At 45.7% G+C, this 57,671-nt stretch carries 46 protein-coding genes (1 of these 46 running past the window's edge); 30 read left to right on the forward strand and 16 right to left on the reverse strand.

Going from position 1 to position 57,671, the window contains the following annotated elements; genetic code table 11:
- The 3 genes from Q1A41_RS16035 to hexR all read right to left on the reverse strand — a co-directional run.
- The coding region (locus Q1A41_RS16035; protein WP_299981038.1) for a YDG domain-containing protein at positions 1-4,172 on the reverse strand (4,172 nt) is incomplete at its 3' end.
- Positions 4,173-4,253: 81 nt separating this feature from the next.
- Positions 4,254-5,918: a POTRA domain-containing protein gene (locus Q1A41_RS16040; protein ID WP_299981040.1), complete on the reverse strand. Its 1,665-nt coding sequence runs from the start codon at positions 5,916-5,918 to the stop codon at positions 4,254-4,256.
- A 112-nt stretch (positions 5,919-6,030) separates the two neighbouring features.
- Positions 6,031-6,897, reverse strand: coding sequence for a transcriptional regulator HexR (hexR, locus tag Q1A41_RS16045; RefSeq protein ID WP_299981042.1), 867 nt, complete (start codon positions 6,895-6,897; stop codon positions 6,031-6,033).
- A 229-nt stretch (positions 6,898-7,126) separates the two neighbouring features.
- On the opposite strand from hexR, the gene Q1A41_RS16050 reads away from it, so the two are divergent.
- The 6 genes from Q1A41_RS16050 (at position 7,127) to Q1A41_RS16075 (ending at position 13,522) form a co-directional block, all read left to right on the forward strand.
- Complete coding sequence (locus Q1A41_RS16050) at positions 7,127-8,500, forward strand: M20/M25/M40 family metallo-hydrolase (protein WP_299981043.1); 1,374 nt, start codon at positions 7,127-7,129, stop codon at positions 8,498-8,500.
- A gap of 161 nt (positions 8,501-8,661) precedes the next feature.
- Positions 8,662-9,507, forward strand: coding sequence for a 2OG-Fe(II) oxygenase family protein (locus Q1A41_RS16055; RefSeq protein WP_299981045.1), 846 nt, complete (start codon positions 8,662-8,664; stop codon positions 9,505-9,507).
- 57 nt (positions 9,508-9,564) lie between these two features.
- The gene (locus Q1A41_RS16060) at positions 9,565-10,002 is read left to right on the forward strand and encodes an RDD family protein (protein WP_299981047.1); all 438 of its coding nucleotides are present in this window, start codon (positions 9,565-9,567) and stop codon (positions 10,000-10,002) included.
- Positions 10,003-10,076: 74 nt separating this feature from the next.
- Complete coding sequence (locus Q1A41_RS16065; RefSeq protein ID WP_299981049.1) at positions 10,077-10,535, forward strand: isoprenylcysteine carboxylmethyltransferase family protein; 459 nt, start codon at positions 10,077-10,079, stop codon at positions 10,533-10,535.
- Between the two features lie 18 nt (positions 10,536-10,553).
- Positions 10,554-12,749, forward strand: coding sequence for a DNA helicase II (gene uvrD / locus Q1A41_RS16070; RefSeq protein WP_299981051.1), 2,196 nt, complete (start codon positions 10,554-10,556; stop codon positions 12,747-12,749).
- Between the two features lie 218 nt (positions 12,750-12,967).
- Positions 12,968-13,522, forward strand: coding sequence for a hypothetical protein (locus Q1A41_RS16075; RefSeq protein ID WP_299981053.1), 555 nt, complete (start codon positions 12,968-12,970; stop codon positions 13,520-13,522).
- Between the two features lie 72 nt (positions 13,523-13,594).
- On the opposite strand, the gene Q1A41_RS16080 is transcribed toward Q1A41_RS16075, so the two are convergent.
- From Q1A41_RS16080 to Q1A41_RS16090, 3 genes are all read right to left on the reverse strand, one after another.
- Entirely contained in the window at positions 13,595-14,029 is a 435-nt protein-coding gene (locus Q1A41_RS16080; RefSeq protein WP_299981055.1) for a YidB family protein, read from the reverse strand.
- Between the two features lie 40 nt (positions 14,030-14,069).
- A complete protein-coding gene (lysM, locus tag Q1A41_RS16085) occupies positions 14,070-14,522 on the reverse strand; it encodes a peptidoglycan-binding protein LysM (RefSeq protein WP_299981057.1) in 453 nt (150 codons plus the stop codon).
- A gap of 70 nt (positions 14,523-14,592) precedes the next feature.
- A complete protein-coding gene (locus Q1A41_RS16090; protein WP_299981060.1) occupies positions 14,593-16,047 on the reverse strand; it encodes a helicase HerA-like domain-containing protein in 1,455 nt (484 codons plus the stop codon).
- Positions 16,048-16,335: 288 nt separating this feature from the next.
- Between Q1A41_RS16090 and Q1A41_RS16095 the strand changes: the two genes are divergently transcribed.
- The 6 genes from Q1A41_RS16095 (at position 16,336) to Q1A41_RS16120 (ending at position 21,747) form a co-directional block, all read left to right on the forward strand.
- A complete protein-coding gene (locus Q1A41_RS16095) occupies positions 16,336-16,740 on the forward strand; it encodes a DUF4332 domain-containing protein (protein WP_299981062.1) in 405 nt (134 codons plus the stop codon).
- Positions 16,741-16,869: 129 nt separating this feature from the next.
- A complete protein-coding gene (gene dctP, locus Q1A41_RS16100) occupies positions 16,870-17,991 on the forward strand; it encodes a TRAP transporter substrate-binding protein DctP (protein WP_299981064.1) in 1,122 nt (373 codons plus the stop codon).
- Positions 17,992-18,182: 191 nt separating this feature from the next.
- Positions 18,183-18,950 (forward strand): autoinducer binding domain-containing protein, encoded by a 768-nt coding sequence (locus Q1A41_RS16105; protein ID WP_299981066.1) that lies wholly within the window; start codon positions 18,183-18,185, stop codon positions 18,948-18,950.
- Between the two features lie 415 nt (positions 18,951-19,365).
- Positions 19,366-19,917 (forward strand): TRAP transporter small permease subunit, encoded by a 552-nt coding sequence (locus Q1A41_RS16110; protein ID WP_299981068.1) that lies wholly within the window; start codon positions 19,366-19,368, stop codon positions 19,915-19,917.
- Positions 19,910-21,283, forward strand: a complete 1,374-nt coding sequence (locus Q1A41_RS16115) for a TRAP transporter large permease subunit (RefSeq protein WP_299981070.1) — start codon at positions 19,910-19,912, stop codon at positions 21,281-21,283. The genes Q1A41_RS16110 and Q1A41_RS16115 overlap by 8 nt, the downstream gene beginning before the upstream one ends.
- Before the next feature lie 71 nt (positions 21,284-21,354).
- Positions 21,355-21,747, forward strand: a complete 393-nt coding sequence (locus Q1A41_RS16120; RefSeq protein WP_299770538.1) for an acyl-CoA thioesterase — start codon at positions 21,355-21,357, stop codon at positions 21,745-21,747.
- A gap of 9 nt (positions 21,748-21,756) precedes the next feature.
- Here Q1A41_RS16120 and Q1A41_RS16125 read toward each other — a convergent pair whose 3' ends face one another.
- Positions 21,757-22,965, reverse strand: a complete 1,209-nt coding sequence (locus tag Q1A41_RS16125; RefSeq protein WP_299981072.1) for an alpha/beta hydrolase — start codon at positions 22,963-22,965, stop codon at positions 21,757-21,759.
- 411 nt (positions 22,966-23,376) lie between these two features.
- Here Q1A41_RS16125 and Q1A41_RS16130 point away from each other — a divergent pair, with 411 nt between their 5' ends.
- The 7 genes from Q1A41_RS16130 to Q1A41_RS16160 all read left to right on the forward strand — a co-directional run bounded on the left by Q1A41_RS16130 (position 23,377) and on the right by Q1A41_RS16160 (position 32,678).
- The gene (locus Q1A41_RS16130; protein ID WP_299981305.1) at positions 23,377-24,450 is read left to right on the forward strand and encodes a PstS family phosphate ABC transporter substrate-binding protein; all 1,074 of its coding nucleotides are present in this window, start codon (positions 23,377-23,379) and stop codon (positions 24,448-24,450) included.
- Between the two features lie 213 nt (positions 24,451-24,663).
- Positions 24,664-26,049, forward strand: coding sequence for a phosphate ABC transporter permease subunit PstC (pstC, locus tag Q1A41_RS16135; RefSeq protein WP_299981074.1), 1,386 nt, complete (start codon positions 24,664-24,666; stop codon positions 26,047-26,049).
- 47 nt (positions 26,050-26,096) lie between these two features.
- Entirely contained in the window at positions 26,097-27,386 is a 1,290-nt protein-coding gene (pstA, locus tag Q1A41_RS16140) for a phosphate ABC transporter permease PstA (protein WP_299981077.1), read from the forward strand.
- A 179-nt stretch (positions 27,387-27,565) separates the two neighbouring features.
- Positions 27,566-28,312 carry a phosphate ABC transporter ATP-binding protein PstB gene (gene pstB, locus Q1A41_RS16145; protein WP_363322447.1) on the forward strand — a complete coding sequence of 249 codons (747 nt, stop codon included), beginning with the start codon at positions 27,566-27,568 and terminating at the stop codon, positions 28,310-28,312.
- 36 nt (positions 28,313-28,348) lie between these two features.
- Positions 28,349-29,065, forward strand: a complete 717-nt coding sequence (gene phoU / locus Q1A41_RS16150; protein ID WP_299981079.1) for a phosphate signaling complex protein PhoU — start codon at positions 28,349-28,351, stop codon at positions 29,063-29,065.
- 238 nt (positions 29,066-29,303) lie between these two features.
- On the forward strand, positions 29,304-31,475 hold the full coding sequence (locus Q1A41_RS16155) for an EAL domain-containing protein (protein WP_299981081.1): 2,172 nt from the start codon (positions 29,304-29,306) through the stop codon (positions 31,473-31,475).
- 87 nt (positions 31,476-31,562) lie between these two features.
- Positions 31,563-32,678, forward strand: coding sequence for a DUF2891 domain-containing protein (locus Q1A41_RS16160; RefSeq protein ID WP_299981083.1), 1,116 nt, complete (start codon positions 31,563-31,565; stop codon positions 32,676-32,678).
- A gap of 67 nt (positions 32,679-32,745) precedes the next feature.
- On the opposite strand, the gene Q1A41_RS16165 is transcribed toward Q1A41_RS16160, so the two are convergent.
- A complete protein-coding gene (locus Q1A41_RS16165) occupies positions 32,746-34,041 on the reverse strand; it encodes a M48 family metalloprotease (protein ID WP_299981088.1) in 1,296 nt (431 codons plus the stop codon).
- A gap of 157 nt (positions 34,042-34,198) precedes the next feature.
- On the opposite strand from Q1A41_RS16165, the gene Q1A41_RS16170 reads away from it, so the two are divergent.
- The 5 genes from Q1A41_RS16170 (at position 34,199) to Q1A41_RS16190 (ending at position 38,549) form a co-directional block, all read left to right on the forward strand.
- Complete coding sequence (locus Q1A41_RS16170) at positions 34,199-34,681, forward strand: DUF4265 domain-containing protein (protein ID WP_299981090.1); 483 nt, start codon at positions 34,199-34,201, stop codon at positions 34,679-34,681.
- A gap of 119 nt (positions 34,682-34,800) precedes the next feature.
- Positions 34,801-35,577 carry a peroxide stress protein YaaA gene (yaaA, locus tag Q1A41_RS16175; RefSeq protein ID WP_299981092.1) on the forward strand — a complete coding sequence of 259 codons (777 nt, stop codon included), beginning with the start codon at positions 34,801-34,803 and terminating at the stop codon, positions 35,575-35,577.
- A 169-nt stretch (positions 35,578-35,746) separates the two neighbouring features.
- Complete coding sequence (locus Q1A41_RS16180) at positions 35,747-36,361, forward strand: DUF938 domain-containing protein (RefSeq protein ID WP_299981093.1); 615 nt, start codon at positions 35,747-35,749, stop codon at positions 36,359-36,361.
- Positions 36,362-36,612: 251 nt separating this feature from the next.
- Positions 36,613-37,818: an iron-containing alcohol dehydrogenase gene (locus tag Q1A41_RS16185; RefSeq protein ID WP_299981095.1), complete on the forward strand. Its 1,206-nt coding sequence runs from the start codon at positions 36,613-36,615 to the stop codon at positions 37,816-37,818.
- A 263-nt stretch (positions 37,819-38,081) separates the two neighbouring features.
- A complete protein-coding gene (locus Q1A41_RS16190; RefSeq protein ID WP_299981097.1) occupies positions 38,082-38,549 on the forward strand; it encodes a hypothetical protein in 468 nt (155 codons plus the stop codon).
- A gap of 3 nt (positions 38,550-38,552) precedes the next feature.
- Here the strand turns inward: Q1A41_RS16190 and Q1A41_RS16195 are convergent, their stop codons facing one another.
- The 5 genes from Q1A41_RS16195 to Q1A41_RS16215 all read right to left on the reverse strand — a co-directional run bounded on the left by Q1A41_RS16195 (position 38,553) and on the right by Q1A41_RS16215 (position 43,499).
- On the reverse strand, positions 38,553-39,713 hold the full coding sequence (locus Q1A41_RS16195; RefSeq protein ID WP_299981099.1) for a GNAT family N-acetyltransferase: 1,161 nt from the start codon (positions 39,711-39,713) through the stop codon (positions 38,553-38,555).
- 96 nt (positions 39,714-39,809) lie between these two features.
- The gene (gene phoR, locus Q1A41_RS16200; RefSeq protein WP_299981101.1) at positions 39,810-41,129 is read right to left on the reverse strand and encodes a phosphate regulon sensor histidine kinase PhoR; all 1,320 of its coding nucleotides are present in this window, start codon (positions 41,127-41,129) and stop codon (positions 39,810-39,812) included.
- Positions 41,130-41,206: 77 nt separating this feature from the next.
- The gene (gene phoB / locus Q1A41_RS16205) at positions 41,207-41,911 is read right to left on the reverse strand and encodes a phosphate regulon transcriptional regulator PhoB (RefSeq protein ID WP_299770492.1); all 705 of its coding nucleotides are present in this window, start codon (positions 41,909-41,911) and stop codon (positions 41,207-41,209) included.
- Positions 41,912-42,069: 158 nt separating this feature from the next.
- Positions 42,070-42,954, reverse strand: coding sequence for a 4-hydroxybenzoate octaprenyltransferase (gene ubiA, locus Q1A41_RS16210; RefSeq protein ID WP_299981103.1), 885 nt, complete (start codon positions 42,952-42,954; stop codon positions 42,070-42,072).
- Positions 42,951-43,499, reverse strand: coding sequence for a chorismate lyase (locus Q1A41_RS16215; protein ID WP_299981105.1), 549 nt, complete (start codon positions 43,497-43,499; stop codon positions 42,951-42,953). The genes ubiA and Q1A41_RS16215 overlap by 4 nt, the downstream gene beginning before the upstream one ends.
- Before the next feature lie 197 nt (positions 43,500-43,696).
- On the opposite strand from Q1A41_RS16215, the gene Q1A41_RS16220 reads away from it, so the two are divergent.
- The 6 genes from Q1A41_RS16220 (at position 43,697) to Q1A41_RS16245 (ending at position 54,971) form a co-directional block, all read left to right on the forward strand.
- Positions 43,697-43,972, forward strand: a complete 276-nt coding sequence (locus tag Q1A41_RS16220) for an HU family DNA-binding protein (RefSeq protein ID WP_299770486.1) — start codon at positions 43,697-43,699, stop codon at positions 43,970-43,972.
- Positions 43,973-44,086: 114 nt separating this feature from the next.
- Positions 44,087-45,358 carry a dicarboxylate/amino acid:cation symporter gene (locus tag Q1A41_RS16225; protein ID WP_299981107.1) on the forward strand — a complete coding sequence of 424 codons (1,272 nt, stop codon included), beginning with the start codon at positions 44,087-44,089 and terminating at the stop codon, positions 45,356-45,358.
- A 649-nt stretch (positions 45,359-46,007) separates the two neighbouring features.
- A complete protein-coding gene (locus Q1A41_RS16230; protein ID WP_299981109.1) occupies positions 46,008-46,973 on the forward strand; it encodes an FHA domain-containing protein in 966 nt (321 codons plus the stop codon).
- 3 nt (positions 46,974-46,976) lie between these two features.
- The gene (locus Q1A41_RS16235; RefSeq protein ID WP_299981111.1) at positions 46,977-49,568 is read left to right on the forward strand and encodes a serine/threonine-protein kinase; all 2,592 of its coding nucleotides are present in this window, start codon (positions 46,977-46,979) and stop codon (positions 49,566-49,568) included.
- Positions 49,569-49,611: 43 nt separating this feature from the next.
- Positions 49,612-52,143, forward strand: a complete 2,532-nt coding sequence (locus Q1A41_RS16240) for a serine/threonine-protein kinase (RefSeq protein ID WP_299981113.1) — start codon at positions 49,612-49,614, stop codon at positions 52,141-52,143.
- Between the two features lie 299 nt (positions 52,144-52,442).
- Positions 52,443-54,971 (forward strand): serine/threonine-protein kinase, encoded by a 2,529-nt coding sequence (locus tag Q1A41_RS16245; protein WP_299981115.1) that lies wholly within the window; start codon positions 52,443-52,445, stop codon positions 54,969-54,971.
- Positions 54,972-54,977: 6 nt separating this feature from the next.
- On the opposite strand, the gene Q1A41_RS16250 is transcribed toward Q1A41_RS16245, so the two are convergent.
- The 3 genes from Q1A41_RS16250 to recG all read right to left on the reverse strand — a co-directional run.
- The gene (locus Q1A41_RS16250; RefSeq protein ID WP_299981117.1) at positions 54,978-55,457 is read right to left on the reverse strand and encodes a DP-EP family protein; all 480 of its coding nucleotides are present in this window, start codon (positions 55,455-55,457) and stop codon (positions 54,978-54,980) included.
- Positions 55,458-55,592: 135 nt separating this feature from the next.
- Positions 55,593-56,945, reverse strand: a complete 1,353-nt coding sequence (locus Q1A41_RS16255) for an HDOD domain-containing protein (protein WP_299981120.1) — start codon at positions 56,943-56,945, stop codon at positions 55,593-55,595.
- A 75-nt stretch (positions 56,946-57,020) separates the two neighbouring features.
- Positions 57,021-57,671: the 3' end of an ATP-dependent DNA helicase RecG gene (gene recG, locus Q1A41_RS16260; protein ID WP_299981123.1), read on the reverse strand. 1,431 nt of this gene lie beyond the right edge of the window; the window shows 651 of its 2,082 coding nt (coding positions 1,432-2,082); its start codon lies off the right edge, out of view; the stop codon is at positions 57,021-57,023.

A 57,671-nucleotide genomic window follows, 5' to 3' on the forward strand; every position in this document is an offset into this window, starting at 1 on the left:
GCGATAAAGTCTGTGGTGCTGGCGGTGATGTCGGCATCACGAGTGCTGTCGTAGATTTTATCGGCGGCTGTACCGGTAATGGTAACTTGTTTAGGAGTAATGTCCGCAGTGTCAGTACTCGTTGTATTGGCGAGGGTATAGTTACCGCTGTCGCCGCCAGCTAAAGTAATATTTGTTGAAGTTACCGTCTTGCCTTGACCTACATTTTTATCTTCGAAGCTATTGTTACTAGTATTCGCGGTAACTGTATCCCCACTGATTACACCTGCTAGTGAAAATTCCACATCCGCTGAGTTGTTCCCATCATACTCTTTATTGCTGGCAGTGCCGGATACGTTAATTTCTTTAGGGCTTATGTCGGCTTGAGAATTAGCAACTGAAATGGAGTAATTACCAGAATCGTCTCCGCTAATAGTTAACCCTGAGACATTGACCGTTTTATTTTGACCGACATTTTTATTGGTAAATGCTGCAGTGCCACCGTCAATGCTTACGTCATCTCCAGAGACTAGGCCACTTAGATCTATCGAGTTGATAGTGGCGTTCGTGTTGCCATCATAAACTTTATCGTCTATAACAGCGGCAATCGTAAGCTGCTTGGGATCGATAGTTAAACTTATTGCGGAGCCTGAGACAGTTATATTATATTGGGACGAAAAGATATCGTAGATTAGATTCGAGCCAGTATAAGTTCCTGCGTTTTCGGAGTTTGTACTAACCGAATTTCCTTCAACTAATAGGTCACTTGCTAAAACGTTGTATATATAGTTTAGGCTTGTTGATCTCCTCTCTCCATTGTAGGTGAAAGTTGTTGCACCGCTACTTAAGATGGATACACCAACGTTTCGGTATAGAGAATTAATTCCCGGGGTCGTATTACCTTCTGAGATACACCAAACGCCACCGCCGCCACAGGCAGAAAAATCGAAACCTTGATAGCTACTCTGTGAATTAAGTAAGGCTTCTGTGCTTAGTCCTACGCTATTACTGACGCTTGCTGAACCTGCTATGCCACCGCTGTTTGCAAGTGCATTCCAATAGCTATTGTCGATTGAACTACTAGCGCTGGAATTTCCAACAAGACCGAAGTTACCTGCTGAGTCTACTTCACCCCGAGCATAACTGGTCGTGATAGAAGAATTATTTGTTAAGTTACCAATAAGCCCTCCACCATTGGAGCCGCTAGCCTCGATATCACCTACGGCATAGCTATTACTTATTTGGCTATTGTTAGCGTTACCGATTAGTCCCCCGACGTTATCGTTGCCACTGATTTGTCCAGTGCTGTAACTATTATTGATGGTGCTATTGGTGAACAACCCTGCAAGGCCACCAACATTGTCGACAGAGCTAACATCCATCAGAGAAAAGCTATTTTGAATGCTACCGCCTTCAAGATTCCCGACAAGGCCGCCGGCTCGGGATTCGGTATTGACGATGTTTCCGTATGTTTCTGAATTGTTTATATGGCTATTTTGACCAAAGCCTATAATGCCCCCGGTTTCTCCGGTATTTTTTATTTCGCCGTTAAATAATGCATTGTTAACAGTAGTATCTTTGGCGCGACCTATGATGCCACCATGGCGACGGCGCTCACCTTCTATATTTCCGGTATATTCGGCGCCGTTAATGGTAACTCTCACGCTATAACCAATAATTCCGCCGGTTGCTTGATCGCCATTGATTGTCTGTGTGCTGCGTGCGTTATTGAGTACCAGATCTGTAGCAATACCAAACCAGCCACCTACACGATAATCGCCGCTTACACTATTGCTGAGATTGATATTGCTAAATGTAGAGCTGGGGGAGCCATTATTTGAAGTCAAAAATCCAACCAAGCCACCAATAGCTGGTCGTCCATCTCGACCTGTGACAGAGCCGCTAGCGGTAATATTATCAAACTGTAGGTTTTTTCCATTGCCCAAGATGCCGCCGGTTGCCTCTCCGCCGGCAACGTCGCCATCAAATTGAACGGATTGCAAAGTGAGTTGATCGGAAAAGCCCACAACACCGCCAACGTATCTGGCTGAATCTAGTGCAGAGATATTCGCGTTGACTTGGGAGTCGCTAATGCGAGTTGCAGTGGCAGACCCGGCTAAGCCACCAATATTCTCTCTCTGATTACTTGCTTGTCTAATTGTAATATCGCCATCATAGCTTGATGACTCTATAGTGCTACCATCTGCGTTTCCGATAAGACCGCCAACATTATTGGCATGTGCTGAAATGTCACCTGAAAAATGGCTGTTGATGATGGTTGAAGAAGATGCTCTGCCCGCGAGTCCACCGACTTGGGCACGGTTGTTGCCTGAAGACTGAACGCTGCCTTGGCTGTCGATATTCTCGATATAGGTATTATTGCTAGCACCGATTAGAGTGCCAACATTACTGCGGCCGACTATATTGGCGTTGTTTAAAGAGAAGTTTTTGAAATAGCTACCTGAATCAGCTCCTTGACTGATTAGACCCACATTGTTATCGCTGCCTCGATCAATATTCAGGTTATCAATGTCATGTCCAAGCCCATTAATGCCACCAGCGAAGTTATTTATTGGATCAAAGTTTTTTCCCGAAGCATCAATACTATCACCTAGTACATAATGGCCATTACCAATAGCTTCTAGTTCATCTATTGCTGATTCTGCCGCCGTTGAACCGATATCCGAGTTATTACCATTTATTACTTCGAACGCTACCCCGTCTTCCAAGTAAACGGCGTCTGCGCCAGTCAAAGTAATTTTTATACCATCAGCTAATTGAATTTTTTGATTGCGGGCGAAGCTATCAAAGTCAAATCCACTACCTAGAGTTTGACTCCAACTATTGCTTGAAGAGTCAAAGCTTAAACCACTATAGAGCTGAACCCCTGAGTTATCACCGCTACTGCTAATGTTGGCGTTTATATTGATATTATTTTCAGCTTGAAGAGTCAGTACTGAGTTGTCTGCGGACCAGCTAATCTCGTCATTTACCGAAATATCACCATTGCCGCTTGGGCTACCCTGGTTTGTAGTTTGGATGCTTATGCTTCCGCCACCGTTTAGCGTGTTGCTTAGAGTACTAGCGTTAACATCGGCACCAGCAGAATTTGAAATAACAATGTCATTGGGGTCAATTAGCCATGTACCATTGCTTCCATTCCCGCTTAATAGAACTTTTGTATCTTGTGAGATATTAACATCCGCCGCAGAAGTTTCTATAAACCCACCTGCGCCATCGCTACTTGAAACATCTAAGGTTCCACTATTATTTAGGGTTCCGCTTGTCATATCAGCGAGTAAAACAATCTTTCCGTCTTTCTCGGCGAGACCTTGTGCTTGTACGATACCCTCGTTGTTTACTGTGGCAGCGCTAAGTTGACTAGCCGCCTGTGCCAACATTAGTATTTGACCGCCATTGGCCTCTATTATCGATTTGTTTTCTACTAATGCATCGTAGGTGCCGCGGTCGACTTCTAAGTCTAGCAAGCCCCCTGCGCCGAAACTCAGCACAATTCGATCACCAGCGGCCATTGCGACATTCGCTCGCCCGGAATTAGATGTACTCGCGATTAAATAGCCCTGATTAGAGACCTGATTGCCTAATAGGGCAATGGTACTCGCGTGAATACTTCCCTGATTGATAACTCTCGAGCGATTATCATCGCTATTAACAAATACTAGTTTGTCATCCATAAAATCGGCATCACTTATATCTAAAGTAGATGCAACAATGGCGGCGGCATTGACCTGGGACCCCGGAGCGAAAGTAACGCCATTTGTATTAACTAGGAAGACTTGGCCATTGGCATTGAGTTGGCCGAATATCTGGCTGGCATTGGAGCCAAGAATTCTATTTAAAGCGACTGAGTTTTGATTGGGCTGGTTGAAGTTGACTGTTTCATTACTGTCAATGTCGAAGCTATTCCAATTAATAACCGTGCGTTGGCTTTCTTGGTCAACGGTCATGACGCTTCCGTTTTCGGAAATTTGCGCACTACCTTGTGCGACTGTACCGCCGGTTGGTAATGCTAGAACCAGCTGGCCATTGGCAAGAAAAATAATCGTACTTATCGATTTAGCGAGGGAGCGTTTCGTGCTGCCGCTACTATTGCGCTTTTGCTTAGCCTGTTCTCCGGCGACTTGCCACTGACCTAAGGAAAGGTTCCAGATATGCTGAAAAGTGCGGTTCATAGTGATTCCCTCTTTTATTGTCTTGCCTTGGCGAAAGCAGCCTTCCGAGCTGCTTTTTTTAGGCCGAGGATTATTGAGTTTTTAGAATTGCCAAATGATTTGGGCCCAAAGCCTAGGGCTTTTATCTTCGTCACTGAGTGGAGCGCTATCGGTTCTCCATGCACTACTCAAGCTTAAGAACCAATCTTCGTTCGGACGCCACTGTAGGGCGAAGCCAGCACCAGAGAGCTCTCGATCGTTGTTAATATCGCCTGGCAGCGGATCGACATACCTTTCACCCATGGCACCCTCAAGAAAAGCCGAAAAAAGCCATTGAGAATTGTAGTGATAGAAAATTTCGGAGGAGATTAAGGCGCCCTGATCGACTAATGACTCGCCTTGTGGATATGCGCGAATTCCCTGTGGACCACCAAGTAATAGTTTTTCACTGCTATTTAAATTATTCTCTGAAAGCTGGGCTACGGCTCTTACTTGCAAGCGCCAATTTTCATTTAACCAGCGGCTATGTTGACCTGTGAGCAGAAGGCGGCTGAAGCTGTCTTTGATATTGTATAAGTCGGAGTTATCGGCAAGCAGATCGTCGTTTACATCACCTAAAGCAATACTGGCCGAAAATTGGCTGAAGCTTGATTCTTCATCAACGTAGTCACCGCTAATACTGAATTCGACAGCGTCAATTTCTCGATCACTAAATTGTCCAAGGTTGTTGTTGCTGTCTTGGTAAACTGATCGTCTAAAGGTGATGGCGCTATTTAGGTTGTAGCTTAGACTGCGTACCCATGGATGTTGATAGTTGATATCAAATTGAACATTATCACCTTCCGCGCCCAAAGATTTAAATTGCTTTTGTAACTCGTAGTCACTGCGCTGAACACCGAAATTAATTCGGCCACCATAACTGCCAACTGGTAAGCCAGCTCTTAGCTGAGCGAATTGGTAGCCCTCTTCGCTGCTAGCCAGTCGCACTTGTAAGTATTCGCCATAACCAAAGGCATTATTACTTTGGAGTAATGTTCCAAGGCGAGTAGCATTGGTAAATCGGTTGCCTAGATTATCAAGCGATATATTACCGTTGAATATCGGCGTATCGGTAGTAGCAAGTTTTAAAACGCTGCCACCTAATTTTTCGCCAGGAATAAGTCGAGCTTTGGCTTTTACACCAGGCAGATCATTTAATAGGCGTAGTTGTTTTTCGAGCTGATCAGTTTTGAGGCTGGCGTCTTGTTGAATACGGTCGATAAAGCGACGAGTAACTTTGGGATTTAAGCGGCCGGTATCCTCTACGATGATTTCTTCAATCTGCCCTTCTAAAACAATAATCACCAATTCGCCATTAGCGATACTTTGTGCGGGAAGATAAGCCCAAGCGGTAAAATAGCCTTTGTCTCGATATTGCCGAGTTACTCGTAGGGCGACTTGTTTAAGGCTTGAAAAGTCGTGCTGCTTTCCAATTTCATCCTGCAGGTTTTCAAGGATATCGTCTTGGCTAATTTGCCTTGCGCCCTCGATGCGTATTTTTTTAATCTTAACGAAGGGCCCTTTGCTAGCGGGTTCTTCGGCTTCGTCATTAAATTGTTCGAAAACACTCTCTTTAGCCTTGGGCTTTATTTCAGGCAAAGATTCATTTTGTTTATTGAGGCTGCCCGATGTGGGCGGAATTTGTTGTGCGGTTAGGGAAAAACTACTAAAAGTGCAAAGTGTCCCTACCGTAAAACAGCCAATCATTTTGCTGTATGAGGAAAACATGTGAGATCGCTCCATGACTCCATTTTTAATGGACAGTCAAGGAATACTCTCACAGCAGTTTTGCTTAAACAAAGCCGTCCAAGCAAAACCAGCCAAACATTTTAAAGGGGGTTTACTTAACTCTGTCTTCAGGCTGAATTCGCAGAGATCGAAGCCCCTGCTTTAGTTTGAATAAATGATCGTGAAGTTCAGGGCCCTTACGTTGCGCTACACCGATAGCTAAAACATCGATAATTACCAAGTGAGCAATTCGAGAAGATAATGGTGTATAGATCTCGATATCTTCTTCGACATCAACTTCGATGGGGATGCTGGCGTTCTTGATTACAGGTGTACCGCTAGGTGCTAGACCAATGACAATCCCACCCATGGCTTTAACCATTTCCATAGAGTGTAAAAGCGCTTTTGTGCGCCCACTTTGAGAGATAGCCACTACCACATCGCCAGGCTGCATACTCATCGCTGACATATTTTGAATGTGGTGATCAGAATGGGCTGCTGTGGCTAATTGCAAGCGGAAGAATTTGTGTTGTGCATCTGCAGCTACCGCACCCGATGCACCAAAGCCGTAAAACTCTACTCGATTCGCAGCACATAAAGCGCTAACCGCTTGGTCGAGAATTTCCGGGTTTAAACGATCGCGAACCTGTAGCAGGGTATCTACCGTTGAATCGAAAACCTTTTGGGTAAACTCCTCCACTGCATCAGTTTCAGTAACGGCAATTTGACCAAAGCTTGGGCTAGACGCCAGCTGCTGGGCCAGCTGCAGCTTAAACTCCTGAAAGCCATCACAATCAACCGCGCGGCAAAAGCGCACTACAGTGGGTTCACTAACCTCAGATTTGGCCGCCAGATCGACGATCCGCATATGAATAATGTCGCCCGGGTGGCTAAGCACATACTCGGCCACTTTGCGCTCGGATTTGCGCATGTCATCTAAGGCTTCGGAGATTCGTTGTGTTAATTCAGCTGGCTTCACGGTGATTTCAGCTCCATCCTACGTTCAATATTGCTGTTATTGGGCTTTTTATCGTTCTATTTAGTAACGGGTTTTTAAGCACTGGAAAATAGTAGCCAAGATATGTAGTAAATACAGCAAAAATATGTAATTTTTCTACATAAGCTGATGTATAGCAGCTAAAAACCCCTATAACTGCCTGAAATACAAACAATTAGACCTTATTGGTGATCTCGTGAAGCGAACTTTTATGCAAAAAGCCCTAGTGGGCGTGGCGTCCTTAATAGCCCCTGTGGCGCTAATGGCCGCGCAATTTAGCCCAGAAAACCTGCAGCAGGCCAAGGCCCTAGCTGAGAAGGCAGGAAAGTCTGAGCTGGCCTATGAGCTTGATGAAAGCCTCAGTACAGAAGTGGGCCCTCGCCGAGTGGGTACGCCAGGTGACAAGGCGGGAATCGACTGGGCAGTAGCCAAGATGAAAGCGCTGGGTTTTGATCGAGTTTGGACCGAGACAGTTACCACCCCGGGCTGGGAGCGTGGTGAGATCAGTGTTGAGGCGGTATCGCCTTTTCCTCAGCGTATGGTGGCCATTGCACTTGGTGGCAGCGTGCCAACACCGCCTGAAGGCGTAACCGCAGACGTCGTCGCTTTTGAAAACCTAGATGCTTTAAAAGCAGCTGCTGATGGCAGCTTGAAAGGAAAGATTGCCTATATAGGCTATCAGATGAAGCCTTCTATTGATGGTGCCGATTATGGCGTAGCGGGTAAGCAACGTTACTTGGGCTCAGAAGTAGCGGCCAGCAAAGGCGCTTCGGCTGTACTCATTCGCTCAGTGGGTACAGATAACGACCGTATCGGCCATACCGGTGCCCAAGGTAGCAAGTCTACGATCCCAGCAGCGGCCCTTTCGATTCCTGACGCGGATTTGTTGGAAAGCATGCTTAAGCGCAGCGAGCAGGTTGCACTAAAAGTGAAGATCAGCTCAAAAGCCACCCCAGACGTGAAAACTGCCAACGTGATCGGCGAAGTTACCGGCACTGAGCGCCCTGAGGATTTTGTGGTTTTGGGTTCTCATTTAGATAGCTGGGATGTAGGTACTGGCGCTATTGATGATGGTATGGGCGTCGCGATCACAATGGCCGCTGCCAAGCATATTATCGATAGTGGCAAGAAGCCGAAGCGCTCTATTCGGGTGATCTTGTTTGGTGCCGAAGAAATCGGCCTGATAGGCGTAAAACAGTACTACGAGAAAAACAAAGGAATCTTGGGTAATCACATCATTGGTGCTGAGTGGGATTCCGGCACTCGCATGATTCATCAGCTGCGCCCAGGTGTGGGTGAGCAATCTTTAGCGGCTATTAAGCAAATGGCGGAGCTATTAAAGCCTTATGGGGTAGCACTGCATCCCTCAAACTCCGCAAAAGGTCAGTCGGATATCTCCGTATTGGGTAAAGCGGGCATGCCAGCGATCAACTTTGATTCGGATCTAAGCGACTACTTTGATTACCATCACACTGAAAATGACACCATGGCGAATGTCCCACCAGAGACCATGCGTCAAGCTTCTGCTGTGTACACCGCTTTTGCATGGTTAACCGCCAATAGTTTGATTGATTTTCGAAAGTAAATTGATGCCGCTTGGTAGTTCTACCGGGCGCTGAGCCATTGCTTTTCTCGCCGCTCAATGCGGCGAGAAAAGCGATTGATCTAGATTGGGTATTTCCCGAGCAATAATGCGATAATGCCGCCGACCATGGGGCTAGCCCCATCGCTTTATTGGAGAATGTTATGACTACCCGTATCGAGGCCGTTGATTACCAGGCCCCAGATGCTCAAGCCCGCTTTGTGCAATCCCTAAAAGACACCGGTTTTGGTGTACTCAAAAACCACCCTATCTCGAAAGATTTGGTGAGCTCTATCTATAGCAATTGGAAGCAATTCTTCGATGGCTCCGAGAAAGAGCAATTTCAGTTTAATGTGGATACCCAAGACGGCTTTTTCCCTAAATCGGTTTCCGAGGTGGCCAAGGGTCATGAAGTGAAAGATATTAAAGAGTACTTTCACTATTACACTTGGGGCCAGTGCCCAGCGGAGTTAAAAGACGAGATTCACAGCTACTATGAACAGGCCAATGGCCTAGCTCGTGAGTTGCTGACCTGGGTAGAGGGCAATAGCCCTGCCGATGTGGCCAGCCACTACAGCGAGCCGTTGACCAATATGATCGACGGCAGCCAAAAGACCTTATTGCGTGTTCTACACTACCCTGAGTTTCAAGGTGATGAAGAGCCAGGTGCTATTCGCGCAGCGGCCCATGAAGACATCAATTTGCTGACCATTCTTCCGGCGGCTAATGAGCCTGGTTTGCAAGTGCTGACCAAAGAAGGTGAGTGGCTAGATATTCCTTGTGAGTTTGGTAACTTGATTATTAATATTGGCGATATGTTACAAGAAGCATCGGGCCATTATTTCCCTTCGACTACCCATCGAGTCATTAACCCAGAAGGTAGCGATAGCCGCCGGGCGCGAATCTCCCTGCCATTGTTTTTACACCCACGCCCTGAAGTAAAGTTATCTGAGCGTTATACTGCTAAAGAGTACTTGCAAGAACGCCTAAGAGAACTGGGGGTAATGTAAAAACGGCAACAGTGGGCTACACTGCTGAGCAACCTTAATAATTCATTTAGGAAGCTTATGGACTCTCCAAAATACGCAGGCTTTTGGATACGCTTTGTGGCCCATATTGTTGATGGTTTTGTATTCTCTTTGATTATTGTTCCTCTCGCACTGTGGCTAGTAGATTTTGATTTAAGCCGCTACAGCGAACCGGGCAGTGGCACCTCTATAGTAAGGTTTGTGATGCCGATGTTGGCCGTCTGGCTATTTTGGTATTACAAGTCAGCTACTCCAGGCAAAATGATTTTCCGTATTAAGATCGTTGATGCCCAAACCCTTGGGCGTCTTGGCATTGGTCAAACAATTGGGCGCTATTTTGCCTATATGGTCTGCATCATTCCTTTGTTCCTGGGTTTTATTTGGGTCGCATTTGATCCACGTAAACAGGGCTTCCACGATAAGTTGGCAGGAACTTTAGTGATTATTGAAGAGCCTAAGCAAAACGAAAATGGTTAGATTCCTCGTCTAACCCAGTAATGGGCCCCTTAAGCAGTAACCAGATTCTAAGGCCTTATCAATAGGAAGCTTGCATGCGACTAGAGTTAAAAATACCGCCACTAGTGTTGATGTTTATTTTTATCGGCTTGGTATTTCTGCTGCATTTGCTTTTACCAATGCTATCAATTGGCTTCTCAGCCCAGGCCGGCTTGGCGGCTTTATTATGTTTTATCGCGGCTGGTATTTGTGCGGTTGCGGTATTGCAGTGTCACTTTGCAAATACTACTGTGGATCCGCGCAACCCAAGAGCAACAAGCGACCTTATCTGCAGCGGAGCATTCCGCTTAAGCCGCAACCCAATGTATCTGGGCTTTGCAGTGTTCATCGCTGCGGCGGTTCTGCTAACAGGAAGCCTGCCGGCGATTGCCGCCGTTCCATTGTTTATTGTGTACATGAACCGTTATCAAATTAGCCCAGAGGAAAGGCAGCTACAGAAGAAATTCCCTGAGGCTTTTGCACAATACCAAGCGAAGGTACGCCGCTGGCTCTGACTCTGTTAAACTAGGGTCATGGACGTATCCCCTATTTTAGATCAATTAAACGATGCTCAGCGTCAGGCGGTTTCAGCGCCGGCGGGCAATCAACTCATTTTGGCTGGTGCGGGCTCGGGTAAGACTCGGGTGCTGGTGCATCGCATTGCCTGGCTTATTCAAGTGGAGCGGGTATCACCGTTTTCTATAATGGCGGTGACCTTTACCAATAAGGCGGCGCGGGAAATGCGCGGTCGGATTGAAGAGCTCTTGGGCCTTAATCCGCGTGGTATGTGGGTCGGTACCTTCCATGGTATTGCCCACCGTCTATTGAAAGCCCACTGGCAGGAAGCAAAGCTACCCCAGAATTTTCAGATTCTCGATAGTGATGATCAGCTGCGTTTAATAAAACGTGTTAGCCAAGGTTTACAACTTGATGAAGAGCGCTGGCCAGCGAAGCAAACTCAGTGGTTTATTAATCACAATAAAGACGAAGGCCTGCGTCCAGATTATATTCAAACCCATGGTGACCCTCACCAAGAAACGTTAGTGCGAATCTATCGAAGCTATGAAGAAGCTTGTCAGCGTGGCGGTATGGTTGATTTTGGTGAACTGTTGCTGCGAGCCCATGAGCTTTGGTTAAACAATCCGCGCTTATTGCAACACTACCAAGATCGCTTCCCTTTTGTTTTGGTGGACGAGTTTCAAGATACCAACACTATTCAGTACGCTTGGCTTAGAGTGTTGGCCGGTGATCGCTGTGCGGTGACGGCCGTCGGTGATGATGATCAGTCTATCTACGGTTGGCGTGGCGCTAAGATCGAAAATATTCAGCGTTACAGTCAAGATTTTCAAGGTGTAGAAACAGTTCGCCTAGAACAAAACTATCGCTCCACTCGCACCATTCTAGATGCAGCCAATGCCGTTATTGAAAACAATGCGGGCCGCTTAGGTAAAACACTGCGCACTGATGGTGATGATGGTGAAAAGATTTCACTTTATGCCGGTTTTAATGAGCAAGACGAAGCCCGTTTTATTGTTGAGCGTATTGAGGATTGGCAGCGCAAAGGTAATAGCTTAACGAACTGTGCCATTCTTTACCGATCCAATGCCCAGTCCCGTATCTTGGAAGAAGCCTTATTGCGTGAAGCGGTCCCCTATCGTATATACGGTGGCCAGCGTTTCTATGAGCGCTTAGAAATTAAAAACGCTTTAGCCTATATGCGCCTTATTATTAATCGTAACGACGATGCGGCCTTTGAGCGGGTAATTAATACGCCTACTCGTGGTATTGGCAGTAAGACCGTCGATGGCATTCGTTTATTTGCGCGCGAGCAAGGCTGCTCCATGTGGGATGCTGCTGAGCAGATGGTCAACAATAAAGGTCTTACGGCACGAGCTGCCAATTCTGTTGGCGCCTTTTGTGCTTTACTCAATGAATTGGATAATCAAACCCAGGAGCTCAGTTTAGAGAATATCGCATCGGCGGTGATTAATAGCTCGGGCTTGATTGAGTTTCACGAAAAAGAAAAAGGTGAAAAAGGTCAGGCGCGTGTAGAAAACCTGCAGGAACTGATCAATGCCTGCCGTGCTTTTAATCCGGAAAATGATGAGCTAAGCCCACTAGAAGAATTTTTGGATGGTGCAGCACTGGATGCCGGTGAGGCGCAAGCCGATGAGTTTGAAGATGCCGTTCAATTAATGACATTACACACCGCAAAAGGTCTAGAGTTTCCTTTAGTCTTTATGGCGGGTGTCGAAGAGGGCTTGTTTCCCCATCGCATGTCAGCCGAAGAGCCGGGGCGCTTGGAGGAAGAACGACGTCTTTGCTATGTGGGCATCACCCGAGCAATGCAAAAGCTCTATATTAGCTATGCTGAAAGCCGTCGTATGTATGGCTCCGAAACCTTTAATCAGGTATCGCGTTTTGTTAAAGAGATCCCTGATGGTCTAATTGAGGAGGTTCGCCTTAAAACGGCAATTAGCCGCCCGGTTAGCTTTGGAAGCAATTATGGTGATGCGGCCCAGAGTCGATCGCGAACCGGGCAGCGCAAACTAGCTGGGCGACTTTCTGATGACGGTGGCGATTCCGGCTTAAGCTTAGGGCAACGAGTTTTGCACCCAAGCTTTGGTGAAGGCACCATTTTGCATTTTGAAGGTAATAAAATTCAAATCAACTTTGACGATGCTGGCACCAAGTGGTTAATTGCCGGCGCCAAACTAGACCCCATCTAAGTTCGATAATCTAAAACATGCGGTGCTTATCGTCCTGCCACAGCTAGGTGGCAGGACTTATACCTATTAAGTGTCCGCCAAACCGCATATTCCATTGAATGCCTGCAGTGCGCAGCATGCCTGCTCCTATTTAATCATTTCGTTTCGTCTAATTAGCAGAATCAAAAAACAGCGAATCAAGTAGTATCGCCATTTTCTAATTTACTCAAGGAGGCTCCATGAGTGTAAAACAAGGTTATGGTTTGCCGGAAAGCGTTACAGTTGTTAAACATGCCAATGGTATAGAGCTAAAACGTTATTGGCGCACTTGGAAATCTTTTGGCTACCTAGTTTTTGGTATCTTGTGGTTTGGCTTTTTGTATCGAGAAGGGCCAATGGCTTTACAAGATATGCCCTATAGCGAGCAGCTGCAGATTTTATTGCTGCTCGTTGGTGCAGTGATTGCTTATTATGGTTTAACTCAAATTATCAACCACAGCTCTGTTCGCACCTTCCCTGATCGCCTGCAGATCAGCCACCGCCCGCTGCCTTTATTATTGGGCAAAACCTTTAAGCGAACTGATATTAAGCAGCTCTATGTCAATCGGCATCATCGTCGAGACGAGAACGGCACTATTATTACTTATGAGCTGCGCTCGCTGAGCAACGACGGCAAGGATTACTGCTTACTTAAAAATGTCCCCGAAAAACAGAGTGTGAAATATATAGAGCAAGAGATTGAACAATATTGGGGCATTAAGAATGAAGCTGTGAAAGGGGAAGTGTCGAATTAGAGGCAAAAAAAACGGGCCAGAGGCCCGTGCTTAAGCAGTTGTGTTCTTTACAGATGTGGCAGGCTGATGGGCCTAGCGGCCAAATAACTTACCTGCCAAATTGAGTGCGCCAGAAACGCCCCCAACCATATCCAATAGGCTACCATCATTTGAGGATTTATCCACAATATTTGGTATAGCCTCCTGCAAACCGCTAATCGCCTGATCTTCATTCAGTGATAGCTGGGATGCGAAGTCGGTGATTTTATTTTGTCCTAAAATCTGGGTCAACTGATTTGCTGAAATTCCTTCATTAGAACCATTACCCAACCAAGATTGGGCAATATTCAACATATCACCTGCGTCCATATTAGAAACTAAAGAGCCAATATCGACCTTACCGCTACCGTCGGATAGTAATCCAGTCAGGGCTGGTAAAATAGCGCCTAGGTCTAAGTTTTGGCCTTGCTCAGATAATTTGCTCTGAAACAGCTGTGCGCCGATTTGTAAAATACTATTGATGTCCATTGTAAACACCTTTTATGAAGCTTAGGTTAACAGCCCAGAGCTAGTCTTGCTTTGGGATACGAATTTTTTGACCAGGGTAGATCAAATCAGGGTCTTTAATCACTTCGCGGTTAGCTTCGAAGATAGCTTGGTACTTAGCGCCATTGCCATAGAATTCCGAGGCAATCTTCCAAAGTGAGTCGCCAGACTGAATCACATAGTATTGTACTTCTTCGACAGCAGGCTCTACCGCTGGTTCGCCTTGTACGGTCATCTCTTCGGCTTGTACTGAGCTGATACCCAGGGCATTACCCACCATTAAGATGGCCTTTTCAAAGGCGCTGGGTGATTCGGCCTCACCGCTTACTTTGGCTACGCCACCTTCTACTTGGACTTGTAGGTCTTTTACACCAGGGTTGTCACTTTCAACATGTTCTTTGAGTTTATCACCAGCTTCTTCCTCGCTGCCGAACAGTTTTTTACCCAAGTCGCTGGCAAAATCAAATAATCCCATTTCTATTTACCTTTGTTGTGATGGTGGGGATTTCCCCTAAAACAGCGCCTTTTGAGCGCAACTTTAAAACTTACTTCAATAAAGAACCCAGCACGCCTCGAATCAGCTTACGACCAATGCTCGAGCCAATACTGCGGGCGATGCTTTTCATAAAGGCTTCACCGACACTTTGACGGTTACTGCTTTTACGGCGGCTGGGTCTCGAGCTTTGTTCTTCTTCTGCGGCAGCCTCTTCACGAGCGCTTTGCTCCGCGCGTCGCTGCAGCATCTCTCTAGCAGAATCTGGATCTACTGAATCCTGATATTTACGATGGAATGGATTGCCGGTGATAAGCTGCTGTCTCTCTTGCTCGCTTACCGGGCCCATTCGTGATTCCGGGGGGCGCACCAGTACCCGTTCAACCTGGCTGGGTACCCCGCCCTCTTGCAACACCGAAACAATGGCTTCGCCGATACCTAGCTCAGTAATCACCTTGGCGGTATCAAAGTTTGGGTTGGCTCGAAAGCTCTGGGCTGCAGCACGTACTGCTTTCTGGTCTTTTGGGGTGTAGGCCCTTAAGGTATGCTGTATACGGTTGCCCAGTTGGCCAAGAATATCTTCTGGGATATCGGCAGGGCTTTGACTCACAAAATAAATACCAACACCTTTTGAGCGAATCAAACGGGCAACCTGTTCAATTTTATCGACCAGGGCACGAGAAGCGTTTTTGAACAGTAAGTGCGCCTCATCAAAGAAAAATACCAGCTTAGGTTTGTCTGGGTCGCCAACCTCAGGAAGACTTTCAAACAGTTCAGATAATAGCCATAACAGAAAAGTGGCGTACAGGCGTGGGCTTTGAATAAGCTTATCGGCGGCTAAGATGTTAATGATGCCTTCACCGCGACGGCTGTGGCTAATAAAATCGTCCAGCTCCAAAGCAGGTTCGCCAAAGAATAAATCACCACCTTCTCTCTCGATCATGATTAGGCGTCTTAAAATCGCATTTACTGAGGCTTTGCTAACTTTTAAGCCAACGCCTAAGTCGCGGCTGTTATCACCAAGGTATTCCAGTACTGCGCGTAGATCGTTTAGGTCTACCAGTAGCAAACCTTCATCGTCAGCAAACTCAAAGGCTAAGGTCATCACGCTTTGCTGGGTTTCGTTTAGATCCAGAAGTTCTGAAAGTAGCTGTGGCCCCATTTCCGAAATGGTGGATCTAACGGCTGTTCCTTGTTTGGCAAAGACATCCCACAGGTTTACCGGGAAAGGCAAATGCTCAAAGCCTTCAATGCCTATTTTATCTATGCGCTCTTGAATCTTAGGGTGGGCGCTGCCTGCTTGGCCGAGACCCGCTAGGTCACCCTTCACGTCGGCCATAAACACTGGCACACCCAGCTTGCTGAAGCCCTCGGCAAGAATCTGCAAGGTTACCGTTTTACCGCTACCTGTTGCCCCGGCTATGAGGCCGTGTCGGTTGGCGTAACGGGGATCGATACTGACTTGACCGTTGTCGCTACCGCCAACCAATATCCCTGCTTCTTTCATTTTTGCCGATTCCTTATCGCATTATAAAGGCCATAACTTAAAGCAAACGGCCAGCGGGATCAAAGGAAATAATTTCGGTCAATTCAGCAAAAATTCAGATAGCAGCTAACAAGCTAGAGGCCAGAGAGTTCGCTATCTGTAGCTGTGCAAAGTACACTGGCAGTTGCCTCTTAGAAAGCTTGTGTTGACGAGAATGCAGCGAAGCTTTTTGGGTGCGGGCGTTTCATCTAAGCGGGCGTTAGAGTGGCAAAACTTGATCGCCTTTTAATCAATTTAATGGAGTAGAACATGGCTAAGTTGTCAGATATTGAAGGTATTGGTGAAGTATATGCGTCCAAATTAGAAGCGGCTGGCGTTACTTCCTTGGAAAATCTATTGGAAAAGTGCGCCCAGAAATCTGGTCGTAAGGATGTCGCTGAAGCTTCAGGCTTGAGCGAAAAGCAAATTCTAAACTGGGCTAACCGTGCGGATTTGGCGCGAGTTAAAGGCGTCAGCACTCAATATGCTGATTTATTAGAGTTTGCCGGTGTAGACACCGTGCCTGAGTTGGCCCAGCGTAATGCCGAGAATCTTGCGGCAAAAATGGCTGAAGTTAATGAAGAGAAGAATCTAGTTCGCCAAGTACCTTCGGCATCACAGGTTGCTGATTGGGTGGCCCAAGCTAAAGATCTTCCTCGCGCCATTCATTACTAAGTTGTTCTTGGGGGTGCTTATCCACCCCCATTTCTCCTGTATCTAGGTCTTCCTTAGCGCCTTTCTATGGCCTTGTCTGTTGATATCTATTACCCTAATTGCAAACGATAACGACATAGCGCCTTTCAAATGACTAAAAATGTGTATTGGTCCCCGCTGATCATCATTCTTCTGCTGCTAGCTTTAGTTGTGGCTATCTCGCAGCTTGTTATAAAAAAATCTGATCAAACGCCTCTCCAGCAAGCTACCGACGCTAGCCATCAAAAGCACTACGAATGGCGAATGGTGACAACTTGGCCTAAAGGCTTACCGGGCTTGGGCTTGGCTGCAGAGAATTTTGCTCGCATTGTCGAACAGTCCAGCGCTGGCCGTTTAAAGGTCAAAGTATATGGAGCGGGTGATTTGGTGCCGGCACTTGGGGTTTTCGATGCTGTTTCCTCAGGCAGTGTAGAAATGGGACACGGTGCCGGCTATTACTGGAAGGGTAAGATCCCAGCCTCACCCTTTTTTACCTCTGTGCCCTTTGGCATGAACGCCCAGGAAATGAACGGTTGGTTATTTTATGGTGGGGGATTGGAGCTATATCGTGAAGCTTATGCCCCATTCAACCTTATGCCTTTTCCTGCTGGTAACACCGGTGTGCAAATGGCAGGCTGGTTCAACAAGGAAATTAATAACATTGCCGATATTAAAGGCACAAAAATGCGTATACCCGGTTTGGCTGGGGAAGTTTGGAATCGCGCAGGTGGTGTTGCGGTAAATATACCGGGTGGTGAGCTCTATACGGCACTGCAAACCGGCGTTATTGATGCTACTGAATGGGTGGGCCCATACAATGATTTGGCCTTGGGTTTTCACCAAGTGGCTAAATACTATTACTACCCTGGTTGGCATGAACCAGGCCCGACTTTGGAGCTTTTGGTTAATAAAGAAGCATTTGAATCTTTACCTGCTGATTTACAATCTATTGTAGAGACTACCGCTAGAGCTATTAACCAAGATATGCTGGATGAGTACACCGCCCGTAACAATGCCGCCTTAAAAACCTTAATCAGCGAACATGGCGTACAGCTAAAACAGCTACCTAAAGAAGTGCTTGCTGAACTCCGTAAACATGCCGATGAAATGTATAGCGAGTTTGCACAAAAAGATCCTTTTTTCGCCAAAGTGTACGAAAATTATCGCGAATTTGCTGATCAAGCGGCGCAATATCACGATATTTCCGAACAGGCTTATTACCAAGCAAATTAAAATTCTAGTGGGCAGATGAGATTAAGCTGCCCGCGCTTTTCTTCCACTGGTCACTGCTGTGCTCTGCTATAGTGCCGTAGTACTCACTTTCTAATTTTTCTGCTGGCGCTTAAAACCTCTCGAACTTAGAATGCTAATTAGTGGCAATAAGACGGTTTTATTGCTGAGCTAGATAGTTAGATTGAGATTGCATGGAAAGCCAGGAAATTTTCTCTGCGGAGAATATTGAGTTTATGGGAGTCCTTTGGGCTGCCAATAGTTTTAAAGAATGTTTTGAGTTGTTGGCCACTAAACTGCAAGAGTTTGGTATTCGTCATATCTTCTACGGTATGGGGGTTGGCCGCTGTGATCGAATAGAAACTACCTTTGGAACCTTATCTAATCACCCCCCAGAGTTTTTAGAGTTTTACTCTCAAGCCGATGTTTTTGAACACGATGAAGAAGTTCAGTGGGGTGCCCATAAAGCTGACACCCTGATATGGGGTGAAGAAAAAGCCAAGGAGTTTGATTCTCCTGGTGCGCAGAAAATGGCCAAGTTTCAAGTGAAATACGGTGTGCAACATGGCTTAACGATTCCCCTCCCTAATACTCACCCAGCCGTTTTTGCCGCTATCGGTCTCAGTGCTACGGGGATGGATCAAGAAGAATTTGAAAAGCGAGTGTTACCCAAGCAAGAGCAAATAGAGCTGTTGTGTCGGGTTTTTGCGCGAATCACGGAATACCACAATATCTATCAGGAGCTTGCAGGGCCCGGTCGCTTACAGTTTCCGCAATTAACCGACAGTGAGCTGGAGGTTCTTAGTCTGATTTCCAAAGGCTTAGAGCTAAAGCAAATCGCCGACATACGAAATACTGGCATTGATAATATCAATATCTTTTCCCGTAATATTCGAAAAAAGCTGAAAGCTGAGAATTTGCCCCAGGCTATCTATAAGGCTAGCGCTTTGCGAATCATTTAATTCGCGGGACTTAAACCTGTATTGCTACTTGCGCTGCATCAAGCTATTTCAGCTCAACTACAGTTATCTGTAGTACTACCGGTGGTTGTGACGATCTATACTAAATACGTGTTTTGCCGGCACGTAGCACTGACTCAGTGTTAGTTAGTACTTAAGTATCCAGGGATTGGACTTAGAATATCGTCACAATATTCAAAGTACTGGCGCTTTAACGCATTGGAAGCTGGGCTGTGATAGCTCGTCACAAGCTATTGCAGCCCCTTGTCTTTGCTTTCCTGCTCATGTGTCCCTTATGCCTCCCATTGTCTCTATCTTCAAGACTATTACTGGTTATAATGCTATGTAACATGGTAATGCGAGCTGTAGGCTCGAATGCTCATAAACAACAATAGCAATAAAAAATCATAGGTAGCTTATGCCCTTGGCCATTCGGGTTTGTGCCTATCTGGCAGATCTGTTGGATAGTGTTTCTGATTTTATCGGTCGCAGCGTTTCTTGGTTGACTATCGTCATGGTAGTGATCAGCTGTATTGTCGTGGTACTGCGATATGTCTTTGAGGTTGGCGCTACAGCATTGCAAGATAGCGTCACTTATATGCATGCGACGGTTTTTCTTTTGGGGGCCGCCTATGCATTAAATCATTCAGGTCAGGTTAGAGTGGATGTTTTTTATCGCAACTTTAATCGTCGCCAAAAAGCTTGGGTTGACGCTATTGGCAGTGTTGTCTTTTTATTGCCAATGTGCGGTTTAATTTTTTTCACCAGCTTAGATTATGTGGCGCAATCCTGGGCGGTAAAAGAATCCTCAAGAGACCCCAGCGGTTTACCTTTCGTTTATCTTCTAAAAACTCTATTACCTTTGGCGGCAGCAATACTGGCAATGCAGGCGGTGGCCGAATGTTGCCACGCCCTGGCTACTTTAATGAATCCGCACTCCGAACAAGAAGGAGAAGTGGACAATGCTTGAGTTAATCCCGCTATTTATGTTTGCTGCGGTTTGCCTAGCCTTGATGGCGGGTTATCCAGTCGCGTTTACGCTTGCTGGTGTGGCACTGATATTTGCCTCGGCTGGAATTCTTAGTGGCCACTTTGATGCCAATCTTCTATTCACTATGCCGGATCGATTGTTTGGCACCATGAGTAATATCACTCTTATCGCGGTGCCATTATTTGTTTTGATGGGGGTGATGCTAGAAAAGTCTCGCCTCGCTGAAGAACTATTGGAAAATATGGCCAAGCTCAGTGGTAGTTTGCCCGGGGGCTTGGGCATTGCTGTGGTGATTGTGGGAATGCTGTTGGCGGCAAGTACCGGCATTGTGGGCGCCACTGTGGTAACCATGGGTTTAATGAGTTTACCCACCATGCTTAAGCGCGGTTATAGCCCGAGTTTTGCTACCGGTACAATTTGTGCGACAGGAACTCTTGGCCAAATTATACCGCCATCTATCGCCTTGGTTTTATTAGGCGATACGCTTTCAACGGCTTATCAGAAAGCTCAGCTGAGCGCTGGAGTATTTAACCCTAAGCCGGTTTCGGTGGGGGATTTGTTTGTCGGTGCTTTGATACCAGGGCTCATCTTAGTAGTGATGTATCTTTTGTATGTTTATATCAGCGCTAAGCTAAACCCGGAAATAGCGCCTGCACCTGAAGAGACCGAGGCGGTAGATCGTCGCGAGGTTCTTTTAAGTTTGGCGCCACCGGTGTTATTGATTGTTCTAGTACTGGGATCAATTATTTCAGGCATTGCCACACCTACAGAAGCTGCAGCGGTAGGTGCTTTAGGTGCCACATGTTTAGCTTATTTTAAAGGGCAGCTAAATTGGAGCCGCTTGGCGGAGGTGTGCCACTCGACCACATTGGTTACTGCCATGGTATTCACCATTTTGATCGGTGCTTCGATTTTCTCTTTGGTGTTTAGGGGCTTTGGTGGCGAGGAACTTATTGAACAGTGGTTCTCTGAGTTGGGCGGTAATGTCGCACTAGCTGTATTGATCGTGATGGTGTTGATCTTCTTGCTGGGCTTTATTCTCGATTTTATCGAAATCACCTTTGTCGTGGTGCCTATTATCGGCCCCGTTTTATTGGCCATGGGGGTAGACCCTGTATGGCTGGGGGTAATGATTGCGATCAATCTGCAAACATCGTTCTTAACACCGCCCTTTGGCTTTGCCTTGTTTTATTTGCGAGGGGTGGCGCCAGAGGAAGTACGTACGGCCGAAATTTATCGTGGCGTTATTCCATTTATTATGCTGCAATTGGCGCTGCTTTGCGCCCTGGCCCTGTGGCCAGAGCTGGCGACTTATTTGCCTGAGGCCTTAAACGCCAAAGATTGATTAATGCCAGAGCGCGAACGAGCAAGCACATTTGATAATATTTAAAAGAATTAGATAAGGTTTACATAGCGATGAGTTCCTTGGACGAAGAACCAACCCCGACGGGCAAATTAACCCTACAGACTCTAACGATGCCGGCGGCGACCAACCCAAATGGCGATGTTTTTGCCGGTTGGCTAATGTCGCAAATGGATTTAGCTGGGGCGATTTTGGCTCAACAAATTGCTAAAGGACGTTGCACTACGGTAGCTGTGGGCAGCATGGCCTTCTTACGCCCTGTGCCAGTTGGTGCCACGGTGAGTTGCTACTCGGAAGCTTTAGAAGTTGGACGCTCTTCGATTCGCACCTTGGTAGATGTTTGGTTGACTGATGTTGAGAGTGGTGAGTGCAGCAAAGTTACCGAGGGTGAATTTGTTTACGTAGCCATAGACGATAAGGGCCGTACCCGACCCATTCGACTCTGATTCATGCAGTTATCGGCAACCGCTATTCGTTAGCAAGCGCTGTAGCTCAATCTCTCCGCTTAAGCCTAAGCTTGGCATATCGTATTGAGCGATGCCTTTCTTACAGCTTTCTAGATTGAGCTCTAATGTACCGACCTTATTGGTGTCTACAGTATTAGTGGTATCAAAGCGGCCGTTGCGAGACTGATATAAGTCTAATACCGCTTTGCGACCCGAGTATTTTCCTTGGGCGGTAAACCAGCGTTGTTCCGCTCCCGGAATTTGGCCATTATCGCTGCCAGCTTGGTCGTTATAGGTAAACCAAGCGGCAAATATTTGTTTGCTCACATCATCTAGATCTATCAGCATCCCTTGCCCGCTGCTGGCGGGCTCATACCAGCTGCCCATGCTTTTTGGAGAAAAGCTGTGTTGGGAAACGTTATCGATCCAGTCGTACATCGTTTCGGCGATTGTTGAACCATCTCCAAGCGTTACTGTAAAAGGATCGATGGCAGCAAAACCGTGTCCTCCACCATCGATAACATGATATTGATAATCAAGCCCCACTTCCTCCGCTCGCTGATCTAGTAGTACCGAGTAATTGAAGGAAACAATAATGTCGTTGCTACCGTGCACTATAAATAATGGAGCCTCGCCTTTATCTACGCTTTGGACAGCTTGCGTTGAGTTGTCCAATGGCAACAGGGCGCCTCCCCAGTAATCGACTACAAAGCTGATTCGATTTCTATCTGGTAGGTTGATACTAAAGTCGTCGCTGATGTAAGCGAGATTGATGGCCGTAATCGCGCCCGCGGAACTTCCGATGATTCCAATATCAGAAATTCTATAATAGTCTTCTTGGCTAATTAGCCACTCAAAAGCCGTGATGCTGTCGTCTAGTGCCGCTTGTGCCGCAATCTGTTGTTCTAAGGGAATGGCAACTCCGCTTTGGGTGGGAAGGTGAGAGACGCGATCTGAGGGGATAGGTTTGTCCCCCTGCAGACGATAATTGATAACGGCTGCTACATATCCTTTTAACACCAAATCCCGGGCTATGTTGACTAAGGTGGGATCTTCCTTGCTGCCAGTCTGAAATGCCCCCCCATGTATCAAAATGACTGCGGGGCGTTTTTCAATTGGCAAGCTGGGGTCGTCAACACCAGGGGTATATAGATCCAAAAGCAACTGTTTAGATCCATTTTCAGTTTCAGCTCGGCCATACTCTATGTCTGTTTGCACTACCACGGCAGGTGGTACTGGGCTTAGTGCCAACGCGAATTGGCTGAAAATTAGACAAAGGCTGGTGGATATGATCCTTTTGACAGGCAACAAGCTAGCTCTCCTTAGCGAATGGTCATTCGTCCTACATTATGGGTAACTAATGCAATACTACTGCAATATGGCCTCAGCAACTATATATAGGGTCTCAAAAAGCAACAATATACAAGTTATGTGCCTGTTTATTTAAACGACAGCGCTGTAACACTTCTGTCATATTTCATTCATAGAATTGTCACCCGTTAAATCTAGTATCGCCCTTGATTGAACATTCGGCTCAGTAGCCAGTTCATTAACATAGCGCGCATACAGCAAACAGCGCTTCGACTAGAAAAACACGATCCTCAGGAGGATAACGTGAAAAAGACTCTCATGACCGCAACACTGGCTGCTGCAGCACTGGCTGGTACTCAAGTAGCTTCTGCTGCCCGTGATTACATCACTGTAGTAGGTTCTTCAACTGTATACCCGTTCGCAACTGTTGTTGCTGAGCGTTTTGGTAAGTCTACCCAGTTCAAAACTCCTAAAATCGAATCTACTGGTTCTGGCGGTGGTTTGAAGTTGTTCTGTCAGGGCGTTGGTACCCAGCACCCAGACGTAACTAACGCTTCTCGTCGCATTAAGTCTTCTGAAGTTGATCTATGTGCTTCTAACGGCGTTAAAGATATCGTTGAAGTTCTAATCGGTTATGACGGCATCGTAATTGGTAACGCCAAAGCCGCTGATACCATGAAGCTAACTCGTCGCGATCTATTCTTGGCTTTGGCTAAGCAAGTTCCAAACCCAGACGGTTCTGAAACTTTGATCGACAACCCATACAAAACTTGGAAAGACGTAAACCCAGCTCTTCCAGCTCGCGCTATTGAAGTTCTAGGTCCTCCACCAACTTCTGGTACTCGTGACGCTTTCGCCGAATTGGCAATGGAAGGTGGTTGTAAGAAGTTTGGTTGGATCAAAGACATCAAGTCTCAGTCTAAAAAGTTGAAGAAAGCTGGCCAGAAAGCTGAAGCTAAAGCCATGAAGAAGAAGTACAAGGCTATCTGTCACAGTGTTCGTGAAGACGGTCCTTACATTGAAGCTGGTGAAAACGATAACCTAATCGTTCAAAAGCTAAACGCTAACAAAAACGCTTTGGGTATCTTCGGTTTCTCTTTCCTAGACCAGAACTCTGACATGATCCAAGGTTCTTTGGTTGACGGTAAGCAGCCTACTTTCGAATCTATTGCTGACGGTTCATACCCAGTATCTCGTCCGCTTTACTTCTACGTTAAAAAAGCTCACATCGGCGTGATCCCAGGTATGAAAGAGTACTTGGCTGAATTCACCAGCGAAAAAGCTTTCGGTGAAGAAGGTTACCTAACTGAGAAAGGCATGATCCCGCTAGGCGATTCTAAGCGCTCTCAGGTTGCTGCTGATGTTAAAAACTTGAAGAACCTAAGCATGTAATTCGGTTCGGAAAGCAGCGAATCGATAGCCCAGCCTAGTGCTGGGCTATTCGTTTCTACCCTAAATCTTGAAGTTATATAGTGAATAACTTTGAGATGAATAAAAAAGAAATGGGTGCTTTTCGATTTAGGCTTTTGCTGTGCATAGATGCGCTGTAGCCCAAAAGTCTAAATCTGAAAGTACCCGAACCAACGATTGCAGAGACTCGGTGATATGGACACCTCAACATTATTTGCCTTTTTAGCACTGCTAATGGCTGGCGCATTTATGCTAGGGCGCGGTCGCTCGCTTGCCCAAGCTTCTAACGCTGGCGGTGTGCGTGCCTTAAACTCCCTGCCTTCATACTATGGCATGCTAACACTATTGTGGTGTGGTATCCCAAGTTTGGCGGTCTTGGGTGCTTGGATTATTTTTGATGATTTAATTATCCATCAGTTACTTATCCAATCTCTACCACAAGAAATTCGTAACTTAGATCCTACTGAGCTAAGTCTGCGTATCAATACTATCGAGAATATGGCCGCTTCAGGCATGGGAGCGAATGCAGAGCCTTATATTCAAAACGCGATTGTAACTTTAGAGCGTTTACAAAAAACCAGTGGTTACGCTTTAACGGGTGTCGCACTACTGGTTGCAGTTATGACGGGCTTGTGGGGTTGGACTCGAATTCAACCTCAGCTTAAGGCGCGCAATCAAGTAGAAAACGCTTTTAAAATTATTCTTCTATCTTGTTCCTGCTTAGCTATTTTAACAACTGTAGGTATTGTACTTTCAGTTTTGTTTGAATCGATTCGCTTCTTCAGCATGATTCCTATTACAGATTTTGTGTTCGGTTCTGAGTGGAGCCCGCAGATGGCGATTCGTGCTGATCAAGTGGGTGGCTCTGGTGCCTTTGGTGCTATTCCGCTATTTGTCGGCACCATGCTAATTTCTTTAATTGCGATGATCGTTGCTGTACCCGCAGGTTTGATGGCCGCTATTTATCTTTCGGAATACGCTAGCACCAGGGTTCGTTCATTGGTTAAACCGGCGTTAGAAATTTTGGCTGGTATCCCAACAGTTGTTTATGGTTTCTTCGCAGCGTTAACCGTAGCGCCTATGATACGTGATACTGGTGGCATTATTGGTTTGAGCGTTTCTTCAGAAAGTGCCCTAGCTGCAGGTTTAGTCATGGGCATTATGATTATTCCTTTTGTGTCGTCACTATCAGACGATGTGATCAATGCGGTACCACAATCTTTGCGTGACGGTTCTCTTGGCCTTGGCTCTACTCAATCAGAAACAATTCGTCAGGTGGTTATCCCGGCAGCCTTGCCTGGTATTGTCGGTGGTATTTTGCTGGCGGTTTCGCGTGCAATTGGTGAAACCATGATCGTGGTGATGGCGGCTAGTTTGGCAGCAAATCTAACGGCTAATCCGCTAGAGCCTGTTACTACTGTAACCGTTCAGATCGTTACATTGTTGGTAGGTGACCAAGAGTTTGATAGTCCAAAAACATTGGCAGCTTTCGCCCTAGGTTTAATGCTGTTTATTGTGACTTTGGGCTTGAACTTCCTCGCCCTTCACGTTGTGAAAAAATATCGCGAGCAGTACGACTAAGCGTCGGCTCGAATGTCCTACTGACTTGCTAAAGAGTGAATAACACAATGAACTCAACAGAAAAAATGAACACCATCGATTTGGTGAACAAGAATCTAGCCAAGCGTTATCGTGCTGAAAAACGTTTTAAGGCCTATGGTATTGCCTCAATCGGTTTTGGTTTAATTTGTTTGGTATTTTTATTTACTGACATTATCGGTAAAGGTTATACCGCATTTGTACAGAGCTATATCCAGCTAGAAGTAAACCTGGACGCTGATACGCTAGATATCAGCGATCCAAACGACCCGAACCAAATAGCTGGTGCAAACTATATTGGCGTGGTTAAAAAAGCACTGCGAGAACGTTTCCCTGACGTCAGTGGCCGTCGCGATAAGCGCAAACTGTATAGATTGGTGAGTAATGGTAGTGGTTTTGATTTACGCAAAATGTTGGAAGCTGATCCTTCAATTTTAAACACAAAGCAAACCGTTTGGCTGATCGCCGACGATGATATCGATACCTACATCAAATCAGCCGCAAAAGATGGCAAGGTTTTCACTGGCCGTGTTGATGAGCAGGCTCAAGGCTGGGTGAAAAGCTTGATGGACAATGATGAGGTTGAAACTCGCTTTAACACCGTCTTTTTTACCAATGGTGATTCCCGTGAGCCAGAGCAAGCTGGTATACGAGGCGCCATTATGGGTTCTTTGTTCACCATGTTTGTAACGCTAATTTTGTCCTTCCCTATTGGTGTTGCCGCTGCGGTTTACTTGGAAGAGTACGCCCCTAAAAACAAGTGGACGGATTTAATTGAAGTTAACATCAACAATCTCGCGGCCGTTCCTTCAATCATCTTTGGTTTGCTGGGTGTGGCGATCTTTATTGGCATGTTTGGCATGCAGCGCTCTCTACCCTTGGTAGGTGGTATGGTACTTACTTTGATGACTTTACCAACCATCATTATCTCAAGTCGCGCTGCGATCAAAGCTGTACCCCCTTCAATCCGTGAAGCGGCATTGGGTATTGGCGCTTCTAAAATGCAAATGATCCTACACCATGTATTGCCATTGGCGATGCCGGGTATGTTGACTGGCGCCATTATTGGTCTGGCCCAAGCGCTTGGTGAAACAGCACCGCTACTGATGATTGGTATGGTGGCATTTATTGTGGATATCCCTGGTGGGGTAGCCGATCCGGCAACCGTTTTGCCGGTACAAATTTTCTTGTGGTCTGACAGCCCGGAGCGCGCATTTGTTGAGCGAACCTCGGCTGCTATTATGGTGCTGCTTGGCTTCCTAATCATTATGAATGCCCTAGCAGTCTGGTTGCGTAAACGTCTGGAGCGCCGCTGGTAATCCCGGCCTTACAGCAAAGAATGAATACAGGTGATATTATGGAAGCCACTGCAAGTGTAGACAACGCCGCGCAAGCGGAAGAAAACAAGTTAAAGACTATGAAAGAAGAAGTTATAGCACAGCCTAGCGTAGATGATATCCAGGGAACGGTAGGTACCCCTTTCGTTGAAAACGCTAAAATGTCTATGCGTAATGTCAACGTATATTATGCCGAGAAGCAAGCCATTTTTAATGTTGGTTTGGATATTGGTAAAAACGAGGTAGTCGCGATGATTGGCCCGTCGGGCTGCGGTAAGTCTACTTTTTTACGTTGCATGAACCGCATGAACGACACTATTGATATCTGTAAAGTTGAGGGTTCTTTAACGCTTGAAGGTCAAGATATCTATGATCCAAAGCTGGATGTGGTGCCACTGCGGGCTCGCGTAGGTATGGTGTTCCAGAAACCAAACCCATTCCCTAAATCGATTTACGATAATGTTGCTTACGGCCCACGCATTCACGGCTTAACTAACCGTAAGGCCGAGTTGGATGAGATTGTAGAAACAAGCTTACGCAAAGCCAGTTTATGGGATGAAGTGAAAGATCGCTTGCATGCTCCTGGCACAGGCCTTTCTGGTGGTCAGCAGCAACGACTATGTATTGCCCGTACTATTGCCGTAAGCCCTGAAGTGATTTTGATGGATGAGCCTTGTTCGGCACTTGATCCAATTGCAACGGCTAAAATTGAAGAGTTGATTGCCGAGCTTAGTGAAAATTTCACTATCGCTATCGTAACCCACTCTATGCAGCAGGCCGCACGAGTGTCTAATCGCACCGCTTACTTCCACTTAGGTAAGTTAATCGAAGTGAATGACACTGAAAAGGTGTTCACTAACCCAGAACATGAACTGACCGAAGCTTATATTACTGGTCGATTTGGTTAATTGCTGGCTGAGCTAAGATATAGAGGAGCTTAAATAATGGACAATCTAAACTTAGACCAGCATATTTCTGGTCAATTTAATGCCGACTTAGAAGAATTGAAAACCCAGCTGCTTGAAATGGGCGGTGTTGTACAACAACAAATCATCGATGCGGTTGCAGCTATTGAGCAAGCTGATAGTGAGCTTGCTGAAAAAGTCATGGTCATCGAAGATGATGTTGATATGCGTGAAGTGCGTCTAGACGAAAACTGCACAACCGTTTTAGCTCGACGCCAGCCGGCAGCTTCCGATTTGCGTATGGTATTGGCTGTTTCAAAAGCGACCCGTGACCTTGAGCGCATGGGTGATGAAGCCCAGAAAATCGCTAAGATGGCAATTGCATTGAATGAAGAAGGTCAGGCCCCACACGGCTATGTAGAGCTTCGCCATATCGGTGACATTGTTGAAAAGATGGTGAATTCAACTTTAGACGCATTTGCGCGTTTTGATGTTGATGCGGCAGTAAAAGTTGCTCGTGATGATAAAGCGGTAGACCGTGAATATAAGTCTGCTATGCGCGAATTAGTAACTTATATGATGGAAGATCCCCGCTCTATTGGTCGCGTAATGAATATCATTTGGGCTTTGCGTTCTCTAGAGCGTATCGGTGATCACGCTCGAAATATCGCCGAGCATATTGTGTATCTGGTAAAAGGCCTAGATGTTCGCCACACCTCAGTTAAGGAGATGGAGCGCCAAGTAAAAGACGCGTAAGCCCTCCCAAAGCTAAGCCCCGCTGCACTTCATCGGATTCTGGCGCATGAAGTAGCGGGGTTCTTTGTCCTTATTGACCAATATCATTAAAAAATATGGGTGATTTGGGCGACATAGCCTATACTTTCTGACAATCTACTTGCGCTTAACACCATAAGTAGCTTACCGGCTGTAATATTCAGCCAGACTTAGCCAAAGTACCCACTTACAGCGATTGCCAGAGTTATAGGGTTGTCCCATGTCACAGCATACGGTTAAAGATATACTGCAATCCGTATCTCCTGGTGATCAGGAATTTTTTCCTTCAATTGTAAAGGCGCTCGCACACGCTTTAAGTGCGGATATGGTTTTTATTGCGCGTATTGATAATGAAGAAAACAGGTCCGAAACACTAAGTGTCTATAGCCCAAATAGTGATGTGGATAACTTTGAGTATGATTTGGAGCATACGCCTTGCTGTCAAGTGGCAAATTCTGGGAACTTAGTTTGTACCTATAACGGCGATGTGCAACAGCATTTTCCTGAAGATGAAATGCTCGTGGACATGGGCATCAACAGTTATTTAGGCACACCTTTAAAAAATGCCGAGAATGAAGTTATCGGCATCTTAGTCGCTATATTTTCTGGCAGCATTCCTGATTTAAAGCAATCCGAGCTTATGTTTAACCTCTTTTCAGGCTTAGTCTCAAGAGAGCTTGTGGTTGTTGAAAATATGCGTCAGCTGAGTGTGGCGAACCAGGTCTTTAGTAGCTTAGATGAAGCGATTGTTATCTTTGATCCTGAAATGAAAATTCGGCTGGTGAATCGTGCCTATGAGCGAATCAGTGGTTACGATCATGATGAATTAATTAATAAAGATATTCATTCCACCGAATTTTTGGGGCGCAACCAGCAGCTGCTTTATACCATTACCGAATCAATGGAGACTGTTGGCAGTTGGGTAGGTGAAATTAACGGCCGTAGAAAGGATGGTGTCTATTACACGGTGCAAGTGCAAATTACGACCAGTAAAGATAGCCGTGGTTATATCGAGAACTATATTGCGGTTCTCAGTGATATCACCAGCAAAAAGCATGCTGAAAAAACTATTCATATACAGGCGAATTATGACAGCTTAACCGGCTTGCCTAATCGTCAATTGTTTAACGATAGATTAGATCAAGCTATTCGTATATCCAAACGAAAAAACAAAAAGTTCGCTGTCGTATTTATGGATATCGATATGTTTAAGTCTATCAATGATAGCCTTGGACATTCTTGGGGTGATGTGTTGTTGGCGGAAGTTTCTTTTCGCCTAAAGCGGGCTTTACGAGCTAGCGATACTATTGCAAGATTTGGCGGTGATGAGTTTACCTTTATCGTCGATCCAATAGAAAAAGTTTCTGATGCGATTGTTGTACTTGATCAAATAGTTAAAACAATGCATGAGCCTTTTACCCTACAATCCAATCGTGTCTTCGTAACAAGTAGCCTTGGGGTGGCATTGTATCCAGATGATGGTTTGGACCGTGAACAACTGATCGCACACGCTGATCAGGCTATGTATAGCGCTAAAAACCTAGGTCGTGATCAGTATCAGTTCTTTACTTCAGATATGCACAGGGCAGTGGAAGAGAAGCTTGCTATTAAGAACGCCTTACAAGAAGCTATTATAAATCGAGATATTGATGTGTGCTTTCAGTGGATAAAAAATGAAAGCGACCCTCAACAAATTAAACTGGAAGTTTTAGCTCGCTGGCAGCATGAAGGGGAACAAATCCCTCCTGATGTGTTCATCGCGATCGCTGAGGAGTTTAACCTTATCTCTGATTTGGATGATGTCATATTGGAAAAAGCCTGTTTTTCTGGTTTTCAGTTATGCCAGATGGGTATAGAGAACTTTATGTTATGTACCAACCGATCTCCTATCGAGTTGGCCAAACGTGGAAACCCTGTACAACGCTGGCGAAATATTATCGAGTCTTATGGTTTACGTGTAGAGCAGTTTAATATAGAAGTCACTGAAAACATTTTAGCCAAAGATAGTGACGGTCATTTCGAGGTGCTTTATCAGCTGGCCGATGCAGGTTTTTCAATATCAATTGATGATTTTGGCACTGGCTATTGCTCCTTGGGTTATCTCAATAAATTCCCGATTGATACGATAAAAATTGATAAAAGCTTTATCGATGAACTGGGCAAGAATGACCAACAATCGGCTATCGTCGATGCCATCATGGCAATGGCCAAAGCGCTTAACAAGCATGTTGTTGCCGAGGGCGTCGAATGTCAGCAGCAATATGAAGCGCTCAAGCGTTTAGGCTGTATGCAATATCAAGGCTATATGTTTAGCAAACCATTAAGCTTTGAGCAGCTCAGTGGTTTTTTGGGTAATGAACTCCTTAATTTGACCGTTGACTCAAATCGTTGAGTTCTATCCTTCATCGTTCGTTTACTTAGTGTTAAGGGCTGCTGTGCAGTCACGTAATTTTAGCTGTATGCATATGAGGCGATGAAAATGGCAGTTATATCTTGGTGTAAAAAGCAATCTTTGGCTTTGGCTCTTACTTCTATGGCCAGCTTCGCGGTCCAGGCGGATTCGCTTTTTACCGATAAGCAGGCAGAGGCTATGGCTGACCTTGCCTCCAGTTGCATTCACAAAGAATTCCCCAATGTGGTTAAACACTATTTTCTTGGCCCACAAGATGTGCGCAGCCCCAAAGAATTATACCCAGCTTTTTTTGGTTGCTTAGATTGGCATTCTTCTGTTCATGGCCATTGGCTGCTGGTGCGTATGCTGCACAAAGCTGGTGATCAGCTAGATTCCAAAGCTATACGCAAGCAGCTAGAGCAGAGTTTTAAGCCTAGCAATCTAGTGGGTGAACTCGCCTATTTTAATCGCCCTAATTCCGGCAGCAGTTTCGAACGTCCATATGGCTTGGCATGGTTTTTACAATTAACCACAGAGCTTCGTCAGTGGGATGATCCTCAGGCGAAAGAGTGGCTGCAGCGCTTGTTGCCTTTAGAGGATAAGATCGTTGAAAATATTTCTGCGTGGTTGCCAAAGTTGGCCTACCCTATTCGTGTTGGCGAACATAGCCAAACAGCTTTTGCCTTTGGATTAATGTTGGATTGGGCGCGTGAAGCGAAAGACAAAGAATTCGAAACTTTACTGAGCTCTAGAATTAAAGACTATTACCTAAAGGATAAAGACTGCCCCTTAGCTTATGAGCCCTCGGGGCAAGATTTCCTTTCGCCTTGTTTAGCCGAGGCAGATCTTATGCGCAGGGTTATGAGTCAAAAGGAGTATGCTAAGTGGCTGGCTGAGTTTTTTCCCTCGTTACCTAAAAATGGTAAAGCGGATTGGATGCCGGTCGCCCGAGTTACTGATCGCAGTGATGGTAAATTGGCGCACCTCGATGGCCTTAACTTAAGTCGAGCTTGGATGTTAGAAGGTATTGCTAGTGCGCTGCCAAAGTCCGATGTGAGACGCGCTGCTGTAGTTGCAGCTGCAGAGTCTCATAGGGCGGCGAGTCTTCCGGTTGTAATGGGGGATTTACACTATATGGGCAGTCATTGGTTGGGCAGTTTTGCGACCTACTTGATCAGCCAGCGTGGTATAGCATCCAATTAAGCAAAGCGCTTATATCTGGCGGAGTATCGCAGTTGGGATACTCCGCTTCCTCAGTTATTTCGTAATTCTATCTTGCCTGTGATTGATTTGACTGAGGATGTATCTGCTGCATTCTCTGCTGCGCTCGCTGGCCTAGTTCCCCACCTGATGCGGCCGCGAATTGATAGTATTCATAGGCCTTGCGGCTGTTGCCCTGCTTGAGCTCCAGTTCACCCAAATGAAAAGTCGCATATTGTGTTGGCAGCATACTGAGGCTGGTTTCGAGATCTATTTTGGCTTGAGCTTCATTGCCTAAGTTTTTATTTACAATTCCTCGGCCAACATAGGGGCCGAAATAGTTTGGATTTATATCGATCGCTCGACTAAAGGCGTTTAGCGCTGACTTACTGCGTTTTTGATTGAGTAACAACTTGCCTTTAGTATCCCAAAATAAAGCTTCCTTCGGTTGCTTGCGAATTGCTTGCTCGGTTAGGCTCAGGGCTTTATCAAGCTGTTTTTGATTGGCTGCAGCCAAAGCGTCTTGATGCAGTTTGTAGGCGGGAGCGTCCTTACGTAGTTGTCGCATAGCTCTATCGAAAGCGGCTTTATTGCGAGTTCCTGGTGGCATTTGCTGTGCTCGCTCGCGATTTGCTGCTACACGCTCTTCCGAGGGCGGGTGGCTGGCGAACAAATTATTCAACCAATTGCTCTGGCGGCCTTTTGAGAGTTTGACAAAGGTTTCTTGTAACTCGACGGCCCCTTGGGGGTCATAGCCCGCGGCAACCATATACTCCATGCCATAGGCGTCGGCTTCGAGTTCCTGGCCGCGGCCATAACTTGCTTGAAAAGCCTGTGAGCCCAGTCCAATACCTTGCTGTATTAAACCTCGGTAGCGGCTTTGGCTGGCGGCGGCTGCCGCAAACTGGGCGCCAACACCCATTAATTGGCGCTGACTCATCTGTTGGGCGCTGTGACTGGCTGCGGCATGAACAATTTCGTGGCCCAAGACAGCGGCTAGCTGGGCTTCATCTTGCAAATGAATCAATAAGCCACGGTTGAAGGCAATTTTGCCCCCAGGCAAGGCCCAAGCATTGGGAACATCGTTGTTGAGCACGACAAATTCATAAGGCAGGCTCGGTCGGTCGCTAAGTTTGGCTAGCTTTTGCCCTACCGAATTAACATAGCGGCTAAGTTCCGGGTCGACATCATAGGCACCACCCTGGCTTTGCTGAGATGGCCCATATTGTTTTTGACCCAAGGAAATCTCTTGGGAGGTCGACATCAAATTGAGTTGGCTTTTTCCCGTAACTGGGTTGGTACTACAGCCTACTACTGCAGTCGCTAGGGCTAGTATGCCCAAAAGCTTTGTAAATCCTTTATTCACCGTGACACCTCCAAGAGCTTGATTCAGGTATAATGCCGCTCATTCTAGCAGCCCGATAGGCTGACATTAAGCGGCAGAGCCTTAACCCCTACTTAATTAAAGGGAGTATCATAGCCTGCACTACAGTCAGCTCCACAAGTTTGAGAGAAAGAAGATCATGCAAGCCCTGCAAGTAATAGAGCTTTTTGCCGGTTTAGATGCAAATGGCCAAGCGGTTATTGAGCGTATGCCGGTTAAGGTAAGCGAAGAAGACGACAGTTGCCAGCTAGTAAAATCCCCTGCTTTTGTAAAGGGAATTGCCAGTGGTGATAAGATCAAACTACGCCCAGGTAGCCAGGACTTTGAATTGTTGGAGCGCAGCGGAAACCTTTGTATTCGCGTGTTGAGCCGAGGTGATATTTCACCTATAGCGGAAGCTTTGGCTCCTGAATTAGAAAAACTTGGTGGCGAGCTGGATACAGAAACCGAGCGTATGCTGGTATTTAGCATTCACGTGAGTTGTGGTTTTAAAGCCATTGAGGCTTTAATCAGTAAATATGTCGATGGCCAGAGCAGTGTATGGCTATATGGAAATGTTTACGATCCACAAGATGGTGAAACGCCACTTAATTGGTGGCAGCCAATTCTGGATGAAAACTAAGAACTAAGGTGGCGTTGTAAAGCTAAGCTTTGGCAATCGGCATCATTGGCTTATTTAATTGTTCATGTGGTCACTTAAGCTGAATAATGACTACTTAATAGATTAAGCGAGGACTGTTTATGTTAATGGTGGTATCACCGGCTAAAAATTTGGATTATGAAACGCCGGCTAAGACCAAACAGTTTACCGAGGCTGACTTTCTCGATCAGGCTGAAATTCTAATGGAAGACCTGCGTGAATTAGCACCCCATCAGCTTTCTAAGCTAATGAGTATTAGTGATAAATTGGGCACTTTAAACTACGATCGCAATCAGCAGTGGGGCAAGCCTTTTACTACAGACAACGCCAAACAGGCCGTGCTGGCCTTTAATGGTGATGTGTATACGGGTTTAGATGCGCCGAGTTTTAAAGCCGATGACTTTAAGTTCGCCCAAAAACATTTACGAATCTTGTCTGGCCTATATGGTTTATTGCGTCCACTGGATTTGATGCAGCCATATCGTTTAGAAATGGGAACAAAATTTCAAAATCAGCGTGGTAAGAATCTTTATGAATTTTGGGGAGAAACAATTACTGACGCGTTGAATGCTCAACTCAAAAAAGTAAAAAGTGATGTGGTGTTGAATTTGGCATCCAATGAATACTTTAAGTCAGTAAAGCCTAAGCTGTTAAATGCTACTATCATGACCCCGGCTTTTAAGGATCTTAAAAACGGTCAGTATAAAATGATTAGTTTTTATGCCAAAAAGGCACGAGGACTTATGGCAGCCTATGTGATTAAGAATCGTATTACCGATATTAATGACATTAAGAAGTTTGATAGTGAAGGTTATAGCTTTAACAAAGAGCTATCGACTGACAAACAATGGGTTTTTACTCGCGACCACGCCGAGTAAAACATTCTTTGCTTAGGTGCAGGAGTCTTATGGCCCTGCACCTACCCTCCTTATCTACTCTGTAAGTGTTAATTATTGTATTAAACACTTTAGCTTTATTTCCTTTTCCTGCTTGGCCAATTAAACTAATTTTGACTGCTTAGTAGAATTACCCAGAGGTACTCTAGCCATGGCTGAACTTGATAATGACAAACCTTTTTCCCAAGCTTGCGAGAACAATCAAGAGCCTATTTTTAACATTTTAAAAGATGCATTTGCAGATAAAACTAGCATACTTGAAGTAGGCAGTGGCACGGGGCAGCATGCTGTTTACATGGCTCCCCGTATGACGCACTTACAATGGCAAACTAGCGACTTATCTGAAAATGCTAATGGCATCAATCGTTGGATTAATGACGAACAAGCCGTTAACGTACTCCGCCCCCTCGAGTTGGATATCGCAAAGCACTGGCCCAACCCAGATCTTGTTAGTAACTTTGATGGCTTATACAGTGCGAATACCTGCCATATTATGCCTTGGGAGACGGTACAGAGTTTCTTGGCTGGTATGGAGTCAATGCAAGAGGGATCACGGGTCGCAATTTATGGTCCCTTTAAATATGGCGGCGAATACACCAGCGAAAGTAACGAACGTTTTGATCACTGGTTAAAGGCCCAAGAAGCGCATCGAGGTATTCGAGATTTTGAAGCGGTAGCCGAGATGGCGAATAAGTCGGGGTTGGAGTTACTTGACGACCACAAGATGCCGGCTAACAATCAATTATTGATTTGGCAAAAGCGATAAATATGATTTCGTTCGTGAATTTGATCGAGCTACCCTAAATCATGGACTTATTTATGCTTGGACGCCGTGTTGTCGAGATGGACTAATATCGGTGCAATCTTGCCAATAAGACAAATGTGGCCATTTTTCTGATCTTCATCTCGGAATTCCTTTCTGCTTGTCATAAACTGAGACCATATGGATTGCCATAATAACAATAGAAAATAAGCCAACTGCCGCGCCCTTGCGGCTGACAGCTACCGGAGATTGCCATGCCTTTTGCTGCAAAGTTAAAACTTGCTGTTCGTAAACTCGCTGTTTCTCTTATTGCCCAACCCAAGCCTATTACCTATGTTGGTGAAGGATCTTCCTTAAAGCTTTGTGAAGCCGTTGATCAATTTGACGTACGTAAAGTTCTTATCGTAACTGATGCTATGTTGTGTGAGCTGGGTTTAATAGACCCATTACAAAAAGCCTTGAGCGATGCAGGTGTAGAAAGTGTTGTGTACCAAGGTGTGACGCCAGATCCCGTGTGGACGGTCGTCGAAGAAGGTCTCACCCTACTCAAAGGTGAGCAGTGCGATGGGGTTATCGGTGTCGGTGGTGGTTCATCAATCGACGCTGCGAAAGTGATTGCTCTGGCGGCTACGAATACCAGTATTCCTCCACGCGAATTGGCAGGCTTTAAAAAGGCCAAGCAAGATGGTTTGCCTTTATTTGCTGTTCCGACCACAGCCGGTACTGGCTCGGAAGTGACAATCGCTGCTGTTATTTCTGACCCCGAGACTCACAAAAAGGATCTCATCGGCGATACCCGAGTTATTCCGAAAGTCGCCGCCTTAGATCCTTCGCTGATGTTGGGCTTGCCGCCAGCCGTTACAGCGGCTACCGGAATGGACGCCCTAACCCACGCTATTGAATCCTATATCGGTGAGTGGGCCAATGAAGAGACTGATGCGCTGGCGAAAAGCGCGATCAAATTGATATTCGATAATTTGCCAAAGGCTGTTGCCGAAGGAAGCGATGTTAAAGCACGTGAAGCTATGGCGCTTGCTTCTTACTACGCTGGCTTGGCTTTCACTAAGGCAATGGTGGGTTATGTCCATGGTATTGCTCACCAGCTCGGTGGGAAATACGGTATACCTCATGGCCTTGCAAATGCCGTTGTGCTTCCTGAGGTGCTTAACTTCTCCAAAGATGCAGCTTCCCACCGCTTAGCAGAGCTGGCTATTCACACGGGCCTAGGTGAGCACTATGAAGGCGATGCAGCGCTCAGCCAGAAGTTCATTGATCATATTAAAGCGATGAATGAAGACATCGGGATTCCTGTAGGCTTTGAGCAAATTCAAGCCTCCGATATTCCTGAATTAGCGACAGCGGCATTGGAGGAATCTCACGGTACCTATCCAGTACCAGAATATATGAATCAAGCAGAATGTGAGGCGATGATTGGGCGTTTGATGTTACGCCCTGCCTAGCTCACGTCCATCGAAAGCTCTTGCTTGTATTTTTCCAGAGAGTGGGCGCCTAATTAAGGTGTCCACCCGTCTTGGTACGCAATTTGTTTCCCCGCTTCTTACTTTGCATAGTTCTTCTGATTGCTCTTTGGCCCATAGTATTAGTTTTTCCCCTTCGCCTAGTTAACTCTGCGCCTCTTAATAATTCATACTTGCCATTGATGCCGTTCTAAATAATAATTTTCGGCTGATGTTGAATGCTGAAATGGAATAACATTAAAACTATGAATAAGGATGTCCAAGAGTTTATTGGAGCTCGCCAATCTACAGCCTATATGATGGTGATTCTTTTACTGGGTTCGGCCAGTGTTTGGGCCCTTCCCCAAGTTGTAGAGACCTTTCAAGAAGGGGGCTTTGTCGAGGCAGTGTCGTTAATAGCTATTTTAGTCTTCCTCTCTGGATTGGCTTACTATTTTGCACCAAAACTGAGCCCCAAAAAATCAATTCGTGTTAATCAAAAGACCTTAAGCATGAGGCAAGATGGAGCAATTCACTGGCGTGTTGAATTGTCTGATATCGGCCGGTGCGATATCAGTAGGCGTGAGGAAACTGCCTTTAAAGACCGATCAAAGATGCTAAATGTATATAGTAAAAACGGTGAAAAGCTGATCGAGCAGGAGGTTGAATTTCTAAGCTCTGATCAACAGAGATCACTATTGGATTTGCTGCTGTATCGTGTAGAAAAAGTCTAGAGCTTACTCTACTGATTTAAAAGGCAAGTAGCTTTCGGCGTCTTCTTTGTAAAGCTTAATATGTTCACTTTCTTGCTTAAGAAAATCCTCAATTGCCGGGCGAAATTCATCAGATGCAATCCAATGAGCTGAATGAACATAGCTGGGTTTAAAGCCACGTTGAATTTTATGTTCACCTTGGGCTCCTGGATCAAAGCGTTTTAGTTTGTTTTCAATGGCATATTCGATACCTTGGTAGTAACAGGCTTCAAAGTGCAATGCATCAAAATCATCTAAGCAACCCCAGTAGCGTCCATACAAGGTTCCTGAATCTTTAAAATATAATGCGGCGGCAACCATCTGGCCATCGTAATGAGCTTGCACCATCATGATGGAGTTTGTACAGTTTGTTGCTAAGCGTTTAAAAAAGTCGTGATTTAAGTAACCCTGTCTACCACTGCGCTTTAAATAGGTTAAATGGTAACAGTGGTAAAACTGCTGCCATTGCTCAGCGCTTATATCTGCACCTTCCACGCACTGAATTTCAACACCTTGTTGAGCCACTTTTCGTCGCTCACTCTTTAAGCTTTTTCGCTTGCGTGATTTAAAGCTGGCAAGGAAATCATCGAAGCTTTTATAGTTTTCATTTATCCAATGAAACTGTATGGCATCGCGCTGCAGTAGTTGATTCTCTGTTGTTAGGCAATTTAGTTGGTGAGAGCTTGGGAATAGGCTGTGGAAGCTAGAAGCTTCAAGCCTCTGGCACTCTTGCTGTAACTGTTGCAGCATGATTTGACAAAAAAGAGTTTCATCTAGGCCTTCAGCCAAAGCATAGCGTGGCCCGGTAGCTGGCGTAAAAGGGATGGCGTTTAGCAGTTTGGGATAGTATTCAACACCATAGCGATGATAGGCATCCGCCCAGGCCCAGTCGAAAACATATTCCCCATAAGAATGGCTTTTGATGTACAGAGGCATGGCGGCTAATAGCTCGCCCTTATCGTCTTGGCTATCTGCAGACCACAATAAAAAATGATGGGGAATCCAGCCGCTGTCTTTGCTTACACACTGGCTTTGCTCCAGCGATTGCAAAAACTCATACTGAATAAAGGGGTAATCACTTGCCCAAATATTTTGCCAGCTATCTCGATCGATAGCGTCAATAGAGGGAATAAATTCGACAAGCATTGTGCGGCACTTTTTCTAATTGGCCTCACATCATAACGGCTCAGGAGTGCTTGGCAAGCCCAATTACTATTGAGCTAGGCCGATTGCTTATGTCAGCTAGTCTGAAGACTCTTCTTGCTTGTCGCTGTCTAATATTTGTAGACGATCTCTTGGAAATATACAGCTAAATGTACTGCCCTTACCCGGTTTGCTCGCGATGCTTAAATGCGCATCGTGGCGTAGTAAAATATGTTTAACGATGGCGAGCCCTAGGCCAGTTCCGCCTGCATCTGAGTTGCGGCTGCCATTGTCTACGCGATAAAACCTTTCGGTTAGGCGTGGTATATGTATGGGGTCGATACCATCGCCTTGATCTTTCACAGAAAAAGTAATGGCAGATTCATCAACACTGATACCGAGATTGATTTCGGTGTCGGGGCTGGAGTATTTAACGGCATTAAAAGCGAGGTTTGAAAAGGCGCTGTGCACTTCCTTTTCATTGGCGAGCAAGGCAATATCATTCTTACATTTTACAGTAATATGATGTTGGCCGTCACTTAGCGCCGTAGCGTCGGCAGCTATCATATCCAGTAGTGGTTTCAATGCCACAGGCTTTTGATTGCGCTCATTGTCTTCTGTTTCTAGATTAGAAAGCGTCAGCAAATCATTGATCAACAGATTCATGCGATCGCTCTGTTGCTGCATTTGCCCAAAAGCGCGTTCCATCACTGGGTTTAAGTCGGGCGCCATACTTAAGGTTTCGATATAACCGCGCAATACTGTTAGCGGTGTGCGCAATTCATGGGATACATTGGCCACAAAATCCTTACGGACCTGTTCCAATCGGTGCACGCGAGTTACATCGCGGACAACTACTAAACGCTCACCTTTACCAAAACGATTGATTTGGTATTGCAGTTGTTTTGATTCATTCCGTGGTGAGGGTAAATCCAGCGGGTCTTCATACTCGCAGGCATCGAAGTAAGCGATAAAATCAGGGTGTCGAATGAAATTGACCAGCGGGTGCCCTTGGTCAATGGGCTGTAAACCCAGCAAGGTTTCGGCCGCTTGGTTCCACCAGTTTAAGCAGCCATTGGCGTCCAGTAATACCACCGCATCACGCAGAGCGGCCGTGGTTTGCTGGCCACGACGAATCATACCCTGCAGGCGACGGCGCTCTTTCTCATGGCGCTTTTGCATGCGGTAAATATTATCGAAAATCTCGCCCCATATACCGACGGTATCAGGTGGTGGCTCGCGACGGCGAGACGTTACCCATAAATAGAGCTGACGGATTTGCAAAAGCACCCAACCCATATAAAGGCCGCCGCCAATAATTAGCGTCCAGCTGATATAACCATTCAGCCAGCCAAAAGAGAGGCAAATCAGAGTAAAGAATGCAATGCGCTTGAGTTCAGCGCCTAAGCCCTGGTGCAATAAAGTATCCGCCTTGGTGATGGGAATTAGCAGCCCAAAGTGTAGTAGGCCCGATGTTACGGTAAGACGACGGAGGTTTAATTGACCGCCGTCACCTTGGTGGAGAATCGATAACCGGTTCCACGTACAGTTTGGATGAAGCGGTCGTGATCGTCCAGTGTTAGCGCTTTACGAAGGCGGCGGATATGCACGTCGACAGTTCGCTCCTCGACATAGACATTGCCACCCCAAACATGATCTAGCAACTGGCTACGGGTGTAGACGCGCTCCTGGTGAGTAAGAAAGAATTCTAATAAGCGATATTCTGTTGGACCCATTTGCACAGGCGAGTCACCGATAGTGACTCGATGACTGATTGGGTCTAGGCATAGGTCGCCAACTACAATTGGCTCAGCGTCTTGATGATTATCTGTGCGACGCAACACCGCTTTTAGTCGTGCTACCAGCTCGCGAGGTGAAAAAGGCTTAGTAATATAGTCATCAGCGCCAATTTCGAGCCCTTGGATTTTATTATCCTCTTCGCCCTTAGCTGTCAGCATAATGATTGGGGTGCGAGCTGTTACCTCGTCGCGCTTAAGTCGACGAGCAAGCTCAATACCACTGGTGCCAGGCATCATCCAATCTAACAAGACTAAATCGGGCTTCTCGTCGATGATTAAGCTGTGTGCCTCTTGGGCGTCTGCGGCTTCCAGGCACTGGTAGTCGGCCATCTCTAGGGCAATACGGAGCATATCGCGAATGGCTTTCTCGTCATCGACGATCAAGATGGTTTTATTAGGCATGGTAGCCCCTCTATCAACGGCGGGGCCTTACACAAAGGTAATGCCCTAGGGTCTGTTAAGAAGGCATTATTAAATAAAGGTTTTGTTGCAACTTTATGACAATTTCTTGTCTGCTTATAGCCCTCTGGTCAAATAAACTCCAAATAGGCCTTAAAGTGCTAATTAATATAGCTAAGTGCAACACCCGCAAATATTGCTGCGCCCACATAATTATTGCTCAAGAAGGCCTTAAAGCAGGCTTGGCGTTCGCGTCCGCGAATCAATATCTGCTGGTAAACAAATAAGCCTGTGGCCACAGCTAGGCTCATATAAAAGGCAAAACCAAGATCAAAACGGTTAGCTAAAACAATCAAGGACATGATAGTAAGGCCCTGTAGGCAACCGATAATCATCTTGTCTTGCTCGCCAAATAAGATTGCCGTCGACTTGATGCCAATCTTCAGGTCGTCATCCCTATCGACCATGGCATATTGGGTATCGTAAACCACAGTCCACAGCAGATTAGCGGTAAAAACCAACCAGGCTGTAGGCGGCAGCTCGTTTAGGCTGGCGCTAAAGGCCATAGGAATGCCCCAGGAGAAAGCAGCACCCAATACTAGCTGTGGAAGGTGGGTATGGCGTTTCATAAAGGGGTAGCAGGTGGCCAGTGCAATACCGCCAAAAGAGAGTGCGATGGTAAAAGTGTTCGTGAGGCAAACCAATGCAAAGGCCGCAATGCCTAAGCCAGCGAACAAAATAAGGGCGTTACGAGGTGCTATTTTGCCCGCCGCTAAGGGGCGGTGCTGGGTGCGTTCTACATGGCCGTCAAAGTTGCGATCGGCATAATCATTAATGACGCAACCTGCAGCACGCATAATAAAAACGCCGACGGTAAATATTACCAGTAAATGCCAAGGCGGCATCCCTTCATTGGCCAACCAAAGTGCCCAAAGCGTTGGCCATAACAGTAGAAGCGTGCCAATGGGACGGTCGATTCGCATTAATTGAGCATAGGCATAAAGCTTATCTTTCAGGCTTAGTTGTGGGCTGGCACTGCTGCTCATAAATGATCCTTAATGGAAGGTTGCCCTTGATAAAAGTGTTCGAAGCTAGGTAAAAACACCTCAGCAACTAATAATGGCTTTTGATCCAAGCGAAAAACCGATCGCCTCGACCAGCAAGGTGCGCTGCTGGGGTAATTAAAATTGTGCGGCTCTAAGCGGCTAATTTCAATTTCACTGCGCTGCATTGTCGGATCTTTGAACAATAATGCCCCCAGGGGGCGATTGTCCAAGGTTTTGAGTTGCCGTAGGCGACCTGTCAGTGTGCTAAGTGGCAGTACTGAGCGGGCAAAAACCCAATCTTGCCCTGCCCCAGACATCACAATCTCACGAATAAGCGCCCGCTGCCTTGCTGGCAGTTTTAGGGCTTTAGCTTCATCAACTTTTGGCGTCGCGAGGCCTTGTCTTAAAATTCGCAAGGAGAAATCGCCCTGGCAGGCTTCCATCAGTTTTTGGGTCAGTGAGCCTGTGCCTAGTAGCCACTGCTTTTGTAGCTGACTAAGGTCAGGGCTGGCTTGTTTGTGCCAGCGCGGGGCATGTGTTCTCAAACGGCGGGTTCCGAAATCTTGCGGGCAACAGTCGCCGCATCGTTATATTACAAAGGCGCTATTTTAGTGCCCATTGACCTAAGGTGCCAACACCGCATTTGTTTATCGGCAAGATATTCTTTCAAAGCTTGGTTTATAGGCCGGGCCTTGGTTTAATGTGGGGCCAATCCAACAGCAATAACAATAGGATAATAACTATGCACAAAACTGATTTAGTGGCCGCTGTGGCCGATCAGGCTGATTTACCTAAAGAGAAAGCCGCTGATGTGGTAAATGCCATATTGGATGAAATCACCAATGCAATGAGTCGCGATGATACCGTGAGCCTAGTGGGCTTTGGGTCATTCAGTCAGCGTCACCGTGCAGCCCGCACTGGTCGCAGCCCTAAAACCGGTGCAAGCATTGAAATTGCGGCTAGTAACACTGTGGGTTTCAAACCGGGTAAAGCTCTAAAAGACGCGGTTAACAGTTAATTTACAATCCCCTTCGTGCCCTCACGGGCAAAGTAGTATTTACTCTGTAATCATTTATTGCCTAGCTTGGAGCAAACAGCGCTCTGAGCTGGTATTCAGTTTCATAGGTTTTTTATGACTTTAACAACACGAATCCTCTTAGCCATGGGGCTGGGCTTGCTGGTTGGTATCAGCTTTAAGATGATCATTGAAGGTGGTGGTAGCTTTGGCCAGTGGCTGCAGGTCTATATGGTTGATGGGGTTTTCGATGTTGTTGGTCAAATATTCGTCAAATCGCTTAAGCTGCTTGTGGTGCCCTTGGTATTGGTTTCCCTTATTTGTGGCTCTGGAGCCCTAGGTGAACAGGGACGAGTAGGCCCAATGGCGGGTAAAACGGTTGGTTTATATCTATTAACTACCTGTATTGCGATTACTTTTGCACTCTTTGCGGCAATATTGATCAGCCCTGGAACCGGTATGGACCTGCCGACGACGTCTGATTATGTTGCTAAGGAAGCGCCGCCGTTTAAACAGGTATTGATCGATATTTTCCCTAGTAACCCTGTAGCCTCTATGAGCACTGGCAATATGCTGCAAATTATCGTATTTGCGCTGTTATTTGGTATCTCGATGTCTCGTGCAGGCGAAGCCGGTAAGCGTTTGCTGTCATGGTTTGAAGATGTAAATGAAGTGATCATGAAAATGGTCATGATGTTGATGAATTTTGCCCCTTATGGCGTATTTTGCTTGTTGGCCAAGCTGTTCTCAGGCTTAGGTTTTGAGGGCATCAATAAGCTAGCGGCTTATTTCTTCACAGTATTTGGTGTGCTGGTACTGCATGGTATTGTGGTTTACCCAACCTTATTACGTGTATTTGGCGGCCTAAACCCAGTTACTTTCCTATCCAAGCTGCGTCCACTGATGATGTTTGCTTTCAGTACCTCATCGTCGAATGCTTCGATTCCTGTGACTCTGCGTACGGCTGAAGAGCGTTTAGGTGTTGATAACCGAGTTGCTTCATTTACCGTTCCTCTAGGGGCTACGATCAATATGGATGGCACAGCGGTGATGCAGGGCGTGGCCACTGTTTTTATCGCCCAGGCCTATGGCATCGATATAGGCCTAACGGGTTACCTGATGGTCATTCTGACGGCGACAATGGCGTCTATTGGAACAGCGGGTGTACCTGGTGTGGGTCTAATTACTTTAGCCTTGGTGCTTGAGCAGGCCGGATTGCCGGTGGAGGGTATAGCGCTCATTATTGGCGTTGATCGTTTGTTGGATATGGCTAGAACAGTCGTCAATGTAACAGGAGATTCCGCTGTTACAGCTATTGTCGCCAAAAGTGAAGGCGCTTTAGACAAGGAATGTTTTGATGGCCCAGTCAAGCCTATGCAGGATCACTAAAATTAGTGAGGCCTAGAAAGAAAAAAGGAGAGCTAATGCTCTCCTTTTTGGTCCATTGGGGCTTCATTACCAACCAACGTGCCCTAATAATTGCTCCCTGCACCCTTCCTTGAAAAGTTTTCGTCACGGTCCTTGTGACAGACCTTTTCCTTTAGGACGAAAACTAACTCACAATCTGTGTATTTCCGTTTCAGATAAAGCGCAAAAGCTATGTGCCTGCCGAGCAATGCACTGCAAACTTCCTGTATTGTGCTTCTTCCTTGTAGCTGCGCTCTACTGAGAGTTTTGATCGCTTCCGAAGAAGAGCCGCTTCCTTTTGGCTAGGTGATCACAGCAGATTGTGAGGTTTAAATATAGAACGACTGGCGCTTTTTCTGTATTACAGCATATTACAACTCGGCGTGTATTGTGGTGTAATAAAGCCTCTTAATGACTTGCATAACTGTCATCTAGCCAGCTGTAGTAGCTGATTGAGGGTGAATTTGTAAGCTGCTTTAAACAGTCGCTCACTGTTTCGGTAATGGCTTATATTAAAGGGCCTAGGCTGAATAGAGGCTGACTGTAATATTGCTGGTATTTTAAGCAATAAGGTTTAGCTGCATCATAAGCAGCGAACCAATACACTACCAAGGACTTCGGGAGTTATTACATGGCGCAAATGCGGGATCTTGGATCTGGCCGCGTTCAGCCTTTGCGCGCCCATCACACTTTTGGCCGTTTGCAAGATCAAGTAGACAGCTGTGTTGATTTGGCCGCTGTATCAAGAATTCATGCCGCCATCGAATGGAATGGCGTCTCATGGTTGCTGCGTGACTTAAGCCGAAATGGCACATGGTTAGATGGTGAAAAACTATCTACCGGGGAGCCCTGTGCGCTTAAGTTAGGGCAGAAAGTTCATTTTGGTTCACCTGAACAAATGCCTTGGCTTGTCGAAAACCTCGATGCACCCCAGGACGTTTTATTCTCTTTGCAAGACAGTACTAACTACTGTTTGCAAAACTACCATTTATTACCGGATGACGAAAAGCCAGAATTGGCCTTAAGTTTGAGTGCGGAAGATGGCCAATGGCACCTTGAGGATATTTCTACAGGCGAAACCCGAGTGCTGCGCCACGGTGATAAATTCCATTGCCAATCACAACTGTGGCAGCTGTTTTTAGTTGAGCAAATAGCGGCTACCGAGCAAGTCAGTATTAAACCTAGGCATTTTTCGGATTTCGATTTTCGTTTTGAGACAAGTTTAGATGAAGAAAATAGCCGCTTGAGCCTGTGTACGGACTCAGGGAATATAGATCTAGGTGAACGCTCACACCATTATGTGTTGTTGCATCTGGCCCGTCATCGAGCAGAGGATGCCCTGAGCGGCTTAGATATTAATAGTCAGGGCTGGGTGGATACGGAAATCTTAGCGAAAGAGCTTGGTTTAGATGCTGGGCATTTAAACATTCTGATTTTCAGGGCTCGCAAGCAACTTGCCGAGGCATTGCCTACTGTCACCGGATTGAATAAATTAATTCAACGAATGCGGGGGCGCCTGCGTTTTGGCGGCAGCCGCTACAGTGTATGCAAAGGCGCCGAAGTAACTCATCGATTAGACGCTACTGTCGACTTGTGATTTATGAATAGTAGTGAACACCCCAAAACAATAGAAAACTACCGTGTTCATGATGTCATTGGACAGGGTGGCATGGGGGTGGTTTACCTTGCCGAAGATGATCGCCTGCAAAGACAAGTGGCTATTAAGTGCATTAATGAACACATCGCTGATGAAGTCTTAACGGAGCGTTTAAGACATGAAGCGCAATTGCTGGCTCAGCTGAACCATCCCAATATTGTTCAAGTTTACGATTTTATTGATAACCAAGATAACTTAGCCTTGGTTATGGAGTATGTTGAGGGGCGTACTTTAAGACAATATTTGCGTGAAAACTTATGTGATCAAAAACAGAAGCTATTATTTTTGGCGCAAATAGCTGATGGCTTAGCGGCCGCGCATAATGCAGGAATCGTCCATCGAGATCTTAAGCTGGATAACATTTTAATAAATCGCCAAGGTCTATTAAAGCTTACTGATTTTGGCATTGCTAAATCACAAGACCCCAACGTAACTAATCTTACTCAGCACGATGCGGTATCTGGAAGCTATAGTGCGATGTCGCCCGAGCAAATTCGTGGCGAGAAGGTTGGCCCTGGTAGTGATTTGTTTGCTTTTGGTATTTTAGCGTGGCGCATATTACTGGGTAGGCACCCCTTCGGTGATGAAGCGGGCCAGCTATTAATGATTGAGAAAATACTCAATAACACCCCCCAGCGCATGTCCGAGACCGAGGCGGATCTGCCAGCTGAGCTATGTCAGCTAATCGATAGTTTGCTTATAAAAGACCCCAAGCAAAGACCTTCCAGTGCAAGCTGGTTGGCAAGGCAGCTGCAAGTGCTATTGCCACAGGTTTCTGATGAGCTAAGCGGAGAAATGACGGCGCATAATATACTGCGCTCGGATTTCAATATTCCCTCCCCTAAAGTTAACTACTGGGGGCGCATTTCCAAAGTAGTCGGGTTTAGCCTTGTGTTGGCTGTAGTTGCTTATATTGGAATTCGATTCAACCCATTGGAGTTACTCTTTAAGCAGCCAGTAATGCATATTGCCGTAGTGGAACCAGAGCTAGAAGCCAGCGACCCTGCACAATTTAGAGATATGAAAGCATCTGTGTTTTTGGCACTCCAGGATGGTGTTAGAAGCTTACCGAATAGCCATTTAATTTCACCAGCTGAAGTTAATTCGGCACGCCGCAGTGGTGGCAAGTTGGGTACTGCGGTGGGTGCTGATATCGTTTTAAGCAGCCAGTTAAGTTGTGAACAGCAAAGATGCCAATTAACGCTATCGGAGTTATCGGGCGATCGCTGGGCCGTTCAACAGCAGAATCGTCAGGCACTGCTGAATAAGAAATTATTAGAAGTACATGGTCGCGGTCAAGAGGCGGTTAGGAAGCTGATGAATGCAAGTGGCATGGCAATGCCACTTGTGGAAGTGGTTTCCGAAGCGGATTATCAACAGTTTCTAAAATTAAAGCAGCTGCAAATAGATGACTCTAAGTCCGCACTTGAACTGCTTGATAAATTAGAAGCGATGCAGCGCCGTGCACCAAGGTTTTGGCAGCTTTACCAACTCTATGCCGATGTGAGTTTGCAACAGTATCGAGCTCAGAGCAGCGAGGTAATTCTGACTAAGCTGCAAGAAATGCTGAATAAGGCAGGGCCACTATTTTCACAGAGTGTCGATCTTCACGAGATCTGGTTTGATATCTATTTGCTCCGTAAAGACTATAACAAGGCTGTGGGCAGCATTGAGTTAATGTCTAAACTAGCTTTAGACCCTTGGGATAGTGAACGAATGTTGGCCCAAGTTGAAATGGCTCGAGGTGATACCACCGCGGCAATAGAAAAATTTAGTAAACGATTGCAGTTGCGAAGCAGTAGCCAAGCGTATAGAGACTTAGCTGAGGCCTACTGGAAGGCGGGTGACAAGGAAGAAGCGGTAGCTAATATTCAAGAAAGCATAAAATACAGCCCGGAAGACATGCAAAGCCACAGCTTGTTGGCGAGTATTTTTATGGCCAGCGGTGATTTCTCTGCTGCTAAAGAAATGTATCTAGAAATATTAGCAAAACATCCGGTTGTTAGCGTTTACGAAAGTCTTGGTCTACTGGCTCTATTAGAGAGGGACTACAGCTCGGCAATAGACTACTTTTCAAAGGCAAAGCGACTAAAGCCAAAGGAGCGTTTATATTCATTATACCTTGGTGACAGTCATCTCTTGGCTGGCAATCTGCAAGCTGCGCAAGCAGAGTTTGAAAACGTAGCATCTTTCGATGTTGCAGATGGCAATGCCAGCGAGTTGAGTTATCAGGCCAGGTCTTTGATTCAAATGGGCGAGACCATGGCTTCCTTGAGAATTCTTCAAAAAGCACAGGCGGTGGATGCTTCGAATAAAAGCGTAGCTTTTGCATCGGCAATTGTGTATAGCAAGGTTGGGAACTATGACTCTAGTTTGTTGTGGATTGAAACGGCAATAGACATAGGTATACAGAAGAACTGGTTTGCCTTGCCGTGGTTTGATGTTTTATGTAAATCAGAAAGATCAGTTAAAGAGTTTGAAGATATTACTGGTTTGAACTGCTCCTTCCCGCCCCTAAAAAGCGCTGTCCTTTAAGTTGTGTAGTAACGAAATTCGCAAAGAAGCGTAGTAGATCCATATGAAAGAGATCGATTGCCCAGAAAAAATCTCCCATTATCGCATTCTTGGTGTTCTTGGTCGTGGTGCAATGGGGGTTGTATACCTTGCAGAAGACGCTCGTTTAAAGCGTAAAGTGGCAATTAAGTGTTTACACAAAAATCAGCATGCTGAGGTTTTGATTCAACGCTTACGCCGCGAAGCTAAAGCGCTGGCAAAGCTAGATCATCCAAATGTAGTAAAAGTCTATGATCTGATAGAGCAAAAGGGTGATGTCGCTCTTGTTATGGAGTATATGGAGGGCCAATCACTTAATCAGCGAATAAAAGGTTTTCATTTATCACTACGTCAAAAATTGACATTGCTTGTCCAAATCTTAGATGGCCTTTCTGCGGCGCATAGAGCGGGGATTATCCATCGTGACCTGAAGCTGGATAACATCTTAGTAGATATAGATGGACGTGCAAAAATTGGTGATTTTGGTATTGCAAAAAAGCAGTCAGAAGAAACACTTGAACTAAGTAGACATGGTGGCGTTTTAGGAAGCTTAGCTGCTATGTCCCCAGAGCAAATACGTGGTGAAGACCTAACGGAGGCGAGTGATATATTCTCTTTTGGCATGATTGCTTGGCAAATACTAAAGGAAAGGCATCCGTTTCAGGCCGAAAATGAATTGTTGAAAGTAGAGAAAATACTTAATGAGCCGGCTGCCTCTTTTCAAGAGGAGGGGCTGTCGAAAGGTCTGGTCGAACACCTAGATAAAACTCTGGTAAAAGATCCGGCAAATCGGGCTTCTGATATTTCAGAGATAATTAAGTCACTGAGAGCATGCTCAAAAAACTTGAATGAAAGTGAGAGCGATCCGACTTTGACTAATGTGAGCGAGCTGTTTAGGAAGAAGTCTTTCAAAGATGTTCGGCGCAAATTATTAATTGCCGTCTCTGCACTCCTTTTGATAACTATTCTTAGCTTCATTTTGATCAGCCATATTAAACCTGAGAACGAAACCGTCTACGTGGCAGTCTTGCCCCCCGTTTTACATGTGGAAGATAGCCTTAGCTATGCCGAAGTTCAGAAGACTGTTTATGACGCTTTACAGGAAGGCGTTATCAACTTAGATGATAGTTATCTGATTCCAGCTTTTGAGGTGGCGGATTATCTTGAGGAAACTGATCAAATATTCTCCGCATTGTCTGCGGATGCGGTTTTAAAAAGTGAGCTAAGCTGTCGAGACTTTCGTTGCGACTTAAATTTGATTTTAGAGTCGTCTAAGGGAAGGCTATCAAGAAGATTCGACCATATCGTGGATCCTAAACTGTTGGAGGTTCATCGTCTAACTCAGTTAAACCTAGCTGAGTTATTCCCGGGGAGGAAAGGGCTGCTCGCCTTGAGCGAGGTGGTTAGCGAACAGGATTATAAAGAATATGTAAAACTGAATTCTAACTCCCAGAAAAGTGAGAGCAATTATACTGAGCTGATTTTCCAGCTTCAGGGCTTGATTTCCCGGGCGCCCGATTTTGAGCCTTTGTATGAATTATTAATAAAAATTAGTCTTGATCAATACAGTGAAACAAAAGATGAGTCATTTAAGGAACTCATTCTAGAAGCTCTGAAAACGGCAGAATACTCAAAAATTAATCGCAATAAACTAGGTCTACTACGAGCTGAAGTATATGCGGAAATTGGCCAGCTTGATCAGGCTTTGAAAGAAGTATCTAAGCTAGAGAATGATTTTGGAGATATCAGGCAGATTCATACCCTCAAAGGGTTGGTAGAGGAAAAACGCGAAAACTACAAAACAGCAGTTTTTCATTTTCAAGCGGCTAGTGAGCTTAGACCGAGTGTGCGGGCATATCGGGATATGGCAATAAACTACTGGTATTTAGGAAATGTGGACAAGGCCATTTCTTCTCTAAATAAAGCGCTCGAAATAAATCCTAAAGATATGCGTGCGAGCCTATCTCTGGCGGCGTTCTACATGACAAAAGGAGATCTAGACAAAGCAGAAGATCTTTATCTAGAATTTGAAGAAAAGTCACAGGTAAGTTCAACAGTCGTAAATATCGGTTTGCTGTACATGCTTAAAAGGCAATATAAAAAAGCCGAAAAGTACTTAATACTTGCTGGGCAGAAAACACAAAAAGAAGGTAACTGGAGGTTAAATCTAGCGGATAATTACTTGTTGCAAGGGCATGACGAAAAAGCTAAAGAGCACTATTTAATATTGATTGATTCTTTGAAGTTTGAAAATGACAGCGATAGCCTAGCAGGCTTGGCCCAGGCCTATATTCACACGGGGGACTCAAAAAAAGCTTTGGAGGCTCTACAAGGGGCAAAGCAAATATCACCTAATAATTCCGATACGCTTTATGCAGAGGCCATTGTGTATACCAAGCTATTAGATTTCTCATCCGCATTACTAGCGGCCGAAAAATCAATAGAGCTTGGCGTTGGAAAAGTGTGGTACCTACTTTCTTGGTTTGATCCCATTTGTGAAAGCGAAGATTATCGAAAACAGTTTATGGAGCTTACAGGCAACCCTTGCTTAATTTAGTCCGCATGGATTAAAAGCTTGTTCTAAGCATATAAACGTGAATCCAAGTAAACATTTATTGTTTCAGAAAAACACATCAACATAGCGTCTATCTTGGGGTATAGGCTCACAAACTGGCGGAAACTCCCGCTTGAGCCCGGCTAAGCCAACACCAGCGATATGCCCCTGTTTACATTCATGGGCAAAACTCATAGTTATGACTATTTAGCTGCTATCGTATTTCTGCTACTTTAATGGCTACCTCATACTCTCAAGACAAAACCATTTTAGTGTGAATTGGATCACAATAAGAAGACGCTATGAAGCACCCAGATCGTCCAGACAGTATCGCTCATTACAACATCTTAAGTACCCTTGGGCGCGGGGGGATGGGGATTGTATATCTAGCGGAAGATCGTCGCCTAAAGCGCAAAGTGGCTATTAAATGCCTTTATAAGCAGCAATCCGAAGCTTTGATGGAGCGTTTACGCCGCGAAGCCAAAGTGCTTGCCAAATTAAACCATCCAAACGTGGTTCAGATTTACGATGTCATTGATCAGGGTGATGAATTTGCTTTGGTCATGGAGTACGTGGAAGGCCGCTCTCTTTGTCGACATCTTAAAGAAAATGATCTTAGCCAACGCCAGCAGCTGGCTGTGCTCGTTCAAATTTTAGACGGCTTGGCGGCAGCTCATAGCCAGGGAATCATTCATAGGGATTTAAAGCTCGATAATATTTTAATCGACGCTCATGGCCGGGCAAAAATTGGCGATTTTGGTATTGCCAAGCGTCAATCTGGGGACACTATCGAGCTAACTAAGCACAATAATATCTCGGGCAGCCTGGCGGCAATGTCGCCAGAGCAGATCAGAGGTGAAAAACTAACGGCTGCAAGTGATATCTTTTCTTTTGGCATTGTAGCTTGGCAAATACTCAGAGAATGCCACCCTTTTGAGGCTGAAAGTGAACTGCTTAAAGTCGAAAAAATTCTGAATATGCCAGCCCCTTCCCTAGCCTGCGAAAGTTTACCAAGTGGTTTTACGGATTGCCTAGATGCATGTCTTGAAAAGAGCCCAGATAAGAGGCCGCAAGATATCCCTGAATTGATCAGAACTTTAAAGTCACATTCGGTACAGCTTAGCGATAAGGTGGACGACCCCACACTTACCCTATATGGGGGTAGCTACAAGGCGATATCAAATAATTTAAGTTGGGTAAAACTGGCGGCTTATTTAACGTCTGTGGTTCTATTGGTTTTTATCGCGCTAGAGCTTTATCGCTGGTCCCAGCCTGAGCCTGAAACTATTTATGTTGCAGTGCTGCCAACAAAGAAAGTATTTAAGGATGGTTTAGACTATCAGTTTACTTCAAAAACTGTGCAGGACGCCCTCAATGATGGAGTGATACGAGCGAGGAATGCCCATTTAATTTCGGAAAAAGATACTGTTTCCTACAAGGAAAACCTAAGTGATATTTTTACGGATTTAGGTGCTGATATGCTCATACAAAGTGAGCTGGAGTGTCAACGATTGCTTTGCGAGCTGCGGCTTAGAAATATCCGAAAGGGAGTAAAGGATAAATCAAGTACGATAGAATTAGTGGATGAGAGCCCGCTACAAATCTATGAGATTGTCCAAAAGAATTTGGCCACTCTTTTTGAGTTTCCAAGGGGAATAACCTCTCTTAGCGAAGCTATTGATGAAAAAGCTTATCGCAGTTATGTCGAGAGCCGCTTAGGGCATGAAAATGGAAGTTTGACAAAAGCTGAGGCCTTATCTAGTCTGGCCCAGTTGATAGAATCTTACCCTAAGTTCGAGCCTGCATTAGCCCATTACGTCCACCTTTCTTTAGATACCTACCACGAAACCCAAGATGAATCTTTCGTCAATAAATTAAAGGAAGTTATCGAAGTAGCAAAGTCAAATAATTCAGATAGCCTGATTCTAAGGCGATTGGAGGCGGAATTTCTCACTGAAATCTCAGATTTCGAAAGAGCAGAGATGGCAATTTCTGCTTTTCGAAGTTTAGGTGGAGGCGAGCGTGACAAGGAGTTTTTGCTTGGTATGCTGGAAAGAGCAAGGGAAAACTATGATCAATCAATTGGGCACTTTGAGATTGCTTTGCAATATAGAGAGGCTCCAGAGTTGTACTACAATATTTCATTAATTTTGTGGTTGCAGGGAAAATCTAAAGAATCCATAGAAAAACTAAATGAAGCTGCGAAGAAGTATCCTGGTAACATGGATATCAGCTATTTAAAGGCCTATGTTCTTACATATTTGGGTGGCTTAGATGAGGCTGAAGAGATTTACCTGAATCAGGTCAAGGTTTCTCCAACTAGTTTTGTACATGCGAATCTGGGTCTCGTATACATGTTGAAGAGAGAGTACCTTCTGGCTGAAGAACAATTGTTAATCTCAAAGAAGTTAAGCCCAAGTGGAGATGGCTGGATTCTAAACTTGGCTGATAATTATCTACTTATGGGAAAAACAAAAGAGGCCGGCGAGCTTTATGAGAAAATCTTGAGCGATCGACAAGGAAAAAGTGATGTGAGAGACCTCATACCTAGGTCGCAAGCTTTTGCCCACTTGGGAGACTTAAAAAATGCTCTAAGGGAAGTTCGAAAGGCAAAAGAGATTGTACCGAGGAGCCCTGATGTGGCTTATACAGAAGCGCTTATTTTTACAAAAATGAAGGACTACTTGTCGGCAATCGTGGCTATTGAAAACTCGCTTGAATACGGAAATGACAAAATTTGGTTTTCTATGTCTTGGTTTGATGAGCTTTGTAAAGATCCGAATCATGGTGCGAAATTTACAAAGCTCACCGAGCTTAAATGTGAACCCTAACAAGGTTTAGCGTTGAATATTTCCTTTAGGATCTGGAGATTGGTAAATAGTTGTAGTCCCGTTTTCACTAACGTGGGCTGCAACAAAAGAAAAGCCAACGGTTTCGTCAAGATTCCCCAGGCTTTGAATGTAAGCCTTTAATACCTTGCCGTTGCCGCCAATTTCTGTTCTTACATCATGTAGAACATCGGCGGTATTCTCTTCGTTTTTACAGCTTTTGGTTCCTTCCATAGCAAAGCGCCAACCAGGTTTATTCATGGTGACTACTAATACACATAATTCCGATTGCTTTTGTAGCCATGAGGAGTTTTTATCAAAAACAACGGAGAAATCATCGGCATCTTGGCAATTTCCATTCTCGTCAATTTGGCTAAACTTCCACTCCCCAGCTACGTCACCATCGGGCAAGCTAGGCTCTAATGTGAAATTCTGGATGCAGCCTTGGCCCTGAGGGACCTTAATTACTAATGTACTTGCAGTAGACATAAGAGTCTTCCTTTTGCTGTTATTTTTTTAGATCAGAGCAGCAGGGAGCCTACTTAGGCGGCGTCCTTGCGGCCATTACGGGTTATTACAGGCCCTTACAAGCGGGCGTAATAATTTGAGGGATAGATAAAGCCTTTAGCAAAGTTCTTTCACTATTGAGAGCAGCTCGTCTTTTGATTCAGCGATGCTTTCAACGGCTTCTTCGATTTGTTCTCGCGATAAGTGCAGCTCTTTTAATAGGCTGTCCTCAACCGGCAAGTTGGGGCCGTGGATAAGATTCTGCTTACACAACATGGCTCTAGCGACATACACCAGTTGAGCGTAAACAATTTGCTCATCTTCGGCTTGCGGCATGCCTTGTAAGCGCAAAGCGGCGACCACTTCAGGTGGCATATTCCATAGATCCATCAGCCAAGAGCTCAACTGATCGCGGCTGATTTTTAGTACGTGGCGGTCAACGGCTTGATAAGGAATGTGTGGGTTAGCTTCTTGCAGGCGGCAAATGTCGCTGTAGTGGGGTGAAAATACTTCAGCCATTACCAGTGTGCCAAAGTTGCTGAGCAATCCTGACAAATAAGACATGCCAAAGCCAGGGCGATGCTCTCTAGGGATCTTGGTGACTAAGGCCTCAACCATGGCAGCGGTAAATACCGATTGATGCCAATAATGAGTAGAACCGGCAGGCCCTTCTTGGGGCATGTTCAAGGTTTTACCAAGAGCAAGACCCAATGCCAAATTTAACACCATATCAAAGCCTAGAACCCTGACGATGGCATCGTGAATCGATTTAATTTTTCCGGGTGCTGAGTAGTATGGCGAGCTAGCCCAGCTGACTACCTGTGCTGCTAGGCTTGGGTCCATCTCGACGATACTGGCTAGATCGGAGATGTCAGCATTGGGGTCTACTCGTAAATTGATAATTCGCTGTGCTGTTTCTGGCAGCGAAGGCAGCTCAAGTGTTTCTTCTAAACGCTGTTCGATGCGTCGCTTGGTAAAAGATTGCACAGACTGGGTAATGGCCGCTGCATCATCGACTAAAGCATCCGCGCTTATCGGCAAGCTGATATCACCAATTTCGGCATCGTTCATGGCTAGCTTGAAATCGGAGGTACTGACGGCCAAGACTTCACCTAAGCTGCCAGAAGCTAGCAATAGCTGATCTGTTTGTAACAAGCTCGCATCCACGATGGTGGGCATTCCGGCAAGCTTTGGTAGTGCTGGAATATTTTGCAGCTTGTACTTATCGAATAGTAGTTGGAGATCTTTTTGTTTGGTGGCCCGCAGCTCTCGACCTAATATCTCATTGACAAGGCGAAGGTCTAACAATCGATCGGCTGGCAAGAGCGCCTGCAGTTGGCCAAGATTATCTTGCAAGATAGTGGCGCGCACACGGCGACCGCTACCTGGGGGGAATTTGGCGCTAGCAATTTGATAGCCGATGTTTTGAGTGTCCAGTTGTTCCATAACACTGGTAGGTACGCTAGACAATCTGACCTCCTTACGTCGTAGTGCAAAGCTGGCTTAGCTACGCAAAGCCTGTATTAGGATTTCGGCCTAAGTCCCTTAAACCTGAGCATATTCTTCAACTTGGCCTAACCAGCGTTGAATAATGGGATCTATCAGCTCGGGGTGCTCGGTGCTAATGTCCCTTGCTGTGTCGCGAATTCTCTTAATTAAGTTAGCATCTCGTTGCAAATCTGCCAGTTTAAACTGCATTTCACCGGTCTGCTTTGTGCCGAGAACCTCGCCCGGCCCCCTTAACTCCAAGTCACGTTCAGCTATCTTAAAGCCATCGTTGGTCTCACGCATTGCGCTGAGCCGTGCTCGACCATACTCCGAAAGTGGTTGCCCATACAACAGTACACAGTGGCTGGCCGTGCTACCACGGCCAACTCGGCCGCGAAGCTGGTGTAATTGGGCCAATCCGAGGCGTTCTGGGTTCTCAATGATCATTAGGCTGGCATTGGGAACGTCAACACCCACCTCAATTACGGTGGTCGCAACCAGCACCTTAATCTCCCCAGCTTTGAACTGAGCCATTACCGCTTCTTTTTCGCTAGGCTTTAGGCGCCCATGAATAAGCCCGACGGCTAAGCCACTGAGTTGTTGCTGAAGGTCATTAGCAGTAACTTCGGCGGCTTGCGCCTCGAGAGCTTCAGATTCTTCAATTAAGGTGCACACCCAATAGGCCTGCCGCCCTTCTGAGCATGCGGC

This window comes from uncultured Pseudoteredinibacter sp., from assembly GCF_947502065.1.
Classification (GTDB): domain Bacteria; phylum Pseudomonadota; class Gammaproteobacteria; order Pseudomonadales; family Cellvibrionaceae; genus Pseudoteredinibacter.

Excerpts from the sequence above, each read along its gene's own strand:
- Q1A41_RS16185 (WP_299981095.1), top strand. The coding sequence starts at position 36,613 with ATGCCTTTTGCTGCAAAGTTAAAACTTGCTGTTCGTAAACTCGCTGTT.
- Q1A41_RS16180 (WP_299981093.1), top strand. The coding sequence starts at position 35,747 with ATGGCTGAACTTGATAATGACAAACCTTTTTCCCAAGCTTGCGAGAAC.
- dctP (WP_299981064.1), top strand. The coding sequence starts at position 16,870 with ATGACTAAAAATGTGTATTGGTCCCCGCTGATCATCATTCTTCTGCTG.
- phoU (WP_299981079.1), top strand. The coding sequence starts at position 28,349 with ATGGACAATCTAAACTTAGACCAGCATATTTCTGGTCAATTTAATGCC.
- Q1A41_RS16240 (WP_299981113.1), top strand. The coding sequence starts at position 49,612 with ATGAAAGAGATCGATTGCCCAGAAAAAATCTCCCATTATCGCATTCTT.
- Q1A41_RS16155 (WP_299981081.1), top strand. The coding sequence starts at position 29,304 with ATGTCACAGCATACGGTTAAAGATATACTGCAATCCGTATCTCCTGGT.
- pstC (WP_299981074.1), top strand. The coding sequence starts at position 24,664 with ATGGACACCTCAACATTATTTGCCTTTTTAGCACTGCTAATGGCTGGC.
- Q1A41_RS16060 (WP_299981047.1), top strand. The coding sequence starts at position 9,565 with ATGGACTCTCCAAAATACGCAGGCTTTTGGATACGCTTTGTGGCCCAT.
- Q1A41_RS16120 (WP_299770538.1), top strand. The coding sequence starts at position 21,355 with ATGAGTTCCTTGGACGAAGAACCAACCCCGACGGGCAAATTAACCCTA.
- Q1A41_RS16190 (WP_299981097.1), top strand. The coding sequence starts at position 38,082 with ATGAATAAGGATGTCCAAGAGTTTATTGGAGCTCGCCAATCTACAGCC.
- lysM (WP_299981057.1), bottom strand. The coding sequence starts at position 14,522 with ATGGGATTATTTGATTTTGCCAGCGACTTGGGTAAAAAACTGTTCGGC.
- phoB (WP_299770492.1), bottom strand. The coding sequence starts at position 41,911 with ATGCCTAATAAAACCATCTTGATCGTCGATGACGAGAAAGCCATTCGC.
- Q1A41_RS16225 (WP_299981107.1), top strand. The coding sequence starts at position 44,087 with ATGACTTTAACAACACGAATCCTCTTAGCCATGGGGCTGGGCTTGCTG.
- Q1A41_RS16075 (WP_299981053.1), top strand. The coding sequence starts at position 12,968 with ATGAGTGTAAAACAAGGTTATGGTTTGCCGGAAAGCGTTACAGTTGTT.
- yaaA (WP_299981092.1), top strand. The coding sequence starts at position 34,801 with ATGTTAATGGTGGTATCACCGGCTAAAAATTTGGATTATGAAACGCCG.
- ubiA (WP_299981103.1), bottom strand. The coding sequence starts at position 42,954 with ATGAGCAGCAGTGCCAGCCCACAACTAAGCCTGAAAGATAAGCTTTAT.
- uvrD (WP_299981051.1), top strand. The coding sequence starts at position 10,554 with ATGGACGTATCCCCTATTTTAGATCAATTAAACGATGCTCAGCGTCAG.
- Q1A41_RS16040 (WP_299981040.1), bottom strand. The coding sequence starts at position 5,918 with ATGTTTTCCTCATACAGCAAAATGATTGGCTGTTTTACGGTAGGGACA.
- Q1A41_RS16160 (WP_299981083.1), top strand. The coding sequence starts at position 31,563 with ATGGCAGTTATATCTTGGTGTAAAAAGCAATCTTTGGCTTTGGCTCTT.
- Q1A41_RS16065 (WP_299981049.1), top strand. The coding sequence starts at position 10,077 with ATGCGACTAGAGTTAAAAATACCGCCACTAGTGTTGATGTTTATTTTT.
- Q1A41_RS16095 (WP_299981062.1), top strand. The coding sequence starts at position 16,336 with ATGGCTAAGTTGTCAGATATTGAAGGTATTGGTGAAGTATATGCGTCC.
- Q1A41_RS16235 (WP_299981111.1), top strand. The coding sequence starts at position 46,977 with ATGAATAGTAGTGAACACCCCAAAACAATAGAAAACTACCGTGTTCAT.
- Q1A41_RS16245 (WP_299981115.1), top strand. The coding sequence starts at position 52,443 with ATGAAGCACCCAGATCGTCCAGACAGTATCGCTCATTACAACATCTTA.
- Q1A41_RS16115 (WP_299981070.1), top strand. The coding sequence starts at position 19,910 with ATGCTTGAGTTAATCCCGCTATTTATGTTTGCTGCGGTTTGCCTAGCC.
- Q1A41_RS16110 (WP_299981068.1), top strand. The coding sequence starts at position 19,366 with ATGCCCTTGGCCATTCGGGTTTGTGCCTATCTGGCAGATCTGTTGGAT.
- Q1A41_RS16090 (WP_299981060.1), bottom strand. The coding sequence starts at position 16,047 with ATGAAAGAAGCAGGGATATTGGTTGGCGGTAGCGACAACGGTCAAGTC.
- Q1A41_RS16105 (WP_299981066.1), top strand. The coding sequence starts at position 18,183 with ATGGAAAGCCAGGAAATTTTCTCTGCGGAGAATATTGAGTTTATGGGA.
- Q1A41_RS16220 (WP_299770486.1), top strand. The coding sequence starts at position 43,697 with ATGCACAAAACTGATTTAGTGGCCGCTGTGGCCGATCAGGCTGATTTA.
- pstB (WP_363322447.1), top strand. The coding sequence starts at position 27,566 with ATGTCTATGCGTAATGTCAACGTATATTATGCCGAGAAGCAAGCCATT.
- Q1A41_RS16055 (WP_299981045.1), top strand. The coding sequence starts at position 8,662 with ATGACTACCCGTATCGAGGCCGTTGATTACCAGGCCCCAGATGCTCAA.
- Q1A41_RS16195 (WP_299981099.1), bottom strand. The coding sequence starts at position 39,713 with ATGCTTGTCGAATTTATTCCCTCTATTGACGCTATCGATCGAGATAGC.
- Q1A41_RS16050 (WP_299981043.1), top strand. The coding sequence starts at position 7,127 with ATGCAAAAAGCCCTAGTGGGCGTGGCGTCCTTAATAGCCCCTGTGGCG.
- Q1A41_RS16080 (WP_299981055.1), bottom strand. The coding sequence starts at position 14,029 with ATGGACATCAATAGTATTTTACAAATCGGCGCACAGCTGTTTCAGAGC.
- Q1A41_RS16170 (WP_299981090.1), top strand. The coding sequence starts at position 34,199 with ATGCAAGCCCTGCAAGTAATAGAGCTTTTTGCCGGTTTAGATGCAAAT.
- pstA (WP_299981077.1), top strand. The coding sequence starts at position 26,097 with ATGAACTCAACAGAAAAAATGAACACCATCGATTTGGTGAACAAGAAT.
- Q1A41_RS16130 (WP_299981305.1), top strand. The coding sequence starts at position 23,377 with ATGACCGCAACACTGGCTGCTGCAGCACTGGCTGGTACTCAAGTAGCT.
- Q1A41_RS16230 (WP_299981109.1), top strand. The coding sequence starts at position 46,008 with ATGGCGCAAATGCGGGATCTTGGATCTGGCCGCGTTCAGCCTTTGCGC.
- Q1A41_RS16250 (WP_299981117.1), bottom strand. The coding sequence starts at position 55,457 with ATGTCTACTGCAAGTACATTAGTAATTAAGGTCCCTCAGGGCCAAGGC.